At 68.3% G+C, this 53,224-nt stretch carries 57 protein-coding genes (1 of these 57 running past the window's edge); 32 read left to right on the top strand and 25 right to left on the bottom strand.

The features are described from left to right. Positions 1-265: 265 nt before the first annotated feature. The 3 genes from HNO88_RS07185 to HNO88_RS07175 form a co-directional block, all read right to left on the bottom strand. Positions 266-1,072, bottom strand: coding sequence for a ParA family protein (locus HNO88_RS07185; RefSeq protein WP_246381252.1), 807 nt, complete (start codon positions 1,070-1,072; stop codon positions 266-268). A gap of 93 nt (positions 1,073-1,165) precedes the next feature. Beyond that, positions 1,166-1,510 (bottom strand): DNA-directed RNA polymerase subunit omega, encoded by a 345-nt coding sequence (gene rpoZ, locus HNO88_RS07180; RefSeq protein ID WP_184243520.1) that lies wholly within the window; start codon positions 1,508-1,510, stop codon positions 1,166-1,168. Between the two features lie 324 nt (positions 1,511-1,834). After that, complete coding sequence (locus HNO88_RS07175) at positions 1,835-3,136, bottom strand: UDP-glucose dehydrogenase family protein (RefSeq protein ID WP_184243517.1); 1,302 nt, start codon at positions 3,134-3,136, stop codon at positions 1,835-1,837. Positions 3,137-3,404: 268 nt separating this feature from the next. On the opposite strand from HNO88_RS07175, the gene HNO88_RS07170 reads away from it, so the two are divergent. The 9 genes from HNO88_RS07170 to HNO88_RS07130 all read left to right on the top strand — a co-directional run bounded on the left by HNO88_RS07170 (position 3,405) and on the right by HNO88_RS07130 (position 12,215). After that, the gene (locus HNO88_RS07170; RefSeq protein WP_184243586.1) at positions 3,405-4,358 is read left to right on the top strand and encodes a Rossmann-fold NAD(P)-binding domain-containing protein; all 954 of its coding nucleotides are present in this window, start codon (positions 3,405-3,407) and stop codon (positions 4,356-4,358) included. Continuing rightward, on the top strand, positions 4,355-5,203 hold the full coding sequence (locus tag HNO88_RS07165; protein ID WP_184243515.1) for a sugar phosphate isomerase/epimerase family protein: 849 nt from the start codon (positions 4,355-4,357) through the stop codon (positions 5,201-5,203). Before HNO88_RS07170 ends, HNO88_RS07165 begins: the two co-directional genes overlap by 4 nt. Next, positions 5,200-6,225, top strand: a complete 1,026-nt coding sequence (locus HNO88_RS07160) for a hypothetical protein (RefSeq protein ID WP_184243512.1) — start codon at positions 5,200-5,202, stop codon at positions 6,223-6,225. The genes HNO88_RS07165 and HNO88_RS07160 overlap by 4 nt, the downstream gene beginning before the upstream one ends. Beyond that, the gene (locus tag HNO88_RS07155) at positions 6,222-7,373 is read left to right on the top strand and encodes an NAD(P)/FAD-dependent oxidoreductase (protein WP_184243510.1); all 1,152 of its coding nucleotides are present in this window, start codon (positions 6,222-6,224) and stop codon (positions 7,371-7,373) included. Before HNO88_RS07160 ends, HNO88_RS07155 begins: the two co-directional genes overlap by 4 nt. A gap of 100 nt (positions 7,374-7,473) precedes the next feature. Further along, positions 7,474-7,884 carry a GtrA family protein gene (locus HNO88_RS07150; RefSeq protein ID WP_184243508.1) on the top strand — a complete coding sequence of 137 codons (411 nt, stop codon included), beginning with the start codon at positions 7,474-7,476 and terminating at the stop codon, positions 7,882-7,884. Next, positions 7,881-8,672 (top strand): glycosyltransferase family 2 protein, encoded by a 792-nt coding sequence (locus HNO88_RS07145; protein WP_246381250.1) that lies wholly within the window; start codon positions 7,881-7,883, stop codon positions 8,670-8,672. Before HNO88_RS07150 ends, HNO88_RS07145 begins: the two co-directional genes overlap by 4 nt. Before the next feature lie 76 nt (positions 8,673-8,748). Beyond that, entirely contained in the window at positions 8,749-9,786 is a 1,038-nt protein-coding gene (locus HNO88_RS07140) for a mannose-1-phosphate guanylyltransferase (RefSeq protein ID WP_184243506.1), read from the top strand. 13 nt (positions 9,787-9,799) lie between these two features. Next, positions 9,800-10,609, top strand: coding sequence for a class I mannose-6-phosphate isomerase (locus tag HNO88_RS07135; protein ID WP_184243504.1), 810 nt, complete (start codon positions 9,800-9,802; stop codon positions 10,607-10,609). A gap of 1 nt (position 10,610) precedes the next feature. Beyond that, positions 10,611-12,215, top strand: coding sequence for a hypothetical protein (locus tag HNO88_RS07130; protein ID WP_184243502.1), 1,605 nt, complete (start codon positions 10,611-10,613; stop codon positions 12,213-12,215). On the opposite strand, the gene HNO88_RS07125 is transcribed toward HNO88_RS07130, so the two are convergent. The 9 genes from HNO88_RS07125 to HNO88_RS07085 all read right to left on the bottom strand — a co-directional run bounded on the left by HNO88_RS07125 (position 12,148) and on the right by HNO88_RS07085 (position 20,324). Beyond that, entirely contained in the window at positions 12,148-13,605 is a 1,458-nt protein-coding gene (locus tag HNO88_RS07125) for a hypothetical protein (protein ID WP_184243500.1), read from the bottom strand. The genes HNO88_RS07130 and HNO88_RS07125 overlap by 68 nt on opposite strands. A gap of 241 nt (positions 13,606-13,846) precedes the next feature. Continuing rightward, positions 13,847-14,605: a sigma-70 family RNA polymerase sigma factor gene (locus HNO88_RS07120; protein WP_184243498.1), complete on the bottom strand. Its 759-nt coding sequence runs from the start codon at positions 14,603-14,605 to the stop codon at positions 13,847-13,849. Next, on the bottom strand, positions 14,602-16,722 hold the full coding sequence (locus HNO88_RS07115; RefSeq protein WP_184243496.1) for a flagellar biosynthesis protein FlhA: 2,121 nt from the start codon (positions 16,720-16,722) through the stop codon (positions 14,602-14,604). Before HNO88_RS07115 ends, HNO88_RS07120 begins: the two co-directional genes overlap by 4 nt. After that, the gene (locus tag HNO88_RS07110) at positions 16,719-17,612 is read right to left on the bottom strand and encodes a transglycosylase SLT domain-containing protein (protein WP_221419860.1); all 894 of its coding nucleotides are present in this window, start codon (positions 17,610-17,612) and stop codon (positions 16,719-16,721) included. The genes HNO88_RS07115 and HNO88_RS07110 overlap by 4 nt, the downstream gene beginning before the upstream one ends. A 214-nt stretch (positions 17,613-17,826) precedes the next feature. Beyond that, a complete protein-coding gene (locus HNO88_RS07105) occupies positions 17,827-18,177 on the bottom strand; it encodes a flagellar protein FlgN (RefSeq protein WP_312857012.1) in 351 nt (116 codons plus the stop codon). Next, positions 18,174-18,482, bottom strand: a complete 309-nt coding sequence (locus HNO88_RS07100) for a flagellar biosynthesis anti-sigma factor FlgM (protein ID WP_184243494.1) — start codon at positions 18,480-18,482, stop codon at positions 18,174-18,176. The genes HNO88_RS07105 and HNO88_RS07100 overlap by 4 nt, the downstream gene beginning before the upstream one ends. Positions 18,483-18,715: 233 nt before the next feature. Next, positions 18,716-19,195: a flagella basal body P-ring formation protein FlgA gene (locus HNO88_RS07095; RefSeq protein WP_184243492.1), complete on the bottom strand. Its 480-nt coding sequence runs from the start codon at positions 19,193-19,195 to the stop codon at positions 18,716-18,718. Next, the gene (locus HNO88_RS07090) at positions 19,192-19,653 is read right to left on the bottom strand and encodes a hypothetical protein (RefSeq protein WP_184243490.1); all 462 of its coding nucleotides are present in this window, start codon (positions 19,651-19,653) and stop codon (positions 19,192-19,194) included. The genes HNO88_RS07095 and HNO88_RS07090 overlap by 4 nt, the downstream gene beginning before the upstream one ends. Continuing rightward, complete coding sequence (locus HNO88_RS07085) at positions 19,650-20,324, bottom strand: MotA/TolQ/ExbB proton channel family protein (RefSeq protein WP_184243488.1); 675 nt, start codon at positions 20,322-20,324, stop codon at positions 19,650-19,652. The genes HNO88_RS07090 and HNO88_RS07085 overlap by 4 nt, the downstream gene beginning before the upstream one ends. 385 nt (positions 20,325-20,709) lie before the next feature. Between HNO88_RS07085 and flgB the strand changes: the two genes are divergently transcribed. The 14 genes from flgB to HNO88_RS07015 all read left to right on the top strand — a co-directional run bounded on the left by flgB (position 20,710) and on the right by HNO88_RS07015 (position 30,918). Continuing rightward, entirely contained in the window at positions 20,710-21,060 is a 351-nt protein-coding gene (gene flgB, locus HNO88_RS07080) for a flagellar basal body rod protein FlgB (protein ID WP_184243486.1), read from the top strand. Between the two features lie 3 nt (positions 21,061-21,063). Next, complete coding sequence (gene flgC / locus HNO88_RS07075; RefSeq protein WP_184243484.1) at positions 21,064-21,462, top strand: flagellar basal body rod protein FlgC; 399 nt, start codon at positions 21,064-21,066, stop codon at positions 21,460-21,462. Continuing rightward, positions 21,459-21,761, top strand: a complete 303-nt coding sequence (locus HNO88_RS07070; RefSeq protein WP_184243482.1) for a flagellar hook assembly protein FlgD — start codon at positions 21,459-21,461, stop codon at positions 21,759-21,761. Before flgC ends, HNO88_RS07070 begins: the two co-directional genes overlap by 4 nt. A 12-nt stretch (positions 21,762-21,773) precedes the next feature. Further along, a complete protein-coding gene (locus HNO88_RS07065; protein ID WP_184243480.1) occupies positions 21,774-22,568 on the top strand; it encodes a flagellar hook-basal body protein in 795 nt (264 codons plus the stop codon). 14 nt (positions 22,569-22,582) lie between these two features. Next, on the top strand, positions 22,583-23,323 hold the full coding sequence (gene flgF, locus HNO88_RS07060; RefSeq protein WP_184243478.1) for a flagellar basal-body rod protein FlgF: 741 nt from the start codon (positions 22,583-22,585) through the stop codon (positions 23,321-23,323). An 18-nt stretch (positions 23,324-23,341) separates the two neighbouring features. Further along, positions 23,342-24,130: a flagellar basal-body rod protein FlgG gene (flgG, locus tag HNO88_RS07055; protein WP_184243476.1), complete on the top strand. Its 789-nt coding sequence runs from the start codon at positions 23,342-23,344 to the stop codon at positions 24,128-24,130. Positions 24,131-24,324: 194 nt separating this feature from the next. Further along, entirely contained in the window at positions 24,325-24,996 is a 672-nt protein-coding gene (locus HNO88_RS07050) for a flagellar basal body L-ring protein FlgH (protein WP_184243474.1), read from the top strand. 47 nt (positions 24,997-25,043) lie between these two features. Further along, positions 25,044-26,102, top strand: coding sequence for a flagellar basal body P-ring protein FlgI (locus HNO88_RS07045; protein WP_376768758.1), 1,059 nt, complete (start codon positions 25,044-25,046; stop codon positions 26,100-26,102). Next, the gene (locus HNO88_RS07040) at positions 26,099-26,437 is read left to right on the top strand and encodes a rod-binding protein (protein ID WP_184243470.1); all 339 of its coding nucleotides are present in this window, start codon (positions 26,099-26,101) and stop codon (positions 26,435-26,437) included. Before HNO88_RS07045 ends, HNO88_RS07040 begins: the two co-directional genes overlap by 4 nt. 3 nt (positions 26,438-26,440) lie before the next feature. Then, entirely contained in the window at positions 26,441-27,778 is a 1,338-nt protein-coding gene (flgK, locus tag HNO88_RS07035) for a flagellar hook-associated protein FlgK (protein ID WP_184243468.1), read from the top strand. A 7-nt stretch (positions 27,779-27,785) separates the two neighbouring features. Beyond that, positions 27,786-28,709: a flagellin N-terminal helical domain-containing protein gene (locus tag HNO88_RS07030; RefSeq protein WP_184243466.1), complete on the top strand. Its 924-nt coding sequence runs from the start codon at positions 27,786-27,788 to the stop codon at positions 28,707-28,709. 24 nt (positions 28,710-28,733) lie between these two features. Next, entirely contained in the window at positions 28,734-29,597 is an 864-nt protein-coding gene (gene motA, locus HNO88_RS07025; RefSeq protein ID WP_184243464.1) for a flagellar motor stator protein MotA, read from the top strand. 1 nt (position 29,598) lies between these two features. Further along, the gene (locus HNO88_RS07020) at positions 29,599-30,450 is read left to right on the top strand and encodes a flagellar motor protein MotB (RefSeq protein WP_184243462.1); all 852 of its coding nucleotides are present in this window, start codon (positions 29,599-29,601) and stop codon (positions 30,448-30,450) included. A 66-nt stretch (positions 30,451-30,516) separates the two neighbouring features. Further along, positions 30,517-30,918: a nuclear transport factor 2-like protein gene (locus HNO88_RS07015; protein WP_184243460.1), complete on the top strand. Its 402-nt coding sequence runs from the start codon at positions 30,517-30,519 to the stop codon at positions 30,916-30,918. Between the two features lie 135 nt (positions 30,919-31,053). On the opposite strand, the gene HNO88_RS07010 is transcribed toward HNO88_RS07015, so the two are convergent. The 13 genes from HNO88_RS07010 to HNO88_RS06950 form a co-directional block, all read right to left on the bottom strand. Further along, on the bottom strand, positions 31,054-31,227 hold the full coding sequence (locus HNO88_RS07010) for a Flp family type IVb pilin (protein WP_184243458.1): 174 nt from the start codon (positions 31,225-31,227) through the stop codon (positions 31,054-31,056). A gap of 275 nt (positions 31,228-31,502) precedes the next feature. Next, entirely contained in the window at positions 31,503-32,855 is a 1,353-nt protein-coding gene (locus HNO88_RS07005) for a lipopolysaccharide biosynthesis protein (protein ID WP_221419859.1), read from the bottom strand. Next, entirely contained in the window at positions 32,852-34,201 is a 1,350-nt protein-coding gene (locus tag HNO88_RS07000) for a hypothetical protein (protein WP_184243454.1), read from the bottom strand. The genes HNO88_RS07005 and HNO88_RS07000 overlap by 4 nt, the downstream gene beginning before the upstream one ends. Then, positions 34,198-34,812 (bottom strand): putative colanic acid biosynthesis acetyltransferase, encoded by a 615-nt coding sequence (locus tag HNO88_RS06995; RefSeq protein WP_312857011.1) that lies wholly within the window; start codon positions 34,810-34,812, stop codon positions 34,198-34,200. Before HNO88_RS06995 ends, HNO88_RS07000 begins: the two co-directional genes overlap by 4 nt. Then, complete coding sequence (locus HNO88_RS06990; RefSeq protein ID WP_312857010.1) at positions 34,809-35,792, bottom strand: glycosyltransferase family 2 protein; 984 nt, start codon at positions 35,790-35,792, stop codon at positions 34,809-34,811. The genes HNO88_RS06995 and HNO88_RS06990 overlap by 4 nt, the downstream gene beginning before the upstream one ends. Further along, positions 35,789-36,400 (bottom strand): acyltransferase, encoded by a 612-nt coding sequence (locus HNO88_RS22660; protein WP_184243452.1) that lies wholly within the window; start codon positions 36,398-36,400, stop codon positions 35,789-35,791. The genes HNO88_RS06990 and HNO88_RS22660 overlap by 4 nt, the downstream gene beginning before the upstream one ends. Then, the gene (locus HNO88_RS06980) at positions 36,393-37,565 is read right to left on the bottom strand and encodes a glycosyltransferase (RefSeq protein WP_184243450.1); all 1,173 of its coding nucleotides are present in this window, start codon (positions 37,563-37,565) and stop codon (positions 36,393-36,395) included. Before HNO88_RS06980 ends, HNO88_RS22660 begins: the two co-directional genes overlap by 8 nt. After that, positions 37,562-38,959 carry an SGNH/GDSL hydrolase family protein gene (locus HNO88_RS06975; protein WP_184243448.1) on the bottom strand — a complete coding sequence of 466 codons (1,398 nt, stop codon included), beginning with the start codon at positions 38,957-38,959 and terminating at the stop codon, positions 37,562-37,564. Before HNO88_RS06975 ends, HNO88_RS06980 begins: the two co-directional genes overlap by 4 nt. A 15-nt stretch (positions 38,960-38,974) precedes the next feature. Further along, positions 38,975-39,313: a hypothetical protein gene (locus tag HNO88_RS06970; protein ID WP_184243446.1), complete on the bottom strand. Its 339-nt coding sequence runs from the start codon at positions 39,311-39,313 to the stop codon at positions 38,975-38,977. Between the two features lie 91 nt (positions 39,314-39,404). Then, the gene (locus HNO88_RS06965; RefSeq protein WP_184243444.1) at positions 39,405-40,619 is read right to left on the bottom strand and encodes a WcaI family glycosyltransferase; all 1,215 of its coding nucleotides are present in this window, start codon (positions 40,617-40,619) and stop codon (positions 39,405-39,407) included. After that, positions 40,616-41,575 (bottom strand): GDP-L-fucose synthase, encoded by a 960-nt coding sequence (gene fcl / locus HNO88_RS06960; protein ID WP_281383988.1) that lies wholly within the window; start codon positions 41,573-41,575, stop codon positions 40,616-40,618. Before fcl ends, HNO88_RS06965 begins: the two co-directional genes overlap by 4 nt. A gap of 6 nt (positions 41,576-41,581) precedes the next feature. Further along, entirely contained in the window at positions 41,582-42,646 is a 1,065-nt protein-coding gene (gmd, locus tag HNO88_RS06955; protein ID WP_184243442.1) for a GDP-mannose 4,6-dehydratase, read from the bottom strand. Positions 42,647-43,047: 401 nt separating this feature from the next. After that, a complete protein-coding gene (locus HNO88_RS06950) occupies positions 43,048-43,887 on the bottom strand; it encodes a flagellin N-terminal helical domain-containing protein (RefSeq protein WP_184243440.1) in 840 nt (279 codons plus the stop codon). Positions 43,888-44,137: 250 nt separating this feature from the next. On the opposite strand from HNO88_RS06950, the gene HNO88_RS06945 reads away from it, so the two are divergent. The 9 genes from HNO88_RS06945 to HNO88_RS06905 all read left to right on the top strand — a co-directional run. Then, entirely contained in the window at positions 44,138-45,409 is a 1,272-nt protein-coding gene (locus HNO88_RS06945; RefSeq protein ID WP_184243438.1) for a sigma-54 interaction domain-containing protein, read from the top strand. Beyond that, on the top strand, positions 45,406-45,777 hold the full coding sequence (fliE, locus tag HNO88_RS06940) for a flagellar hook-basal body complex protein FliE (protein WP_184243436.1): 372 nt from the start codon (positions 45,406-45,408) through the stop codon (positions 45,775-45,777). Before HNO88_RS06945 ends, fliE begins: the two co-directional genes overlap by 4 nt. 3 nt (positions 45,778-45,780) lie before the next feature. Further along, positions 45,781-47,499: a flagellar basal-body MS-ring/collar protein FliF gene (gene fliF, locus HNO88_RS06935; protein WP_184243434.1), complete on the top strand. Its 1,719-nt coding sequence runs from the start codon at positions 45,781-45,783 to the stop codon at positions 47,497-47,499. Further along, complete coding sequence (locus HNO88_RS06930) at positions 47,499-48,515, top strand: flagellar motor switch protein FliG (protein WP_246381248.1); 1,017 nt, start codon at positions 47,499-47,501, stop codon at positions 48,513-48,515. The genes fliF and HNO88_RS06930 overlap by 1 nt, the downstream gene beginning before the upstream one ends. Further along, positions 48,508-49,119 (top strand): FliH/SctL family protein, encoded by a 612-nt coding sequence (locus HNO88_RS06925; RefSeq protein WP_184243432.1) that lies wholly within the window; start codon positions 48,508-48,510, stop codon positions 49,117-49,119. The genes HNO88_RS06930 and HNO88_RS06925 overlap by 8 nt, the downstream gene beginning before the upstream one ends. Further along, positions 49,113-50,438 (top strand): FliI/YscN family ATPase, encoded by a 1,326-nt coding sequence (locus HNO88_RS06920; RefSeq protein WP_184243430.1) that lies wholly within the window; start codon positions 49,113-49,115, stop codon positions 50,436-50,438. The genes HNO88_RS06925 and HNO88_RS06920 overlap by 7 nt, the downstream gene beginning before the upstream one ends. A 124-nt stretch (positions 50,439-50,562) precedes the next feature. Next, entirely contained in the window at positions 50,563-50,991 is a 429-nt protein-coding gene (locus tag HNO88_RS06915; RefSeq protein ID WP_184243428.1) for a hypothetical protein, read from the top strand. A gap of 33 nt (positions 50,992-51,024) precedes the next feature. Then, on the top strand, positions 51,025-52,800 hold the full coding sequence (locus HNO88_RS06910) for a hypothetical protein (protein ID WP_184243426.1): 1,776 nt from the start codon (positions 51,025-51,027) through the stop codon (positions 52,798-52,800). A gap of 31 nt (positions 52,801-52,831) precedes the next feature. Further along, positions 52,832-53,224, top strand: partial view of a flagellar basal body-associated FliL family protein gene (locus HNO88_RS06905; protein ID WP_184243425.1) — the 5' portion only. 189 nt of this gene lie beyond the right edge of the window; the window shows 393 of its 582 coding nt (coding positions 1-393); its start codon is at positions 52,832-52,834; the stop codon falls past the right edge of the window.

Below are 53,224 nucleotides of genomic sequence, written 5' to 3'. Positions count from 1 at the left end.
GGGGTGTAACCCTCTCGGTCGAGCACTCCACCAGCGGTGACAACCCTCCGTCACGCCTTTCAGGCGCGCCACCTCCCCTTGCAGGGGAGGATCTGAGAGCACCTTGTCCTCCCCGGATCGGGGAGGGGGACCGCTCGCGCAGCGAGGGGTGGTGGCGACTCGCGTCCTCACACTAGCTTGCCGGCAAGGCCAGGAGACGCCGAGACTCCCCTCCACCACGCTTCGCGCGGTCCCCCTCCCCGTGCCGGGGAGGACAGGACGTGCGCTAACGCTCGGCCAGCTTGCGTTCGATCGCGCGCCACAGGCCGATGAAGCGCTGGGCGGAGGGACTCTGCGGCGCAATCGCGCCGACGGGGCGCTGCTGCACCGCGCATTGCTCGACCGCGCTGGCGTAGGGGATCACCGGCCAGGCCGGGTTCTCCTCGCGTGCCGCCTTGTGCAGCGTGCGGCGCATGTCGAGCATCGAGAGCACGGGAAGGATCGGCGGGTGGCGCTTGGCGTGGTCGGCCACCTCGCGCACCACCAGCTCGAGCGCGCGGGCCGACAAGGGCGAGGGCGGCAGCGGCACGATGATGAGGTCGGCGGCGCGCACCACTTGCGCGCTCAATTCGTTCATCACCGGCGGGCAATCGAGCACGATGCGCTCGTAGCGCTGGCCCAGCGTCTCGGCGAGCTTGGCCAGCCGCTTGCGCTTGCCCAACGCGGAGAGCGTCGCATCGAGCGTGCGGATCGACTCGTCGGCCGGCAGCACGTCGAGGCCGTCGAACGCGGTGCGACGGATCAGCTTTTCGGCATGGCCCTCGCGGGCGAAGACCTCGCCCGCCGCGCGGGACCGATGCGGCTCCAGGCCGTAGAGGAAGCCCGAGCCGCCCGCCGCGTCGAGGTCCCAGAGCAGGGTCGACCGACCGGACAGCTCGGCCGAGCACCAGGCCAAGTTAGCGGCGATGGTCGTCTTGCCGACGCCGCCCTTGACCGAATAGATCGCGATGGTGGCGGTGGTTCCGGAGTGTCCGGACGGCGCGGCCGCGGATACCTCCGCACCGCGCGGTGCCGGCGGTCTGGACCCCGACATCCTGGGTCCGGGTATCCTGGGCAGGGTCCGATCGCGCTTTGCCATCTGCCCCGCTCTTCAGGCCCTAACCCCGGTACTCACTAGCCCCGGTACTCAACCGTCGTAGTCGGAACCGATCGAGGTGTTGCGCGTCGGCGCGGCGGCAGTGATGCGCAGAGCCTCGGCGGACTGGCTGAGCGAGCCGATCTCGTCCATCTCGTCGTCGTCCTCGGGCAGCACGCGCTGCAGCGAGGTGACCAGCGTCTCCTTGAGGTTGTCGGGACGCACGGTGGTCTCGGCGATCTCACGCAGGGCGACGACCGGGTTCTTGTCGCGATCGCGATCGATGGTCAGCTCGGCGCCGCCCGAGATTTCGCGCGCACGCTGCGCGGCGAGCAGGACGAGGTCGAAACGGTTGGGGACCTTGTCGACACAATCTTCGACGGTAACGCGCGCCATGGGGCACTCCACGAGAAATCAGCAGGAACGGTAAAGGCGGGCAGGTAGCGGGGGGATGTGGAAAAGTCAATGTGAGTGGGTCGCGGCGGCTTTTCCCAAGCCACAGGCCTCACTCACACCTTCGTCATTCCAGCAAACCCGGGAATCCATCTCCGGTGCTTGCGCTGTCGATCAGTCGGCGCCGCTTCGATCTGGCGCTGCGGCACCGTGCCGGCCGCGGCCTCGCGCTTCTCGTCAGCCGAGAACAGGCCGTCGTACCTAAAGATGGATTGCCGCGGTCGCGGGAATGACGAAGTTTCTGGACGGCGTGTGTGGAGGATGAACCTACCGCCCGATCCCACAGTAGGTGAACCCCAGCTCCTCGCACCGCGCGCGTGGGTAGATGTTGCGCAAGTCCACCAGCACCGGTGCGGCGAGCAGGCTCTTTACCCGCTTCAGGTCCAGCGCGCGGAAGTTGTCCCACTCGGTCACGATCACCAGCGCCTCGGCCCCTTCCATCGCGGCATAGGGCTCGTCGAAGTAGGTGACGTTCTCCAGCACCTTCTGCGCCTGCTCGGTGCCTTCCGGGTCGTGCGCATGCACGTGGGCGCCCGCGTCCTGCAGCGTCTGGATCACGGCGATGGCGGGCGAATCGCGCATGTCGTCGGTGTTGGGCTTGAAGGTGAGGCCGAGCACGCAAACGGTCTTGTCGCGGATGTCGCCTCCCACGGCGGCGATCACCTTGCGGCCCATCGCGCGCTTGCGGTTGTCGTTCACCCCCACGACCGCCTCGACGATGCGCTGCGGCGCTTCGTAGTCCTGCGCGGTCTTGAGCAGCGCCAGCGTATCCTTGGGGAAGCACGAGCCGCCATAGCCCGGCCCCGCATGGAGGAACTTGGCCCCGATCCGGTTGTCGAGGCCGATGCCGCGCGCGACGTCCTGCACGTCGGCGCCGACCTTCTCGCACAAGTCGGCGATCTCGTTGATGAAGGTGATCTTGGTCGCCAGGAAGGCGTTGCCGGCGTATTTGGTGAGCTCTGCTGCGCGGCGGCCCATCTCGACGATCGGCGAGCGCCCGATGGCGAGCGGGCGATAGATGTCGCGCAACACCGCCAGCGCGCGCGGATCGTCGCTGCCGATGACGACGCGGTCGGGCCGCTTGAAGTCCTCGATCGCCGCGCCTTCGCGCAGGAACTCCGGGTTGGAGACGACGGCGAAATCCGCTTCGGGAGCCGTCGCGTGGATGATCCGCTCCACCTCGTCGCCTGTGCCGACCGGCACCGTCGACTTGTCGACGATCACGGTATAGCCGGTGAGCGACCGGGCGATCTCTTCCGCTGCGGCGAAGACGTAGGACAGATCGGCATGGCCATCGCCACGGCGCGAAGGCGTGCCCACCGCGATGAACACGGCGTCCGCCTCGGCCACGGCGGGGCCGAGGTCGGTGGTGAACGAAAGCCGCCCGCGGCGCACGTTCTCCGACACGAGACGGTCGAGCCCGGGTTCGAAGATCGGGATCGCCCCGCCTTTCAGCGCCGCGATCTTGCGCTCGTCCTTGTCGACGCACACCACGGTGTGCCCGAAGTCGGCAAAGCAAGCTCCGGATACGAGGCCGACATACCCCGACCCGATCATCGTGATGCGCATTGAGCTGCAATCTCCCCTGAGGCCCGTGGCGGACATGGCCCAATCGCAGGAACGCTGCAATGCGGGATGCCACGGGAATGAAGCTAGGCACGTGGTAACTCGCGAACATGACGCCGGTTCGCACCGCCTGCACGCACGCGGCTGCAGCAATGGCCGCAAATTTGGCATCTATCGGTGTATCTACCGATCATCTACTTGTAGTCCCTGAGCCGAAGACTGGCGTAACCGGGCGCGTGAGGGTGCACTGCGCATGCGAGAAGGATCGACGGTGGACGGATTGATCGGACATACCGGGTTCGTCGGCGGCAACCTGGTCCGGCAGCATCCCTTCGCCGCGCGGTTCAACAGCGCCAACGTCGGCGAGCTGGTGGGCGCATCGTTCGATACCGTCGTTTGTGCCGCCGCGCCCGGCTCCATGTTCGAGGCCAACCGCTTTGCAGAGCGCGATGCCGCCCGCATCGATGCGCTGATCGAGCAACTCGACGCGATCGGCTCTGCGCGGCGGTTCGTGCTGGTGTCCACCGTGGCGGTGCTGGCGGGCTTTGCCGCCGAGGACGAGGATACCACCGCCTTCGAAACCGCGACGCCCTATGGCGTGAACCGCCGGCGACTGGAGGCCTTCGTGGCCGAGCGGTTTACGGGTGCGCTGGTCGTGCGCCTGCCCGCACTGTTCGGTCCGGTGCTGAAGAAGAACTTCCTGTTCGACTTCATGAACCCGATGCCCTCGATGGTGCCGCCTGCCGGGCTGGAGCAGCTGCGCGGGGCGGTAGGCAGCGCGCTCGCGCCCGTGCTCGACCGGCTCTATCCGCTCGATGCAGAGCTTGGCATGCATATGATCGACCGGGCGGCCCTAGACGCTTCCGGGCAGAGGACCGCGCTGGAGCAGGCGGTGGTCGGCGCCGGGCTCGGCGCGCTGCGCTTCACCAATCGGGAGAGCCGGTTCCAGTTCTACGACATGCGCCGGCTGTGGCGGGACATCGGCCTGGGGCTGGAGCACGGGCTGGAGGTCCTGCACCTTTCGCCGCCACAGCTGTCGGCCGGCGAGGTGCACCGGGCGGTCACCGGCACCGCCATGCCCGAGAGTACGGCGCGCGTGCACAGCGAGGACATGCGCACCCGCCACGCGGCGCTCTGGGGTCAGCCCGGCCCATACATGGCGACGCGTGAAGAGGTGCTCGCAGCGGTGGCCGAGTTCGTCCAGGCGGAGCGCGTGCCGGCATGAAGCTGGCCGTCTCCAATATCGCCTGGCCGGCAAGCGAGCGGGACGGCGCCTACGCGATCCTGGCACGCGCGGGCTTCACCGGACTGGAGATCGCGCCGGGCCTGTTCCTCGCCGGTGCCGCCGATCCGTTCGCGCCGACGGATGCCGAAGTGGAGCATGCGCTGGCCCCGATGCGCGATGCCGGGCTGACCCTGGTCTCGATGCAGTCGCTGCTGTTCGGGGTCTCGGGCGCGACGCTCTTCGAAGGCGAGGAGCCCCGCGCGCGGCTGGTCGCGGCAATGGAGCGCGCGATCGGCCTCGCCGGGCGCCTCGGCATCCCCAACCTGGTATTCGGCTCGCCCCGGCAGCGCGCCTACCCGGACGGCATGTCCGAGCAGGATGCGCACGACCAGGCAGCCGAGGTCTTCCACGCATTGGGCGACCGTGCCCTGGCAGCGGGTACGCGGATCGCCATGGAGCCCAACGGCCGCGCCTATGGCACCAATTTCCTGAACCGTGTCGAGGACGCCGAGGCCTTCGTGCGCCGGGTCGACCATCCGGCGGTGGTGCTCAACTTCGATATCGGCGCGCTGCACATGGAAGGCGACTTCGACCGCATCGAGGCGATCGCCGCCCAGGCGCTCGACACCATCGGCCATGTCCACGTCAGCGAGCCGCACCTCGCGCCCGCCCCCGCCGACCCGGCACAAGCCGCACGAGCGATCCGCGCCTTGCAGGACGCCGGGTACGCCGGCTGGTTCTCCATCGAGATGGCCGCGACGTCCACGCCGCTGGACGACCTCGCCGCCTCGGTCGCCCGACTGCAGGCGGCGCTGACGCTTGCGGGCGGAGCGCTTCCGGCGTGAGCAAGCCGCGCGACGATCTGCTGGTTTCGGTCGCGCTGTCCGGTCCGGCACGCGACGCTGCGCAAAGGCAGCAGCTCGCGCAGCTGGGGCGTGAGCTGGACACCCGGTTCCGCTATTGGGAGATCCTGCTCGCCTGTGACGTTGCCGACGATGCAAGCCACGGCGCTCTGCAGGCCAGTGTGCCCAACTTGCGCCTGCTGCACCTGCGGCCGGGCGCGAGCTTCTACCAGCGCCGGCTGGCGGTCGCGTCCGAGGCCATCGGCGACGTCGTGGTGGTGACGGCGGCGTCGGAGCTCGGGTATCTCGACCTGGCAACGATGATCGAAACCGCCGAGGCGCGCCATGCCCTCGTCGTCGGCCGGCACGTGGACGCCAATCCCCTCGGCTCGCTGGCGATGGCGCTGGGCCGCGGCGCCGGGCTGACGATCGGCCCGCACGACATGCTGACGATCGCCTTTCCGCGCGCCTTGCTCGGCATCGTGCTCGCGCATCCCGACCGGCTGCTGGCGACGCGCTTTCCCCCGGTGGATCAGCGCCTGCCGATCCTGCGCCAGGACATGCGGGCCGACGTTCAAGGCGGGGCCGACCTGCCGCGCTTCCGCTCGGGCTCCGAAACCGGGCCGCTGCTGTTGCGCCGCACGGAGGTCCTGCACCGGCTGACCATCAGCTCGGCCCCGCGCGTGCTGACACTGGTCGCCGCCGCGGCCCTGCTCGCGGCGTTCGGCGGCATGCTGTTCGCGGCATACAGCGTGATCGTCTGGCTGACGCTGGAGCATATCCAACCCGGCTGGTTCACCACGTCGCTGGCGCTCAGCCTGACCGCCGCGTTCCTCGGCTTCGCCATCTTCGGCCTCTCGATCGGGCTCAGGCGCCTGCTCGAAGCGCTCACCGGCGGGCCTGAGGACCTGATCATCGACGAGGCCGCGCCGATCGATCTGTTCGGCAAGGTGATGGACGAGTTCAACGTCGAGATCGCCACGCATCAGGACCACGCCGCGCCGGTGCGCAACGCTGCCGAATGACGCACGAGGCCGATTACCTGATCGTCGGTGGCGGCTTCTACGGCTGCGCGCTGGCGCTGTTCCTGCGCTCGCTCGGCAAGCGGATCGTGCTGGTCGAAGCGGGCGACGAGCTGCTGGGCCGTGCGTCGCGCGTGAACCAGGCGCGGGTGCACACCGGCTTCCACTATCCCCGCAGCGCGCTCACCGCCGTCAAGTCGATGGTGCTGCACCGCCGCTTCGCCACCGACTTTCCGGACGCGGTGGTCGACGATTTCCAGATGCTCTACGCCATCGCGCGGCACCGCTCGAAGGTATCTGCCTTGCGCTTTCAGCGCATGTTCGCCGAAATGGGCGCGCCGATTGCCCGCGCGACGCCCTCGCAAGCCGCGCTGTTCGCGCCCGACACGATCGAGGAGGCCTTCGCCTGCGACGAGTTCGCGTTCGACTGGTCGGTGCTGGCGCGGCATATGGGCAACCGCCTGGACGCGCTCGGCATCGAGGTGCGCCTCGGCATGCGCGCGCAAGGGCTGGAGACACGCCCCGGCGGCGCGGTGGTGCGCCTGTCGGACGGCTCGCAGGTCGCCGCGCGCTTCGTCTTCAACGTGACATATGCGCAGACCAATGCCCTGCTCGCCTCGGCCGACCTGCCGCAGGCGGCGCTCAAGCACGAGCAGACGGAGATCGCGCTGGTCGAGGTACCGTCCGAACTGGCGCCTTACGGCCTGACGGTGATGGACGGGCCGTTCTTCTCATGCATGCCCTACCCGTCCGCCGGACTGCATTCGCTGACCCACGTGCGCTATACCCCGCACGCGCACTGGACGGACGGTTCGGCCCGCCGCGAAGCCTACGAGGTCTTCGACGGTCTGCCGCGAGAGACCCGTCAGCGGCACATGGTGCTCGATGCGGCGCGCTACGTTCCCGCGCTCGCCCACGCGCGCTACGAACGCTCGCTGTTCGAGGTGAAGACCGTGCTCGCCAAGAACGAGCGCGACGACGGACGGCCGATCCTGTTCCAGCGCCAGCCGGAGGGCTCGCCGGTGATCTCGATCATGGGCGGCAAGATCGACAACATCTACGACCTGTTCGATATCCTGCGCCAGGCCGGGCCCGAGTGGGCCGCGGCGGACGACCGCTTCGTGCATGGCCGGGCGATGAGCGCGGCATGATGCAGCCTTTCGTCATTGCGAGCGGAGCGAAGCAATCCAGGACGCCGTGCGACTGCGGTGGATTGCCTCGCCACGCTCGCAATGACGAAGGGAGGAAATCATGATCGCGCGCCTGTTCGCCTCCTCGCTGGTGCGCTTCGGGCTCGTGGCAGTGGCGGGGCTGGGCGTCGATCTGGGCACCGCGTGGCTGCTGCGGCCGTTCATGCCGCTGCCGCTCGCCGCGCTTTGCGGCTTCGGCGTGGGCGCGGCGTTCAACTACCTGCTGCACGAGCGCTGGACCTTCGGCACCCGTGCGGCATCGGCCAGGCGCGGTTCGCTCTATCTGCTGGCGCTGCTGGCGACGCTGGGCACGCGGGTGGGCACGGTCGCCCTGCTGGACAGGACCGCGCTTCCCGACCTTCCCGTTCTGATCCTGGCGACCGGCGTGTCGTTCGTCGTCAACTACCTGCTCAGCCGCTTCCTCGTGTTCCGCCCCATCCCCAACCAAGCTGCCCCGGAGACCTGTTCTTGACCGAGCCGCCGCGCCAGATCCCCGCACACCGCGTCGACTTGCTCTCCGGGCGGCGGCACGACCACGTGCTGGTGATCCCGGTCATCAACGAGGGCGAGCGGATCCGCGCCCAGCTCGCCCGCGTCCACGCGGCCAACCTGCCGGTCGACGTGATCGTGGCGGACGGCGGCTCGACCGATGGTTCGCTCGACCTCGAAACCTTGCGCGCGCAAGGCGTGCGCGCGCTGCTGACCAAGACCGGTCCGGGCAAGCTCAGCGCCCAGCTGCGCATGGCCTATGCCTGGTGCCTCGACGAGGGCTACGAAGGCGTCATCACCATCGATGGAAACGGCAAGGACAACGTCGAGGCGGTCGCGCAGTTCGTGGCCAAGCTGCGCGAGGGTTACGACTACGTCCAGGGCTCGCGCTATGCGCCCGGCGGCAAGGCGGAGAACACGCCGCTGGAGCGCACGATCGGCAACCGCCTGATCCACGCGCCGATCCTCAGCCTGGCCGGGCGGCACTGGTTCACCGACACCACCAACGGCTTTCGCGCCTATTCGCGCCGCTACCTTACCGACCGGCGCGTCCAGCCGTTCCGCGACGTGTTCTTCGCCTACGAGCTGCTGTTCTACCTGACCGCGCGCGCCGGCCAGCTCGGCTATCGCGTGTGCGAACTGGGCGTGCGGCGCAGCTACCCGGCCGGTGAGGCGGTGCCCACCAAGATTACCGGAGCCGGCGCGAAATGGGCGATCATCAAGCAGTTGCTGGCCACCGCGACCGGCCGCTTCAATCCCAAGTCGCCCTAAGATGCCGAGCAACCACAAGGTAGCTCGTGCATTGCGGGCTTAGCATTTCGCAGGCGCATCATTTAGAGGGGGCGTGATGAGCAAGCTTGTACCCGTGATTCTGTGTGGCGGCAGCGGCACCCGGCTTTGGCCGCGCAGCAGAGCCTCCAAGCCCAAGCCGTTCCTGCCGCTGGTGGGCGAGACCACGCTGTTCCAGGCGACGCTCGAGCGTTGCCCGGCGACGGACGGGTTCGGCGCGCCAGTGGTGGTCACCGGCACCGCCCACCTCGAGCATGTCGAGGAGCAGCTGGGCGATCGTCCCGGCGCCGAGATCATCGTCGAGCCTTGCGCGCGCAACACCGCCGCCGCCATCGCGCTGGCCGCACTGCGCCTGCCGGAGGACGCGGTCATGCTGGTGTGCCCCAGCGACCACTATATCGGCGACGCCAAGGCCTTTGCCGATGCCGCCTGCACCGCAGCCGACCTGGCGCAGCAAGGCTGGCTGGTCAGCTTCGGTATCGAGGCGACCGCGCCCGAGACCGGCTTCGGTTACCTCAAGCGTGGCGAAGCGATCAGCGACCAGGCGTTCCGTACCGCGCAGTTCGTCGAGAAACCCGACCTCGAGCGCGCCAAGTCGTTCCTGGCCGAGGGGATCTACGCCTGGAACGGCGGCATCTTCGCGTTCCGTGTCGGTGACTTCCTCAAGGAACTGGAGGCGCATCGGCCGCAGATCCTCGCCGCCGTGCGCAAGGCGGTCGAGGGCGGCAGCAGCGATGGCCACCGCTTCCATCCCGACGCGGCTGCGTTCGCAGCGGTGGAAAGCGAATCGGTCGACTACGCCGTCATGGAGAACACCGGCCGCGCGGCGATGGTGCCGGCCGACATGGCCTGGTCCGACATCGGCAACTGGCAGGCGCTGCACACCGCGCGCGATCGCGACGAACTGGGTAACGCCACGCGCGGCCCGGTCGAGCTGGTCGACTGCCGCAACGTGCTGGTCGACAGCGACGGTCCGCGCGTCTCGGTGATCGGGCTGGAGGACGTCTACGTCGTGGTCGATGGCGACGACATCATGATCACCACCGCCGCCGGCGCGCAGAAGGTCGGCAAGCTTTCGGGCGCGGTGAACCAGTAAAGGACGCGTGGCGATGAGCGGCTCCCTCCCGATCAAGCAAGTCGAGAAGCCCTGGGGCAAGGACACCCTGCCCGCGCCCTTCGTCGCCGCGGCGGGCGAGAAGATCGGCGAGATCTGGTTCGAGCCGCCGCCCGAGCTGCCGCAGCTGCTGGTCAAGTACATCTTCACCAGCGAGGCCCTGTCGGTGCAGGTCCACCCGACGGACGCGCAGACGATCGCCAATGGCATCGGCCGTCAGGGCAAGGAAGAGTGCTGGGTGATCGTCGATGCCGAGCCGGGCGCGAAGCTGGGCATCGGCTTCAAGCAGCCGATCGAGGCCGACGCCATGCGCGCCGCCGCGCTCGACGGCTCGATCGAGCAGCTGATGGATTGGCACACGGTGTCGCCCGGTGACTTCTTCTACATCCCAGCCAACACCGTGCACGCGATCGGCGCCGGGATCAGCCTGATCGAAGTCCAGCAGAATTCGGACATCACCTACCGCCTCTACGACTACGGCCGCCCGCGCGAACTGCACTTGGACGAGGGCATGGCGGTCGCCAAGGGCGAGCCCTATGCCGACAAGTGGAAAGGCAAGGCGCCCGAGGGCACCTCGGTCAACCTGGTGCCCGGCCCACTGTTCACGCTCGACCAGGTCGCCGGCACGCCCGACGCGGATACGGCGGCGCGCTACTCGGGCAAGCTGCTGGTGATCCCGCGCGAGGGTGCGGTGCACGTCGCCGGCCAGGAGATCGCGCCCGGCGGTTGCGGGCTGGCGGACAGCCTGGCCGACGTGTCCTTCGCCAGTTCGGGGCTATGCCTGCTGGCGGCACCCTGCGCCTGAGGTGAACCGCGCGGCTTGGCCGAGCGCACGCGGGCGAACGAAGACGGTACCCTATCGCAGCTATGCCGTCGCCTGCGTGCTGGCGCTGATCGTGCTGGCCGCCGCAGGGTTGATGCAATCGAGCCGCGACTTGTGGCAGGACGAATCGACCCTGCTGGCCAACTTGGGCCTGCCGCTGCCCGCCTATTTCGGCACCCTGCCCTTCTACGACCAGGCGGCGCCGCCGTTCGCGCTGCTCACCCTGGACGCAGCGTACCTGCTGACGGACGGTTCGGTGCAAGGCATGCGACTGGTGCTGCTGGCCCTCAACCTCGCGCTGCTGGTTGGCCTCGCCCATGCCGCGATCCGGCGCGGCGACCGCCAGGCGCTGCTGGCCATCGCGATGATGGCGGTGACGCCGCTGGCGATCCGCTATTGCGTGGAGCTGAAGCAGTACGGGTTCGAGATGCAGGCGAGCCTGCTGTTCCTCCTCGCCCTGCGCTGGATGCCGGAGCGGCCGGCGGCGGTGATGCTGCTGGCCGCGGTGCTGTCGTTCTTCTCGTTCTCGATCATGCTGGTGGTGGGCGTGGCGGTGCTGGATGCGGCGCTCCTGCGTCATCGCGGGGCGACGCGCTGGCGCTGGCTATGCCTGCTGGCGGCCTACACGCTCGCCTGGCTGGCCTGCTACCTGCTGCTGTTCCGCCCTGCGACCGCGCTGCAGACGGCAAACTATCCCGCCGCCTATCAGCGGCTTGCGCTGGCCGAGTACCTGCGCCACCCGGCATTGCTCATGGCGCAGTTCGAGGTGATCGGCCGGGCGCAGGCCGCCGTCGCGCTGATCTGCGCGCTGATCGCGGCCGCGGCCCTGGTCCTGCTGGCCCGTCGTGAGACGAACCGACACGACCTATCGCCCACGGCCTTGATCTGGCAGCCCCTGCGCCTGCTGGCAGGGCTGATCGCCATCGTCGCGTTGCTCTGGCTGGCCAGGCTCTACCCGGTCTCGACCAACAAGCAGTTCCTCTTCACCATGCCCATCGGCGCGCTGCTGGTGGCGAACCTGTTCGTGCTGGCGGCCGACCGGGTGCGCCTGCGCGCCGCCGTGCCGCTCGCGCTCGCCGCGGCGCTCATGCCGAGCGCCGCCATCGCGCTTGCCCGCGAATGGCGCGAGGAAACCGACATCCAGGACACGCGCGGCCTCTACGCATTTCTGAAGACGCAGCCCGATGCGCTGATCCTGCCCGACATCCTGTTCGAGCCGACCCTGCGCTACTATGCGGTGCGCGATCCGCATCCGCCGCGCCGGATAGGGGCGCTGCTGCAGCCGGGCAGCGCCCCGATGGAGAGCCCGCAGGAGGTCGCCCGCGCTCTGGCGGCGGGCACTCCGTCCATCCGCCAGCACGTCTGGCAACCGCTCGACACGGCGCGTGGCTACCCGGCCTACGCCGATTGGGTGGTCCGGCATGCTCGCCAAGCCGGACCCGCCTTGATCGCCGCCACGTACCTGGGCGACGAGCGCGAGCGGATCTACGCCGACGCGGCGCGGCGGCAGGGTTGCGGGATCAAGGTGGCGTATCGCTCGCGCGAGGTCGTGGCACTGCACCTCGACTGCGCCACGCCGCGGCCCTGAACAGCAGAACCACCAGCGGCAGCGCCCAGATCACGCGCGTGTTGTACCGCGCGAAAGGTCCCGACAGCCAGGCGCAGATCACGTCGTTGAGCGCGATGGCCGCGAGCACGACCCATACGGCGGCGCGCAGATCGGCAGGCGGGGAAGAGCGGCGCCAGGGGAACGCGGCGAGCGCGCCCAGCACCAGGACCAAGGTCAGGCCGGAGATCGCGCGGTCGATCGCCGGCAGCGGCGTGTTCGCTGGCATCGCCTCGAACGGCTGGTCCGCACGCATGCGTCCGGCGAGGTACTCGGGGCGAAAGTCGTGCAGTTCCAGATTGCCTGCGAGCCGCAGGAAATCGCGGCCTAGCCCCGCCGCTGTTTCGGTCGGATAGGCGCGCAGCACGGCAAGGGCGAACCGGCCCTGCTCCTGCGAGACGCGGATCGCGTCGGCGACTGGCAGCGCCTTGAACCCGCCGCGCGGACGCGTGATTTCCCACAGGAACACCTCGGCGCTGACCGGTTGCAGCACGGGATAACGGCACTGCACGAACCGGGTGTCCGCACAGTGCTCCGCCAGGAAGCGTCGTGCCGGGCCGTCCTCGATCAGGCGGGCGGTGAGAAACGGCGGGCGCACCGGGCTCGATCCGGTGGTGAGCCGCGTGGCGAGGCCGAACAGCGCCTCACCACCGATGCCGATCGCAGCCGTCGCCATCAGCGCGGTCGCGGCAACGCCGACCGGACGTGAGCGCACGCGCCACGCCGCTGCGAACCCGCCGACCGCCAGCAGGCCGAGCACGGCCACCGCTGTCGAGTGGGCCAGCGCGGCGAATGCCAGCAGCGCCAGCAGCCCCGCACGCCAGCGCGCCCGCTCAAAGCGCCAGCGGCACAGCAGCAGCGCCGCGACGGGGATCGCCAGGCCCACCGCCAGGTCGGGCATCAGGAAGCAGACGAAGAACGGCAGCGGCGTGACCGCGACCAGAGCGAAGGCGGCGAGGCAGGTTCTGGCGAACGCGCGTTCGTCGGAAGGGTCGACGAAGTGGCGCACCATGCCGACGATCGCGGCTCCGGCCGCCAGCGCCTGCAGCACCACCGGCACCCAGAAGCTCTTCGCCAGCAGGCCGAGGTAGAGGAACAACCCGAAGTAGAGCGAGCGGCCGTAAAGCACCATGCCCGGCGGAGCGGCAGGTGCGGCTTGCGCCCCGGCGGGTGTGGCATTGCCGAAGAACGCGTCGGAGTGGCCGGTCAGCTTGGCCCAGACCGTATCCGCACCGCGCAAGTAGGACACGGTGTCGTTGAAGCCGAACACGTCGCCATGCAGCAACGCGGGCCAGAGCAGCAGCAGGCCGAGCAGGAACAGGAGGTTCTGGCGTCCACGCAATGGGGCGATCGTGGCTTTGGCCGAACTCACCCCGTTGCGCTCCCCATTGCGGCTCGTTGGACCATGGAGATCGGGCGAAGCGCTGGCAATGGGGCGAGTGAGGTCGCGAGCCAGCCATGATCCTCCCCTGCAGGGGGAGGTGGCGCGCCTGCAAGGCGTGACGGAGGGGTATAACCCTCACGGTCGAGCACTGCACCAGCGGTGACACCCCTCCGTCAGTCCTGCGGACTGTCACCTCCCCTTGCAGGGGAGGATCTACTGCCCGACGCGCTCAGATCACGTCGGCCACACCCTCCAGCGCCTCGCGCAGCTTGGCCAGCGCCTGCGCCTTCAGCTGGTGCACGCGCGGGATCGAGACCTGCAGCACTTGGGCGATCTCGGCGAGGTTCAGCTCCTCGACGAAGTAGAGCGAGACGATCAGCCGCAACCGCTCGGGCAAGTCGGAGATCGCCTGGATCACCGCGCCGCGAGTCTCCTCGTCCTGGAGCAGAGTGAGGCTGTCGGGCGTCTGGTCGGCAAAGGCGCTGTCCTGGTCGGAATAGACCTCGTCGATGGAGTCGAAGCGCAGCGGCTGGCTGGTGTCGCGCAGCAAGGCCAAGTGCGCCTCGTCGATGCCCATGGCGGCGGCGAGTTCGTGCGCCAGCGGCTCGCGGCCCAGTTTGCCCCGCATCTCGGCCTCCTTCTCGCGCAAGGTGCGGCTGCGCTCGGAGGCGCCGCGCGACATCGGGATGGTGCGGCGAATGAGGTCCACCATGGCGCCGCGCACGCGCATCTTGGCATAGGCGGCAAAGCCGTCCTCGGTCGGACCGGCGTGCTTCTGCGCGCACTCGGTCAGCGCGACGAGCCCGGCCTGGACCAGGTCCTCCAGCTCGATGCCGGGGCGCCCGGTGCCGTTCACGTGCCAGGCGAGGCGGCGGACCATGGGCAGGAACCGGCGGACCCGGTCGGCGACGTCGCCGCCGTAGGCACCGGCGATGCGGCGGCCGGAAGACATGTTGGAACGGGCGAAGGGTGAATGGTCTAGCTTCATGCGGCCATGTCCATGGATTCGATGATGTGCGGTTCGGGGAGCGAAGGCGCGGCCGGGGCGGCGCCGATGACGTCGACCACCTCGATCGGCTGCGTGGGCGGCAGCTCCGAGATCGAGATGACGAGGCAGGAGGGCGCGCGCATCCGCAGCAAGGCGGCGAGCACGCGGCGGGCGCGGGGTTGCACCACCAGCGCCAGCGGCCCGGCATTGGCCCCGCGCGAGGCGGAAAGGTTCGCCACACGCTCGCCGATCATGCGGGCGAGGTCAGGCTCGATCACCGGCTGACCGGTCACCGGATCGTGCATGCCCTGCACGATCGCGGCTTCGAGGCCCGCGTCGAGCGTCAGCACCGGCAGGCGCTCGTGCGGCGGGCAGATGCGGCCGACGATCAGCGGGCCGAGATCGGCGCGCACCAGTTCGACCAGGCGGTCGTGGTCCACGGTCTGCATCACGCCGCGGCTGAGCGAGGCGAGGATCGGCAGCGGGTGGCCGATGGGAATGCCGTCCTCCAGCAGCGCGCGCAGCACGCGGGTGATCGCGGCGAGGCTGAGCGGCGCGGGGTGGATCGTCTCGACCAGGCCCGACGAGTGCTCCTTCACGCCTTCGATCAGCGTCTTGACCTCGTCGGGGCCGAGCAGGTCCTGCGGGCGCTCTGCCAGCAGCTGGTTCAGGTGCGTGGCGATGACGGTGCCGGCATCGACGGTCAGGAAGCCCTCGGCGACGGCATGGTCGCGCGCCGCCGGGTCGATCCACAAGGCAGGGCAGCCGAAACTGGGATCGCGGGTGGCATCGCCGCGCAAGCTGTGGGTCGGGCGCGCCTCGCCCGCGTCGATCGCCAGGATGCGGTCGGCACGGATGGTGGCGCCGCCCAGGATCACGCCGCCCAGCACGATGCGATAGTCGTTGGGCGCCATGTCGAGCGCATCGCGCACACGGAACTGGGGCACGATGAAGCCGAAGGTCTGGCTCAGCTGCTTGCGCACGCCGGTGATGCGGGCGATCAGCGGCGAGCCCTTGCGCTCGTCGACCAGCTGGACGAGGCCGTAGCCGAGCTCGATGGTGACCAGCGTATGGTCGGACACGTCCTCCAGCACGATGCGGCCCGGGTCGGGCAGCTCGGCCGCGATCGGCTCGATCACCACCACCGGCTTGTTGGCGTGCTTGCGCAAGGCATGCCAGATCCACGCGGCGATGCCGGCGGCAGGCAGGAAGATGACCTGCGGCATTGCCGGGATCATGCCGATGGCGCCCATCACCACCGCCACCGGCAGCCAGGTGCTCGGCGTGGCGAACTGGCCGCCGATCTGGCCGGCCAGGTCGCGCTGGTCGGAGACGCGGGTGACGATGACGGCGGCGGCGATCGAGAGCAGCAGCGAAGGCACCTGTGCCACCAGCGCGTCGCCGATGGCGAGCGTGATGTAGTGTTGCGCGGCCTCGCCTGCCGAGAGCCCATGGCTGATCATGCCCAGGCAGAAGCCGGCGATGATGTTGACGCCCAGGATCAGCAGCGCGGCAATCGCGTCGCCCTTCACGAACTTGCTGGCGCCATCCATCGAGCCGTAGAAGTCGGCTTCGGTCGCGACTTCGCGGCGCCGGGCCTTGGCTTCGTCGGCAGTCATCAGGCCCGCGGCCAAGTCGGCGTCGATCGCCATCTGCTTGCCGGGCAAGGCATCGAGGGTGAAGCGCGCCGAAACCTCGGACACGCGGCCCGCGCCCTTGGTGACCACCACCATGTTGATGATCATCAGGATCAGGAACACGAAGATGCCGACGGCGAAGTTGCCGCCGATCAGGAAGGCGCCGAAGCTTTCGATCACCATGCCGGCCGCCGCTTCGCCCTCGTGGCCGTGGACCAGCACGACGCGGGTCGAGGCGACGTTGAGCGCCAGGCGCAGCAGCGTCGCAAACAGCAGGACGGAGGGGAACGAGGAGAAGTCGAGCGGCTTGGTCGCGTTCATCGCCGCCATCAGGATGGCAACGGACAACGCGATGTTGAGCACGAAGCTGACGTCGAGCACGATCGCGGGGACCGGCACGATCATCAGCACGATCAGGATGAGGATGCCGCCGGGCAGTGCCAGAGATGCGCCGCCGGAAAGACGATTGAGGACGGTCACAGGCCGAACCTCGCCAGCTTGGCGTACGCATCACGCACGTGCGCCGGGGCGCCTGGGGCATTGCCGCCGAAGGACTCGTTGAGGGTGTCCGCCATCGAGCGCGTCGGCACGGACGTCGCGCTCGGCATCGCCGCCTGCGCGGAGTGGAACTCCTGCGCGATCGGGCCGCCGACCGGCAGGTTGAAGCCCGGTGCCCCCGAGGCTTGCGCGAAGGCATATTCCGACGCGCCGGTGGAAGCGGAGGCCCACAGTTCGGCGCCACCGCTCTCCATGGCGCCGGCGACGCGGCCGCGGATCAGCTCCATGACGCTCGAGACGCTGCGTGCGCCGCCCGGACCATAGAAGATCCCGCGGTTCGCGGCGGCGGCCTGCGGCAGGATGCTCGCAGCGCTGGCGTTCGGATCGCTGGCGAGCGTGGTGAGGAACGAGGTCGCGCCGCCGATGCCCAGGAAGTGGCCGAGGTAGAGCTCGGCGGCATCGGGTTCGCGGCCCAGCGCGGTGGCGAGTTCGGCGCGGTTGTCCGCCGCCAGCTCGCCCGCCATCAGCGCAGAAGCATTCGCATCGTAGCGCAAGGCCATGATCTGCGCGCGCACGTTGGGGTCGGTGATCCGCCCGCCCGAGATCGCGTCGCCCGCCCAGCCCAGCCCGTGCTCGGCGCCGTGGCGGTCGAGCGTCTGCAACCAGGTGCCGTTGGTGAACTGGTAGAGCCCCGCCGCGCTGGAGGTGCCGGCGCGGGCCGAGGGGTTCAGGCTCGATTCGATCTTGGCCTGGGCGAGCAGGTAATTGAAGTCGACGCCGGTGGCCTGCGCCGCACGCGCGATCGCCGCCCGCACGGGTGTGCCGTTTGCAGCGGCGGCGGCTGAGGCGCCAAGGTAGGGTGTATCGGGCAATGCTGGCTCCGGGTGAACGTACCGCGGAGTGTTCAGCAAGAGGCGTGCCAGATTGCGGCCGGGGAGCGAGCTGGTACACGCGCACCCGATCAATCAACCACCCTCGTCATCCCCGCGAAGGCGGGGATCCCGCTTGTTCTTTCTTGTCCAGTGGCGTGCCGAAGAAAGCGGGGCCCCCGCCTGCGCGGGGGCGACGATGACTTGGGACGTGACCCTAGCCCCGCGTGCCCATGTAGGCGTACTGCGGCCCCGCGCGGTAGAGCTGCGGCGCGCCGGTCAGCGCGTTCAGCCGCGCGGTGACGTTGGCCGCGACCAGGTTGCGCACCTGGCGATTGACCTCGTTCAGCCGCCGTGCCGCTTCGAGCATGCCGCGGCATTCGTCGTCCAGCACCGTGCCGGCGCAATCCTCGAGCGAGCCGCACAGCGCGTTCTTGTCGTTGGCCGCGCCCATCAGGGCGTCGACGTCCAGACCGGCAAGCGCCTGCCGTTCCTCTTCCAGGACGGCAAGCATCTGCCGCAGCTGGTCGCGCAGGGTTGCCGCCGGCAAGGTCTGGGAAGTGCTCACGCGTTACCGCTCCTCAGGAACATGCCCGCCGCGATCATGGCATCGGCAATGCGCGCCGGGACCAGCGGGTAATTGCCGCTTTCGACTGCCTTGCGGATCTGCGCGACGCGATCGGTGTTGATCGGTGCTTCGCCCGGATCGAGCGTCGCGCTGGTCGCCACCGTCGGCTTCGCAGCAGCGGCAGCCGAGGTATCGGCCGTAGGCACCGCGGCAGCGGCGGGGTTGATGTCGGCGCCCGACTTGCGGGCGATCTCGGCACTCACCGCGCCGATCGCGCGGGGAGCACCCACTTCGATGGGTGGCATTTTGCCGCTCCTTGTTCACTTGTCATAGCGAAGAACGGTAGCGGCGCGGAGCGTTTAAGGGGAAGGGCGGCAATTCGTTGCCGCCACGGCGGCAAAATTACGCTTATGTATATACACTTATGCGGCGCAGGACGCCTCAAGCTCGTCAGCGCCAGGATCGCAGCATCGAGCTATCCGGGCGCTGTAAAGCCCGCTGGATTGCTTCGCTTCGTTTGCAATGACGAGGGGGTGGCTCAGTCGAGCGGCAGCGATACCAGGCCGGGCCGCACCACTTGCGCACGCATGGCTTCCGCATTGGGCTTGGCGTTGATCGGGCGCACGTGGATCCAGGCGCCGACCGCGCCCGCTTCCATCGCCTCGCCCGGTTGCGCGACGCTGAAGCCCTCGCCATTCACGGCGATCGATATGCCGTCGCCGCGGTTGATGACCGGCGTACCGCCCAGCCCTTGCGTCTCGCGCTTGACCGGCACGAACAGGCGCCAGCTGCCCGGGTCGCCGCACTGGACGACCACGCTCTCGTGGTTCTGGGTGCGCCACGACAACGCCAGGGGCGAACCGCAGGGCCGCAGCCGCAAGCGACGGTCGACCGGGTTCATCGCGCCGCCGCTCTGGCCGATCTCGGCTCCGGTGAAGCCGGCAACCTCGCGATCGATCGTGTCGAGATCGGCATAGCCGGACGAAGCGGCGGCGAGGATGGCGAGAACGATGCTCATGGTCGGTCCTTGACTGGGGTATTCTGCGCAGAACTACGCAAGCTACGTGCCAGCCGCGCCTCGGGCGCATCGTAGCCGACGACGACGCGCAGATTGTTCCCTTCGCCGGGCAGACCGGGTTCCACCACCACGCGCGCATCGCCGGCCTCCCGCGCAAGGGTCTGGGCCTGATCCAGCGCTTCCGCCATGGCTCCGGGCGCGTAGCTTGCGGTGATGGTGACTTGCTGGCGCGGGTCGTGGGGCTGCTGGGCCAGCCACGCGCGCAACGGCGGTGCGCCCTCACCCGCGATCCATACCGCGACCGGTTCGGTGCGCGGCGCGGCCCTGGGTGCCGCCACGACGGGAGTTGCATGCGCCACGCGATCCTGACGCGCGAAGGCGCTGGCGGTGAGCATGAACAGGATCATCGACAAGTCGGCGATGAGAGTCTGCCAGCCGGTACCGACTTTCACGATCATCCGGCGCGCGCCTGTTTGCCGGTCGGCGCCGCTGCGCTCTCGTGCAGCTTGGGCACGGCGGGCGCGATCTGCGCCTCCAGCCAATCGACCACCGTCTGGCGCTCGCGCTCCTCGGCGTGGGCGGCGCGCTCGACCATGCGGGCGAGCGGGGCAAAGACGATGTTGCCCAGCAGCAGGCCATAGAGCGTTGTCAGCACCGCCATGCCGATCGCGGCCGTGAAGTCGCCCTGCATGACGCTGCTGGTGTGCAGCTGGCTGAGCGAGATCAGCGTGCCGGCAAGCCCGAACACCGGCGCCAGTTCGGCCGCCTGCGCGAACACGTCGACGGCACGGCGTGCGCGCTCCTGCCGCTTGGTGCGGTGGCTGCGATGTGCATCGCGCAGCGCTGTCAGCGAGTGCGACTGCGCCATGGCGTCGCAGGCCTCGTCGAACTCGGGATCGCCGAAGTGGTGCGTCTGCGCGCGCACCAGCCCGTCGCGACGGATCGCCTGCACGTGCGTCGCCAGCTCTCCCCGGGCCCGCTCGGCATGGAAGCGCGGCTTCCTCAGCGCGAACAGGGCGGCGATCGCAGTCCGGCAATCGGCCGGGCCGCAGCGCAGGAAGGTCGCCACCAGCGTACCGCCGACCACGATGGCGGCGGACAGTGGATCGATCAGGCTCTCGGCATGCATGCGGTCATGAACTCCTTCGCAACAGGAGAACGGCTGGCAAATACAGGGTTTTCGTCCGCGGCGTGCATTTGCCGGAAAGCGGCAAAGGTTTGCCGGGCTCTTGCAGACCTGCACGCCCCTACCTTCGTCATTCCCGCGAAAGCGGGAATCCATCTCCTTCGCGCGCGTTTGGTTGAAGAGCGAAAGTCAGCCACGTCCTGGCGGCACTCTCAGCGGCCGATTGCCTCCCTGCGGCAAACGATGGAGCAGGAGATGGACCCCCGCCTGCGCGGGGGTGACGAATTGAGACTGGGGGGAATCAAGCCCATCGAACTCCATCTGGCACGCCCCTTGCAGAATACCTCGCGAACCCGTCCGCAAGGACCAAACCCGAGGAACCACAGCGATGAGCCAGAGCCTGTTCGGCATCCATGCCGCCGCTCTCGAACTGCGCTCGCAGCGCATGGGCATGATCGCCGGCAACATCGCCAATGCCGCCACCCCCGGCTACAAGGCGAAGGACATCGACTTCAAGGCCGCGCTCGCCGCCAGCCAGCATGGTCAGGGCGATGCCGATCAGGCCGCCAAGGGCGCGGTGCTGTATCGCACGCCGGTAATGCCCTCGATGGACGGCAATACCGTCGAGCTGCAGAACGAACAGCTCGCCTTCTCCGAGAACGCGGTCGGCTATTCCACCACGCTCGAATTCATCCGCAGCCGCGTCGATACGATCACGCGCGCGATGAAGGGCGACTGATAGATGCCCGGCACCATCTTCGACGTCGCCCAGCGCGGCATGTCGGCGCAGCTCGTCCGCATGAACGCGGCGGCCTCCAACCTCGCCAACGCGGGCACGGTGACGGGCAGCGAGGCAGAAGCCTATCGCCCCATCCGCGCCGTCTTCGCCGAGGACCTCGATCGCGCCACCGGCATGGCATCCGTCAAGGTCCAGGGCGTGGTGCGCGAGAATGCCGCCGCGATCCGCCAGCACGATCCGAACCACCCGCTGGCCGACGCCAACGGCGATGTCTGGACTGCGCCGGTCGATGAGAACGCCGAGATGGTCGAGATGCTCGAAAGCTCGCGCCAGTACCAGAACATGGTGGAGGCCCTCTCCACCGCCAAGCAACTCATGCTCGAAACGATGAGGCTCAAATGACCGTCAGCTCCGTATTCTCGAACTACTCGACCACGTCGACGACAAAGGCGGACACGTCCTCGTCCAACAAGGGCGGCCTCGCCTCGCTCGGCGCCAACGATTTCATCAAGCTGATGACGGCGCAGATGAAGCAACAGGATCCCACCGACCCGGTCGATCAGAAGCAGATGCTCTCTCAGATGGCGCAGTTCTCCACGCTCGCCAACAGCACCGAGATGGGCAGCACCCTGAGCGCCATCGCCGGCAAGCTCGACGTCCTGATCTCCAAGACCGCCACCACCACTCCGACCGCTTCCTAAGGAGCCACCTTCATGTCCTATTACACTTCGATCAGCGGGCTGAAGAACGCCCAGACCGACCTCAACGTCATCAGCCACAACATCGCCAACGCCGAGACCAACGGCTTCAAGAAGTCACGCGCCGAGTTCGCCGACATCGTTGCGGGTTCCTCGTTCACCAATCCCAAGCAGATCCAGGGCATCGGTTCGGCGGTGGACTCGATCACCCAGAACTTCTCGATCGGCCCGGTCGAGCAGACCGGCTCGGCGCTCGACGTCGCCATCACCGGCGATGGTTTCTTCGAGATCCGCGCGCCCGGCGGCCAGACCATGTTCACCCGCAACGGGGCGTTCGCGGTGGACGAGAGCGGCTTCATCCATGATGGCGCGGGCAACCGCCTGCAGGCCTTCGCCGGAACCGCCACCACGGGCGAGCCGGGCGACGTGCAGATCCCGGCAACCGCGGGCACCGCGACCTTCACCGGCGTGACGATCAGCCCCAAGGGTGCGATCACCGCGTCCTACTCGGACGGTACCAACACCCAGGTCGGCACCATCGCTCTCGCCACCTTCATCGCGCCCACCGGGTTGAAGCAAGTCGGCAGCTCGAACTGGACGCAGACGGGCCTCTCCGGCGCGCCCACTTTCGGCGCTCCCGACACCGGGGCCAACGGTGCGCTGCTCTCGGGCTCGATCGAGCACTCCAACGTCGACATCGCCGAGGAGCTGGTGAACCTGATCACCGCGCAGCGCTACTTCCAGGCGAACGCCAAGGCAATCGACACCGCCACGCAGATCTCGCAGACCATCATCGGCCTGCGGTCTTAAGAGCTGACTGACCGATGGACCGGCTCGTCTACACCGCCGTCTCGGGCATGAACGCGTCGATGGTGCGGGAACGCATGATCGCCAGCAACATGGCCAATTCGCAGACCATCGGCTTCAAGGCCGAAGTGCTGCGCGCCGAGACCGTCACGCTCGACGGTCCGCAACTGGACGTACGGGCGATGAACCGGTCCGAGGTCAAGGGCGCCTCCATGAAGGAAGGCGCGATCGTCCAGACCGGTCGCCCGCTCGACGTCGCCATGACCGGCGACACGATGCTGGCGGTCCAGTCGGTCGGTGGCAACGAGGGCTACACCCGCCGCGGCGACCTCACCGTCTCGATCACCGGCGTGGTCGAGAACGGCGAGGGCCTGCCGGTGCTGGGCGAGAACGGGCCGCTGATGGTGCCACCCGGCTCCATGGTCTCGATCGCACAGGACGGCTCGGTGCTGATCACCGACCCGGCGCAACCCGAGCAGGAACCGCAGCGCATCGACCGGCTCAAGCTGGTGAGCACCAAGGGCTCGCCGCTGGAGAAGGATCTCGCCGGCGTATTCCGCGTCCCCGGCGGCGGCGTGCTGCCGGTGGACGACAACGCGAAGGTCATCCCAGAGTCGGTCGAGCAGTCGAACGTCAATTCATCCCAAGTCCTGGTCGACATGATCGAGGCGCAGCGTCTGTTCGACATGCGCACCAAGCTCGTCTCGACCGCCAAGGAGCTCGACGAAGGCTCCTCGCGCCTGATGCGCCTCGATTAACGCAAGGAAGCACGACTCATGCCTACCTCCGCCCTGCACGTCGCCCGCACCGGCCTGGAAGCCCAGGACCAGCGCATGCGGGTCATCGCCAACAACCTGGCGAACGTCTCCACCACCGGCTTCAAGCGCGACCGCGCCAACTTCGCGACGCTGGCCTACCAGAACGCCCGCGTCGCCGGCGCGCAGTCCTCGACCGAGACCGCCTATGCCAACGGCCTGAACCTGGGCACCGGCGTCGGCATCCAGTCGACCACGCGGATCGAGACGCAAGGCACGCTGGAGACGACCGACCGCTCCTACGACATGGCGCTCGACGGCGACGGCTACTTCCAGGTGCAGCTGCCCGGCGGCCAGCTCGGCTACACGCGCGCCGGCAACTTCTCGCTGACGCAGGATGGCCAGGTGGTGACCACGCAGGGCTATCCGCTGCAGCCGCCGATCAACGTGCCGCAGGGCACCACTTCGATCACGATCAGCCAGGACGGCACCGTCTCGGCCACCGTCACCGGCCAGACCGAGTCGCAGGACCTGGGCCAGATCACCATCGCCAGCTTCACCAATCCGGCGGGCCTTCAGGCCGCTTCGGACAACTTCCTGATGGAAACCAGCGCGTCCGGCCCCGCGCAGATCGGCATCGCCGGCGAGGAAGGCCGCGGCCACATCCGCCAGGGCATGCTCGAAGGCTCGAACGTCAACATCGTCGAGGAGATGGTGGACATGATCGAGACCCAGCGCGCCTACGAGATCAACTCCAAGATGATCTCCTCGGTCGACGAGATGCTGCGCAACGCGAACCAGACGCTGTGACGGTGATGCAAGCAAACCCCCAACACCCCGTCGCCCCCGCGAAGACGGGGGCCCCGCTGCTCTTCGCTCCGCATATGGGCGAGAAGAAAAGCGGGATCCCCGCTTACGCGGGGATGACGAAGAAGGGCTCGGGGACGACGATGAGGGGCTCGGGAGTGACGACGAGGGGGCCGGGTGTAGCCGGCTTGAGGCAGATGTTGCGCGCAGCCGGCGCCATCGCTGCCGCCGCCGCGATCAGCGCTGCCCTGCCCGACCCCGCGGCCGCCAGGAAGGCGCCCAGGCCTTCGGGCTTCGAGCCGACCCTTCCCGTCGAAGCCGCGCCGCTGCCGGCGAACGGCTCGATCTTCCAGGCGAGCTATGGCTATGCCGCCCTCTACGAGGGCAATCGCGCGCGCCGCATCGGCGATCCGGTGACGATCCGCCTGGTCGAGAGCACCACCGCGTCGAAGTCGGTAAATTCCAAAAGTAACAAGGGCGGAGACGCCTCGATCACGCCGCCCTCAAAGGGACCGTTATCGTTTCTTAACCCTAATGCCCTTAATGCGTCCTCGTCCTCGACGTTCAATGGTCAGGGCAATGCGGGGCAGACGAGCAGCCTTTCGTCGACGCTCGCAGTGACCATCGCCGAAGTCCGGCCGAACGGCACTGCACTGGTCAGAGGTGAAAAGCAGATGATGCTCAGTCAAGGCGACGAATGGGTGCGGTTCTCCGGCATCGTGCGCCTCGTCGACATCGACGCGGACAACATCGTGCTCTCCACGCGCATCGCCGATGCCCGCATGGAATACTCGGGCAAGGGCGCCCTGCAGCGCGCAAGCAAGCAGGGCTGGCTGGGCCGGTTCTTCAACATCATTTCGCCGTTCTGACGATGCGCACGCTCTTCCACATTCTCGCCGGCGTGCTTCTCAGCTCGATGCTGGCCATCGTGCCCGCTCATGCCGAGCGCGTCCGCGACCTGGGCCAGTTCCAGGGCGTGCGCTCCAACCAGCTGACCGGCTACGGCATCGTCGTCGGCCTGCCCGGCACCGGCGACGACAACCTCGCCTACGTCACGCAGGCGATGAAGGGCGTTTCCGGCCGCATGGGCCTGACACTCCCCCCCGGCGTGCAGCCCGGGCTCAAGAACGCCGCCGCGGTGATGATCACCGCCGACCTGCCGGCCTTCGCCAAGCCCGGCCAGCGCATCGACGTGACCGTGTCCACGATCGGCAAGGCCAAGTCCCTGCGCGGCGGCGCGCTCATCATGACGCCGCTCTATGGTGCCGACGGCCAGATCTACGCCATGGCGCAGGGCAACCTCGCCGTGGGCGGCCTGGACGTGGGCGGCAAGGACGGCTCCAACGTCACCATCAACATCCCGACCGTGGGCCGCATCTCGGACGGCGCCTCGGTAGAACGCGCGGTCGCGACCGGGTTCGACAACGGCGCCGATCTCAGCTGGAACCTGTTCACCGCCGATTTCCTCACCGCCAGCCGCGTGCGCGACGCGATCAACCGCAAGCTGCCGGGCACTGCGACGATCACCGACGGTGTCAGCCTGGCGCTGCGCCTGCCGCCCGACGCAGACACCCGCGCCAGCCTGATGGCCGCGATCGAGATGATCGACGTCAGCCCGGCCGAGACCCCTGCCCGCGTCATCGTCAACAGCCGCACCGGCACCGTCGTCATCAACAACGCGGTGCGCGTCGCGCCGGCGGCGATCAGCCACGGCAAGCTGGTGGTGCGCATCGACGAGAAGCCCACGGTGGTCCAACCCGCCCCGTTCAGCCGCGGCCGCACGGCGGTGGAGCAGAATTCCAAGATCAGCGTCGAGGAAGAAGACCGCAAGGTCATGATGTTCCAGCCGGGCGCTTCGCTCAGCAAGATCGTCGACGCGCTCAACATGCTGGGCGTGACCCCGTCCGACCTCGTCGCGATCCTGGAAGCGCTGAAGCAGGCGGGCGCGCTCAAGGCGGAGATGGTGGTGATATGACGAGCGTTTCCACTACCAACCTCGCTTCGACGAAGCTCATCGCCGGGAACGCGACCGATCGCGAGAAGCTGTCGGCGGCGGCCAAGCAGTTCGAAGCGGTGTTCGTGCGCCAGATGCTCAGCGCCGCGCGCAAGGCCGACTTCGGCGGCGAGGACCTGTTCGGCGGCCAGGCGCTCGATACCTTCCGCGAGATGCAGGACAACCAGTTCGCCGACATTACCGCGCAGACCGGCGCGCTCGGCTTTGCGGCCAAGATCGAGGCGCAAGTGGCAAGGCTGTTGCCCTCCACCCAAGCCGCGCTTCAGCAGCAGCCGACTGGCGCGAAGGCGAAGTAAGCCATGGCTAGCGATCTCCTTGCCATTGCCCGCAGCGGCACCCGCGCTGCCCGCGCCGCGCTCGACGTCACCGCGCAGAACATCGCCAACGCCTCGTCCGAAGGCTATGTGCGCCGGTCGGTGTCGCTGTCCGAGGTTTCGGCGACGAGCACGCTCAGCGGCACGGCCAGCATCAGCCTGTCGGGCGTGCGTGTCGCCGGCATCGCGCGCAATGCGGACTTGTTCCGCCAGGCCGAAGTGCGCCGTACCGGCTCGGACGCGGCTCGCGCCAGCGCCGAGGTCCAGGGCCTGGAGAACATCGAATCGGCCGTGGAGCAAAGCGGCCTGTACGAAGCGTCGGTGGCGTTCGAAGGCTCGCTGCAGCAGCTGGTTTCCGACCCGACCGATGGCTCGCTGCGCGCGTCCGCGCTGGAAAGCGCGCGCACCCTGGCGAGCACCTTCAACGTCACTTCCAAGAGCCTGGACGCAGCCGGCGAAGGACTTCGCTTCGAAGCGCAGGACGGCGTCGACCAGGTGAACCTGCTCGCCGGCGAGCTCGCGCGGGTCAACGCCCGCCTCAGCCGCGCGGCGGATGCCTCCAGCGACCAGTCCACCTTGCTCGACCAGCGCGACTCGCTGCTGCAGAAGCTGAGCTCGCAAGTCGACGTCACCACCGTGTTCTCGTCCGACAAGACCGTCGAAGTGCGCCTGGGCGGCAGCACCGGCCCGCAGCTGGTCTCGGGCCAAGCGGTCGGCGCGCTGGCGATGCAGACCGCGGCAGATGGCACGGTCGGCTTCACCCTGGCCGGCACCGCCGTCGCTCCCGCTTCGGGAGCGCTCGCCGGCAAGGCGCAAGCGCTCGTCCAGGTCGCCGAGACACGCGGCAAGGTCGATGCGGTCGCCGCCGGCATCATCGCCACCGTCAATGCCGCGCAGGCTTCGGGCGTGGACCTTGCCGGTGCGGCCGGCCAGCCGATCTTCTCGGGCACCAAGGCCGCCGACATCGCAGTGGTCGCCACCAGCGGCAGCCAGATTGCCACCGCCCCGGCCGGCGCCGCCGCCGGTAGCCGCGACGTCGGCAACCTGAACGCCTTGCGCACGGCACTCAGCGCCGCCAATCCTTCGGGCGGGCTCGACGCCGCCTTGTTCGACATCTCCAGCGCCGTTGCCGGCCGGACCGTGACCCGCGACGCCCTGATCTCCATCGCCGATAGCGCCAGCATCGCGCTGCAGACGCAGGCCGGCGTCGATCTCGACCAGGAAGCGGTGAACCTGGTGCGCTACCAGCAGGCGTTCCAGGCCTCGGGCCGCATCATGCAAGTCGCCAACGATCTGTTCGACACGCTCCTGGGCATCCGCTGAGGCCATCATGACCATCCTGACAACCAACAGCACCAGCGCCTTCTTCGACCGCGCCCGCAGCGACATGACGGCGCTGCGCAAGCAGACCGAGAAGATCCAGTCGCAGATCGGCAGCCAATCGCGCCTGGCGCGCTCCTCGGACGATCCGGTCGCCGCCTCGCGCCTGCGCACGCTGGCCCGCTCGGACGCCCTGGCCAAGATCGACACCACCAACGCCAACCGCGCGACATCGGACCTCACCATCGCCGACTCGACGATGTCGGACATCACCACCGCGATCGCACGCGCCAAGGAACTGGCGACGCAGGCGGCGAACGGCACGCTCAGCGCCGACCAGCGCGCCAGCATCGGCAAGGAACTGGCGGCGATCCACGGCACGCTCGTGGGACTTGCCAATACGCGCGATTCCAACGGCAACGCGCTGTTCGGCGGCGAGAACGCCACGATGGCCTACACGCTCGATGCTTCGGGCAACGCGGTCTATGCCGGCACCAGCAGCAGCGGCGACCTGCCGCTGGGCGATGGGCAGACCGTCACCCGCTCGATGACGGGGCCCGAGTTCCTGAACTTCAAGGTCGGTGGCGTGGACACCGACCTGATGGCGGTGGTCAAGTCGCTGTCCGACACGCTCCAGGCCGGCGGCGCCGACGCCGCGGCCGTGGCCAACAAGACGCTCGACGCGCTATCGACCGGCCTCGACACGGTGAGCACCGGCCAGACCGTGGTCGGCTCTCGCCTCGCCTGGATCGAGCTCACCAGCGATCGGCGCAGCAACCTTGCCGAACTGCGCGCCGGCGAAGAAGCCGACATCGGGGGCATCGATCCCGCAAGCTCGATTGCAAGGCTGCAGGAGATGTTGGTGGTGCTCCAGGCCAGCCAGGCCAGCTTCACCAAGCTTTCGCAACTCAGCCTGTTCAACCAGCTCAACTGACGCACTTTCTAAGGTAACGAAGCCATGTTTGCTGCAGTTGGTGTAGTCATCCTGCTGGTGATGGTGTTCGGCGGCTTCGCCCTCACCGGCGGTGCGCTTGGCCCGGTCATGCACGCCATCCCGCACGAGATGCTGATCATCGGCGGCGCCGCGCTGGGCGCCATCGTCACCGGCAACTCGATGCATGAGCTGAAGGGCCTGGGCGGCTCGTTCGCCAAGATCTTCAAGGGCCCCAAGCACAACAAGCAGGACCACATCGACGCGATCGTGCTGGTCAGCCGGCTGATGAAGCTGCTGCGCGCCGAAGGCCCGGTCGCGCTGGAATCGCACGTCACCGATCCGCAGTCCTCCTCCCTCTTCGCCGAGTTCCCGCGCCTGCTGGCCAACAAGCCGCTGATCGCGCTGATCTGCGACACCCTGACCCTGATCGTCGTCTCCTCCGGCACGCTCGAGACCCATGCGGTCGAAGAGGTGATGGACAATGCGATGAAGACCACCTTCCACGAGATGCACGAGCCGCAGCACGCGCTGCAGACCCTGGCCGACGCGCTTCCCGCGCTGGGCATCGTCGCCGCCGTGCTCGGCGTGGTGAAGACGATGGGCTCGATCGACAAGCCGCCCTCGATCCTGGGCGGCATGATCGGCTCGGCGCTGGTCGGCACCTTCATGGGCGTGCTGCTGGCTTACGGGATCGTTGCGCCGATGGCCGGCCGCCTGAAGCAGATCGTCGAGCAGGACGAGATGATCTTCCACGCCGTGAAGCAAGTGGTGATCGCAAGCCTGCACGGCTGGCCGCAGCCGCTGGTCGTGGAAAGCGCGCGCTCGGGCCTGGGCCATGCGTTCCGCCCCGGCCTGTCCGAACTGCTCGACGCGATGCGGGCCCGCTAAGATGGCCAGCGCGCCCGCCAGCAAGCGCGGCAAGAACGAACTGCCCGCGCCGATCATCGTCAAGAAGGTGACGATCGTTGCCGGCGGGCACCATGGCGGCGCGTGGAAAGTCGCCTATGCCGACTTCGTGACCGCGATGATGGCGTTCTTCCTGCTGTTGTGGATCCTGGGCGCCACCACCGAGAAGCAGCGCAAGGGCATCGCCGACTACTTCTCGCCCACGCTGGTGAAGACCCAGAACGGCAGCGCCGGCTCGGCCGCGGGCCTGCTCGGCGGCTCATCGCTGACGGATGCCGACAAGTATCCGCATCGCGCCGGGCAGACGGGCACCAAGTCGATCACGATCCCGCGCGATGCGACCGGCGGCCCCAAGGAGGGCGGCACCAAGATCAAGCGCACCGCCCGTGCCAAGCAGGCGCTGGAGCAGAAGCTCAAGTCCACCGAGGCGCTACGCAAGCTCGCCCGCCAGGTGCGCATGGTCGACACCACCGAGGGCGTGCGGATCGACCTGGTCGACGATGCCGACTTCTCGATGTTCCGCCTCGGCACCACGGTGCTGACACCCGACGCCAGCACATTGCTGGTGGCGATCGCCCAGGCGGTGGGGCCCGACCAGGGCTCGCTGACGATCCGCGGCCACACCGACGCGACGCCGTGGCGCGATGGCGTGCCGGGCAACAACTGGTCGCTCTCGGCCGGCCGCGCGGAGGCGACACGCCAGGCGCTGCTGCGCGACGGCATCGGCGAGATGCGCTTCAACCGCATCGAAGGCGTTGCCGATCGCGAACTGCTGATCCCCGGCAACCCGGCCGATCCGCGCAACCGCCGGATCTCGATACTGCTGCTGGACTGACGCCACCCGCCTTGTGCTCTCCACCTCGACGCCGCGCCATCGGCGCAAGAAGCGGGAGGATAGGACATGACGTTCACCGGGAGGATCGAGGATTGGTTCGCCATCCGCGAGTTGTACGGCACCTATGCCGACGCGAGCTGGCGAGGCGAGGCGTGGCGATGGCGAGGCGTGGCGATGGCGAGGCGTGGCGATGGCGAGCAGTGGCTCGGCTGCTTCACCCCGGACGGGCGCTGGACCAGCCACCTGTTCGACGCCAGCGGCCACGCAGCGCTGCGCGCGACATGGGACGGCTTGTGGCAGGATTGGCAGTCGGTCGCCTTCCTGGGCGAGATCGGATCGATGGAGAGCGATGGAGATCGCCGGCGAGGCGGCGCGGTGCCGCTCCTACGCATGGGAAATCATGCGCCTGAAATCGGGCGCCACCTTCAAGCTGGCGGGCCGCTACGACGACGCTCCGGTGAAGCCTGATGGTATGCGGCGGTTCAGCCTGCGTGCGTACACGCTGATGATCGACGAAGTGTTGCCAGGACTGTTCGACGCCTGAGGCCGATGCAGGAGGAGGACCCATGGCCCTCCTCCTGCATCGGCTATGACGGCTTGTTATCAGCCGTTGTTGTTCTGCAAGGTCGAAGACGTCTTGGTGAACGTCGAGGTCAACGAGCTGCCCAGTCCGGCCATGGCAGTGATCGCAGCGACGGCGATCAGGGCTGCGATAAGGCCGTACTCGATGGCGGTTGCGCCCTTCTTGTCCGAACGAAGGCTCTTGAGAAATTGCATACGACACTCCTTTGGGGATAGTTTCGGATGCGACCAGTATTTCCACGCTCTTCTACGGCGCCTACGTATTAAAGCGTAATAAGATGAACAACCCTTAAACATACTTGGAAATGCCGCTAAAGCGGATGCACTATGGGCGAAGACGATTTAGGTTTGTCGATGCCGCATTTTCCGAGCCATCGACCGTGAACGGTCAACTTGAAAATGCTCCAGGCTCTCGATGCCGCATTTTCCGAGACGTTGACCGTGAACGGTCAACTTGAAAATGCTCCAGGCTATCTGGCGAGCCTTGCCCTGCGTGCTTGGATGGTCCGCCACACTGCCCGGCATGCCTGGCGCAGTTCGGCTGGCGTGGCGAGATGACGGCAGGCGAGCCGCGCGACCACGACCAGCATGGCCAGATCGAGCACGGCAAGGCCGATGCCGCCGCCGCTTACTCCCAGCATGGCGACCAGCCCCCCCGCTAGCGACAGACTCGCCAGCGACAAGGCGAGGTACCAGCCGGTGTACCGCGCCTGCCGATCGCGCGCGAGCATCAGGGTGGAAAGCGGATACCATAGTCCTCCCGCCGCGATCGCCAGGCCCATCGCCGCGACCAGCGCCGCAGGGGCCTGGATCGCACCGTGGGTCCACAGCGCGATCGCCGGGCCGCCGAGAAGCGCGAACCCCAGCGCATAAGGCAGCACCAGCGCCGCCGAGACCAGCATCAGTGCCAGCACCATCGCCGCCATCGCCTGCCGGTCCTCGCGCGCAGCCGCGGCGGAGAACTCGGGCATCAAGGGTGTGCTGACGATCCAGCACAGCTGCATGCCGACCCGCGACAGCGTGCGCGCCGCGGCGAACACGGGAACCGCCCCCTGCCCGGCCACGGCGCCGACGACCAACGCGGTGCCCTGCAGCACCACCGCCTGCGCGACCGGCATGAGCATGATGGCGCCGGCCGGCGCCAGCAGGGCCCGGGCCTCCTTCCAGCTACCCCGCGCCAGGCCGATCGTCAGCCACGGCACCTTGCGCCGCAGCAGCCAGTTCTGCCCGGCGAGCCCGATCAGTCGCCCGACCAGCCACGCCCATGCCGCCGCGAGCGGCCCGCCGCCCGACGCCACGGTGATTATCAGCGCCGCATTCTCGATCAGCAGGACGATCGCGTTCCAGAACGCGCCGATGGGGAAGAGCTGCGCGGCGCGAAAGCCTGCGAAGAAGATGCCGCCCTGCACCGCCACGACGCCATAGAGCCCCAGCACCGCCATGGTCAGGCGCAAGTCCTCGACCGGTGCCACAGGGTGCGCTCCGAACAGCGCGCTCGGCAGGCACAATGCCAGCAGCAGGACGAGCACGATCATGCCGGTAGAGGTGAGGAGGATCGCGCGCCACGCGCTCTGGAAGATCCGCATCGCTTCCTGGCGGTCGCCTTGTGCCGCTGCCATGGTCATGCGCGTGCCGGCCGCCGTCGCGAAGCCGAAGTCGCTGATGCTGAGGAACTGAGGCAGCGTCGCCAGGATCAGCCACTGGCCGTAGAGTTCCAGCCCCCAATGACCCGCAAGGATCGGCACCAGCAGCAGTTGCGTACCGGCGACCACCAGCTTGTCGAACGCCGTCATGCCGATGCCGGCCGCCACGCGCCGGATCACCGAATCTGACCCGCCAGGAACCCTGCGGAGACGACGCTCGCGGCGCTGAGGAAGTAGAAGTGGCCCACCGACTTGAGCCGGCTGACCCGGATGAGCCACAAGGCACAGACCAGCGCGCCGGTCAGCAGCGCCGCGCAGCCGACGAAAGACGCATCGAACCGCCACATCGCGATTGCCGCGAAGGCGCCCATCGTCTGCACCACGCGCGCGTTGGGGGCGATGGCGCGGTAGACACCGTGCCACAGCAGCACGAAGGCGCAGAGCCCAAGCGGCCAGAACCAGCCGAAGTTGGCAAAGCTCTCCCCATAAAGCGTAGAGTTCAGCGCGAGCGAGGGCATGTGCGCGATCCCCTCGCCCAACGACAGACCGAAGTTTTCCGGCCGGCCCGGCCACACCGCCCCCGGCAGCAGCAGAGTCACCGGACGCGCAAACATGGCGAACGACAGGAACGGCCGTTCGACAGCGCCATAGTGCTGCACGATCCAGTTGAGCACGACGATGTTGGAGGATTCGAACACGCCGTTCAGCGAGGCGTCCAGGCTTGCCGAAGACATTTCCTGCGCCCGGCGCGCCGTGTTCCAGGCCTCAGCGAACGAGGCCGCCGAATAGCCCTGCGTGGTGGCAAGACCGCGGAACGCAGGCCACACCGTGCTGAAGGCGGACAGGCCGACCAGGCTTCCTGCGGCCACCAGAATCAGGCGCACCGGCATCCGCTTCATCAACAGCATGGCCATGATCAGCAGGTAGACAGCAGTGATGCGGTTGAAGGTGGTGAACAGGTCGATCAGCGCCAGCATGAGGCCGGCCAGGAGCGCCAGGCCGATCGTCATCTCCCCGCGCGTCACACGGTACAGCAGCACCGCGAAGACCGCGTTGCGCGCCACGTTGGCGGCGTATTTGATCGGCAGGAAAGCCGGGTTGGCGAAGGCGCCGTCGACGTTCTCCTGCCAGTGGCCGCCGCTCGCAAGACCGGTGAGCATGAACGACACCGCGCCGGTCACGATGAACAGCATGACCACGGTGGAGACCATGCGCGGGTCGCTGCGATCGGGACGTTCGGGATGGACGCGGCCGAAGGCGGTCCGCAGTGCCGGGAACAGGTACATGCCGCCGATCAGCATGCCGGTAGTCGCAAGGTCGCCATAGGGCCGGTAGACAAGGTGCAGGTCGGGAACCTCCGCCTGCCCGGTCGCCAGGAAGACGCCCAGCGGCACGATGACGTAATAGCCTTGGCCGATCAGGATACCGTCCAGGAAGTCGAGCCGCGACAGGTCGATGCGTGCGAACATGTGCAGGTTGATCGCGACTCCGCCCAGGTACAGCGTCCAGAGGATGAGATGCATCATGCGACGGACTTGGGCCTGTCCGGCGCGAGCGCGCGGCGCTTGATCGGCACGGCGGGATGGCCGGCATGGACCATGCCGGCGGCAAGATCGCGCATGGCGACACCGCGCGCGCCCAGCACGGCATAGTCGCCGACCACCACTCCCGGACCGACGAAGGCCTCCGCCGCGACCCAGCTATGTGGACCCAGAGCGATCGGGCGGGTGTGCAGCTGGAACTCGGGATCGTCGTAGTCGTGGGTGCCGGCGCACAGCGTCGCGTCCTGCGAGACCACGGCGTAGTCACCCAGGCTCACCATGGCCTGGTTGTAGCAGTTCACCCTTCGGCCGATCGTCGCATAGTCGCCCATGACGAGGTGGGCCGGGTGCCAGATGCGCGCGCTGGCATAGACGTTCGCGCCGCGGCCCAGCTTCGCCCCGAACGCGCGCAGCAGCAGCCGGCGCCAGCCGCGCAAGGCCGGCGGCGTCCAGGCGGCCAGCAGCAGCCAGCACAGGCCGAACATCACGCGCGCGATCCGCAGCCGCAGGGTGAAGCTGGCACCACCGGTGCGCGGGCTGGTTTCGCGAGCATCCAGCACCGGGTTGGGAGCGGACGCGCGTGCCGCCAGGGTCACAGCTTCAACCCCGTCGCCTGGCGCAACGCGGCGAGCCGCTCGTCGCGAGTCCCGCATCCGCGCATCGCCCGTTCCAGTTCGAGCACGCGCACGTCGACCAGGAAGCGGTACCAGAAGCCTTGCAGCACATGGTAGACCAGTCCCGCCCGGCCATCGAGGAAGCCCAGCTGCAGGACGTAGCGGTACAGGAAGTAGGCGATCGGCCCGACGCCGAAAGGCAAGCGGTTGTAGATGCCCTCCTTCGCCAGCCGCTTGAGACGCGCCTGCCAGCCACTCGCGGCGCAGGTCAGGGTGGGGCGCGGGCCGAACAGGCCGTACCTGCGATCGAGCACGTCGATCGCCTCGCGCGCCGCATAGCCGTTGTGCTTGGCGACGAAGAAGGCGACGTCGCGCTCGCAGGCATCGGCAAACAGCCCCCGCAGGGCGATGGTGCGGCCGCTGCGCACCCGCACATGCTCGTCCATCCAGCGGTCCTCGACTTCGCCCAGGCCGTTGCGCCAGAGCCGCAGCAGCCGGAGCGGATAGCGTCCGCCATGCCGCACCCATCGGCCCATGAAATGATGCCGCCGGCTGAGCACCACGCCGGTCACGTCCGGGTGCAAGCGCGGCAATGTCTCGCCAAGGCGCACGGCGAGATCCTCGCCGATCAGCTCATCCGCATCGAGCCGCAGGATCCACTCGGTGCGGATGCCGCACTCCTCCAGCGCGAAGCGGAACTGGCGCGCGTAGTTGACCCAGGCGTTCTGCACGACCCGCGCACCCAGCGACCGCGCGATCTCGACGGTGCGGTCGCGCGAGAACGAGTCGACCACCAGCACCTCGCGCGAGAACCTGCGCGCGCTCTCGATAGCGCGGGCGATGTGCGGCTCCTCGTCGAAGGTGAGGATGACTGTGGTCACACCCGGCAGGAAGCCATCGCGGACCGAGCCTCCGCTGGCGGGCACCACAGCCGCCTTCCCCGGCACCAGAGCGCGGATCACGCGGCCACCTCCAGGGCCGAACGCCCGGTCACAACCTGTTCGTGCAGCATGCGCTCGCGCGGTCCGAAACGCTCGCGGACAAGACGGGCCGGGGTGCCCGCCACGACAGCGTAGGCCGGCACGTCGCGGACGACGGTGGCGGCGGAGCCGACCACCGCGCCCGCACCGATGGTGACGCCTTCGCGGATCGTCACCCGCTCGCCGATCCAGGCATCGGCCCCGAAGGTCGTCACCTGGCGCGGCGTGTCCGGACGGGCGAGCCGCGTCGGCGTACCCGCTCGATCGAACACATGGTCCGCGCCGACGATCCGGCACCCCGCCGCCACCATGCACAAGTCTCCCACCACGACAGGTCCGTGCGAGGCGAAGCCGGGGCCGAGGTAGGCGAAGCGGCCGACCCGGCTGCCCGCGCCAACGATCAGTTCCGCGCCCCACTGAAATCCCTCGCCCAGTTCCGCGAACCGGAACCGCCGGCGCAGCCAGGGCAGCAGCAGCCGGCGCACCGCCGCCTTGGCGCTGCCCTCGACCTCGGCGCGGCAGCGGACGATCATGGCGTCCGTCACGCGCTGCGGTTCGGGCACTTGCGTGAGAAGCGCGCGCTCAGGCATGGCCGGCAACCTCCAGTACGGCTTGTTCGATGATCCGCGCCTGCACCTGCGGCGTCCACTTGGCGTGGATCGCAGCGCGCGCGGCGGCGCGAACCTGCGCGCGCGGCGGCGCCTGGGCGAGCCACTGCGCGATCGTGGCGGCAAGATCGTCGGCATCGTCGCGGCAGAAGAAAGCGCCGGTCACGCCCGCTTCGATCGCTTCGACCTCGGGCATCTGCGCGTCGAAGTCGCCGTGAGTGATGGCGGGCGTGCCGTACATCAGGCTGTGCATCGCGGTGAGACCGATCTTGCCCGGCGAGACGGTCAGGTCGGCATGGTAGATCATCGGACCGACGATCGCTTCGTCATGACAGGCGCCCAGGAAGTGCGCGCTTACGCCGAGCGCCTGCGCAAGAGCTTCGAGGCGTCCGCGCTCTGGCCCATCCCCGATGAGCAACACGTTCACCGGCCGGTCTTGCGCCGAGAGGCGGGCGGCGGCCTGCAGAAGCAAGTCGAACCGGCACTTCGCGGTCAGCCGTGCCGTGCAGATCAGCAGCGGGTGCGAAGTGTCCGGGAACAGCGCCTGCGGGCAAGCCGCCAGGGACCCGTCCTCGATCGCAGCGACCAACGCATCGGCACGCTCGACGTCGAGGCTGTTGTAGACCACCGTGATCCGCTCTGGCGCGAAGCCGGCGGCGACACCGAGCCGGCGTCCGCGCTCGGCGTAGACGAGGAGCCGATGCGAGAGCGCGAAGTAGGCGCTGCGCATCGCCCGCTTGGCCCTGCCCTCCGGCTTCAGCCAGCCGTGTCCCCAGAACAACACCGGCCGACCACGCAGGCGGGCGATCGCCGCCGCGACCCAGGTTGAGGCGAAGTTGGGATCGGCGAACAGGATCAGCGCCTGATAACGCCCGGTCATCGCCGCGCGCACCGCGCCGGGTTGCCAGACCAGATTGCGCCAGCGACGGAACGGCGCGGGTACGAAGCGGCTGACGGCATGCGGGTCGGCGTGCAGCACGCCCTCCAGCGCCTCGCCGCTGCCGTAGAAGTCGTAGGCAATGGACCGGCTGCAATCCATCGCCCGCATCACCGGCTCACGATAGTGCGGCCAGGCATGGTAGACGACGGCGACGCGCATGTGCGTCGCCGTCGTCAGAGCCTCGCCATGGCCGCACGCATCGGTCATCCCAGCATCGCCTCCAATGCCGCGAGGGCGCCACGGGCGTAGCGTTCGCCAAGGTACGCCGCGCCGTAGTTGCTCGGGTGGATCCAGTCGGCGTGCATGGTAAAGCGCGGGTTGCCCTCGGTCTGGCGCACCATGGCGGTAGCCCCGGCGGTGACTGCGCCGGTCCAGCTGACGCTCGTGGCGTTCTGCGTCAGCGTCGCCAGGCGAGTGGAACCGTCGGAGAACAGGATCGTGTAAGTCGATGCCGAACTGCCCGCCGGCCAGGCCGTCGCCAGCGTGGCGCTGATGGCGGCGGTCAGCGGAGCGGTGAAGCGCAGCTCCGAGCCCAGACCGCTGACCCACTTGCCGCCTGGATCGCTGTCGACCGGAACGAAGCGGCACAGCGGATCGGCGAAGGCGGTGACCGCTGCGGCCACCGCGCTCTCGGCCACCGTGACCGTGGCGGCCGTGCGATTGGGCGCGGCGATGCAGCCGAACACGACGATCGGCACGCCGGGCAACTGCGCACGCGCCGCGCGCAGGCCGGCCAGAGCATGGGCCTGCAAGGTCGCCGCGTTCTGGCCGATGTAGGCGTCGTTGACCGAGGCGTGCAGGAACACGACCTCCGGCGCGCGATAACCCACCGTCAGGTCACCGCCCGCGATCCGCTGGTCGAAGCGGTGGATGCCGGTCGCGGTCTGGTTCCAGCCGGTGCCGCCCGATCCGCTCGCCTGCAACGCCACGCCCATGCGATCGGCCATCTGCACGGCGACGCCATCGGCGGTAAAGTCCGGCCCCGAGCCGAAGACGTAGCTGTCACCCAGGAACACGCCATGCGGCGTCTCGCTGGCATCGACCGGCCAGAGCGAGGCGCCATCCTCGACGTAACCGCCGTTCAGTCGCCCGGTGCGCATCGCCTCGACGACGATGCGCCGCACGCTGCGGGAGCCGAAATCGAGGGTCAGATACTGGTCGGTATTACCCGACGTGGTCGCCAGCACCGTTCCGGTCAGCGACACGTAGCGACCATCGACGATGAAGCGGTAGGGCATGGTGGTCGGCCCGACCCGCGCGGTGAAGTACCGGCTGTCCGCCATGACTTCCCAGCGGGCGTACGTGTTGAGCTCGTTGCCGAGCGCGTCCTGCACGCCGGCAGCGATGCGGCCGGCGCTGCCATAGCGGCCACCGACGACGTGCCACACGCCCTGGCTCACGGCATTGCAGGCGTAGGGATTGGCGGCGGTGATCGGCGGGCTGGTCGCGCCGTTGTCGGTGATCGTCGGCGGGGTGACATGCAGCCCCGCATTGCGCGGGTTGGAAAGGCTCGCGCGCGAAGCGGCGCGGCGCAGGCGGGAGAGCAGGCGCTGGTTGGCGACTTCGCGCGGGCTGGCGGCGGGGGACATGACGGCAAGCATCTGCGGCGTCCTCCCTCAGACCAGTGCGTGGAAGGTGGCGGGGGCCGTGGTGCCCGCAGCGACGATCTGGGTCGCGGCAAACGGCAGGACGGTCAGCCCCACTGCGACCGGCACCGCGATCGTGCTCGCATCGCCGAAGCGGAAGGCGACGTTGCCAGGTCCTTGCGCGATCACCGCAATCGCGCGAGCGGACGCGAAGGGCGTGTCGAGGGCGATCGGCCGCGCGCCGCGATAGGACGGCTCGCTGATCGGCAGCGGCGAGTTGTCGGAGACGAGCGCGGCACCTTCGGGCGCGGCAAAGGCGATGGCGGTCTGCGGCACATAGGCGGCCGGTGCGGTGATCTGGAAGGTCATGGGCAGCTCCTGATGGCGGGGACGACCCGCGGCGTGAGGAGCCGGATGACTATGCGCATCGGCATGCTGTAGGAAAGAACAAAATGCGAACTCATGCGGCGAGTTCGCATAGCTGCCGTTCGAAACGGCCGAGGATCTGCGGTGCGCTCCAGCGCTCCTGCGCCCGCTGGCGGCCTTGCGCACCCAGCGTCGCCGCCAGTTCCGGGTGGTCGATCAATCGCTCGATCGCGGCGGCAAAGGCGTGTCCGTCACCCGGCGGCACGACCATGCCGCACCCCTCGACCTCGTGGGCGAGTGCCGTGCCGTGCACTGCCGTCGCCACCACGGGTCGCCCAGACTGGAGCATGTTGGTCAGCTTGGACGGCAGCAGCAAGTCGGCCGCATCGGCGACTTGCGGCAGCAGGTGCACGCTGGCGAGCGCGAGCAATTCGCCCAGCCGCGCCGCGGGCTGCAGGTCGCGGAACTGGATGTTGTCGAGCCCCGCCGCGGCGGTGATCAGCCGCTCTCGCTGCGGACCGTTGCCGCACACCACGAAGACCAGGTCGCGCCGATGGCTGAGGCGCCGCGCTGCCTCGAGGATGAGATCGAGGCCCTGCTTGTTGGCGATGCTGCCGGAGTAGATCGCGACATGCGGGCGATCGATCCCCCACTCAAGGCGATAATCGTGAACTTCGGACGAGGCAGATCGGTCGAGCGTTGCCCAGTTGCGGAACTCGACGATCCGGCGTGGCGCGATGCCGCGCTTCGCCAGGCCGTCGCACATCTGCGGCGAGATCGTGCTCACCCGGTCGGCCCGCAGCGACCACCCCTCGAACGCACGCGCCAGGCGCATCAGCCAGGGCTTGCGCAGCAAGCCGACCGCCCCTGCGGCGGCGACCTCGAAATCCTGCACATGGAGCCACAGCTTGGCGCCGGTCAGCCGCGCGGCGATCCGCGCGATGGCGGTCGAGATCAGCGATGGCGCGATCGCGATGACGACGTCGGGCCGCCGGCGGGTCGCGGCCGCGAGCACCGCAGGCAGAGCCGAGAGCGCAAAGCTCAGATGATGCAGCACGCGCCGCGCGCCGCTGGGGACGGCAGGGACATAGATCGGCACGCGCACGATGCGCACACCGGCCTCCTCGCTGCGCCGTGCGCGCAGGCCGCGGTCCGTCGCCGCGACCTGCCACTGCGGATAGTAGGGCTTGGCACAGATAACGGTGACCTCGTGCCCCGCCCTGACCAGCGAAGCGGCCATGCCGGCGGTGTAGGGACCGATCCCCACCGGCTCGGGCGCGTAGTTCAGCCCGACGATCAGGACGTTCACGCCGCCTGCTCCAGCTCGCTTGCCTGGCGATAGGCCCGGTAGACAGCCGTAATTCCCTCGCGCAGGGCGATGCGCGGTTGCCAGCCGAGCGCGGCCAGCTTGTCGCCGGCCATCAGCTTGCGGGGGGTGCCGTCCGGTCTGGACGGATCGGTGCGGATCTCACCGCCGAACCCCACCACGTCGCACACCAGGGCGGCGAGTTCGGCGATGGGGATGTCCCACCCCGAGCCGACGTTGACATGCTCGTCGCCCGAGTAGCGCTCCATCAGGAAGACGCAGGCATCGGCGAGATCGTCGACGTGCAGGAACTCGCGACGCGGGGTGCCGCTGCCCCAGATGGTCATGGACGCCGCGCCGCTCAGTTTCGCCTCGTGCGCCTTGCGGATCAGCGCTGGCAGCACATGGCTGGCGGAAAGGTCGAAGTTGTCGCCCGGTCCGTAGAGATTGGTGGGCATGGCCGAGATGAAGTCGCAGCCGTGCTGGCGGCGGTAGGCCGCGCACAGCTTGATCCCGGCAATCTTGGCGACCGCATACCATGCGTTGGTCGGTTCCAGTGCGCCGGTAAGCAAGGCGCCTTCCCGGATCGGCTGCGCAGCGTCGCGCGGGTAGATGCAGCTGGAGCCCAGGAATAGCAGCTTGGCGGTGCGGTAGTGATGCGCCGCTTCGATCACGTTGGTGGCGATCTGCAGATTTTCGAGAAGGAAATCGGCCGGATAGCTGTCGTTCGCAAGGATGCCGCCGACTTTGGCCGCCGCCAGGAACACCGCGGCCGGGCGCTGCTCGGCGAACCAGGCGCGCACGTCAGCCTGGTCGCGCAAGTCGAGCTGCGCGCGATCCGCTGTCAGCAGCTCGCAGTCCTCGCGCGCCAGCCGCCGGACCAGCGCCAAGCCGACCATGCCACGATGACCGGCGACGAAGACGCGCTTGCCCTTCAGGTCGAACCGAGGCGTGTCCATCGCCCGTCAGAGCGCCTGGGCGAGCGGCGCGTGGCGCATCAACGCCAAGTCAGCCGTCACCATCTCGCGCACCAGGTCGCGCACCGGTGTCTCGTGGCTCCAGCCGAGCCGCTGCTTGGCCTTGCTCGGATCGCCGATCAGCAGGTCGACTTCGGTGGGACGGAAGTAGCGCGGATCGACTTCGACCAGGCACTTGCCGGTGCGGCGGCAATAGCCCTTCTCGTCCGCCTCGCGCCCGTCCCATTCGAGCGCGATGTCGACATCCTCGAACGCCCACTCAACGAAGCGGCGCACTTGCGTGGTTTCACCGGTGGCGAGCACGTAGTCATCGGGATCGTCCTGCTGGAGGATCATCCACATGCCGCGCACGTAGTCACGCGCGTGACCCCAGTCGCGCTTGGCATCGAGGTTGCCGAGCCAGAGCTTGTCCTGGCGCCCCAGCTTGATCGCCGCGACGCCGCGAGTGATCTTGCGCGTGACGAAGGTTTCTCCGCGCAGCGGGCTCTCGTGGTTGAACAGGATGCCGTTGGACGCGTGCAGCCCGTAAGCCTCGCGATAGTTCACCGTCGTCCAGAAGCCGTAGAGCTTGGCGACGCCATACGGCGAGCGCGGGTAGAACGGCGTCGATTCGCGCTGCGGCACTTCCTGCACCATGCCGTAGAGCTCGGACGTGGATGCCTGGTAGAAGCGGGTCCGGTCCTCGAGCTTGAGGATGCGGATGGCTTCCAGAAGGCGCAGGGTGCCGATCCCGTCGGCGTTGGCGGTATATTCCGGCGTGTCGAAGCTGACCTGCACATGGCTCTGGGCCGCCAGGTTATAGATCTCGGTCGGCTGCACCTGCTGTACGATGCGAATGAGGTTGGACGAATCGGTGAGGTCGCCGTGGTGCAAGTGGAAGCGTGCACCCTCGACATGCGGGTCCTGGTACATCGCTTCGATGCGGCCGGTGTTGAAGGAACTCGAACGGCGCTTGATGCCGTGAACTTCGTAGCCCTTATCCAGGAGTAGTTCGGCAAGATACGCACCGTCCTGCCCAGTCACGCCGGTGATGAGTGCAACTTTCCTGCTCATGAATCCTCCTTGGATCACGATTTCGCGCCTTGCGATAAGCCATGCTTGGTCAGATTTACTCAGCGCTCCGAGCCACTGGCCCGAGCGCTGCTTCAGACTTCGATCTTCAATGCCCCATGAACTTCGCGAGCGACCAGCGCCCGCGATCTTCATCTTTTAGCAACCATGTTCAGCCGATTCGCACAATTTACAATTCTGTAAGTGCGTCCCTCGCCGGGAGGCACGCGCGTACCATCCGACGCCGAAGCAGTGCCTCGCGCCGGTCCGTCGTAATCCCGGCGAGCGAAAGTGTGCCCAGGCATAGGCAGGGATCGCAGACGCAAAAAGGCCCGGCGGTCTGGGGAACACCGCCGGGCCCGTACCTGCCGCTGGGGGCAGGCTAGCCGTCTAGGCTGCCGCGATTAGCGCAGCAGCGAGAGGACGTTCTGCTGGCTCTGGTTGGCCTGCGAGATCATCGCGGTCGAAGCCTGCGACAGGATCTGCGACTTGGCGAGCGCAGTCGTCTCGGCCGAGTAGTCGGTGTCCTCGATGCGCGAACGTGCATCTGAAAGGTTGGTGACGTTGGTGGTCATCGTGTTGACCGACGATTCGAGACGGTTCTGCGCGGCGCCCAAGTCTGCGCGAAGGCTGGAAACCTCACCAATCGCGGTATCCAGGTCTTCCAACTCGGTACCATCGGCGTCGAGCGCGCTGATGTCGACGGCAAGAGCAGCAGTCATGCCATCGCCGGCCGCGAGATCGGTGCCGAACGCCAGATCGATGGTGTCGTCGGCATTGGCGCCGACCTGAATCTTCACGGTGCCATCGGCATCCGCACCGGCCGATCCGTCAAACAGCTTGGTGCCGTTGAATTCGGTATTCGACAAGGTGCTGGTGATCTGGCCCTGCAGCTGGGTAACTTCCTTCTGCATCAGCGCGCGGTCATCGTCGGAATACGTGCCGCTCTTCGACTGCACGGTCAGCTCGCGGACGCGCTGCAGCATATTGGTGACTTCGCCCAGTGCGCCTTCAGCGGTCTGCGCCATGGCGATGCCGTCGTTGGCGTTGCGGATGCCCTGGCTCATGCCCTTGATCGACGAGGTCATCGAAGTGGCGATCGCGAGGCCGGCGGCGTCGTCCTTGGCGGAGTTGATGCGCTTGCCGGTCGAGAGGCGCTCCATCGAGGTGCCCAGAGCCTTGTTGGCGCTGATCGAAGCGTTGGAAGCCTTCATGGCGGAGATGTTGGTGTTGATGACGGACATGGTGTGTACTCCCGTGTGGTCCCGAAAACCGTCAGCCTGCCAGCCCATCCGGCGCAGCTGCCAGCCACCAGAACGGGTGGGAGCCTTCAAACTTTAAGCGGAAAAATTTTCGCCTTGCCCCTCGGGACACTCAGGCCGCCCCCTAAACTACGTAATTTCCCTAGGCCTTAAATTACCGATGCCTTTGACGTTTCGGCCGCAGAGAGAGGCCAACGAAGCGTGGTTAATTTCCACTGGGGGTTGCGAAGAAATGACCGTTCTGGGGATCGGCGAAAATGTTGCGCGCAAGCACGGGCTGCTCGCCCAGCGCGCCAGTGCAGTGGCAGCGACGCTCGTGGGGGCGGGCCAGGTCGCCTTGCTCGACGTGGAAGACGCCAGCGTTCCCGCCGCCGGTCTGCGCCGCATCGCCCTAACCCGCGGGCTCACCGCGATTTCCCGCCAGGGTCCCGGACGCACGGTGGTGAGCTATGCCGACCCAGCCAGCGAATCGGCCCTTGCCATGACGCTGGCAGCGATGGCCGGCCCGGGCGAGCCGATCGCCGCCGATCCGGAAAGCCTCTCCGTCTTCGCTCTCGCCGATCGTCTGGCCGTCAGCGACATTCCCGTCTTGATTAACGGGCCGACCGGAACCGGGAAGGAAGTGCTCAGCCGCTTCATCCATGCGCGCTCCAAGCGCGCCGCCGGACCTTTCATCGCCGTTAACTGTGCCGCGATGCCCGAGCACATGCTGGAGGCCATGCTGTTCGGCCACCAGAAGGGCGCGTTCACCGGCGCGACTGGCGCCAGCGAGGGCTTCATGCGCGCTGCCGACGGCGGCACGCTGCTGCTGGACGAGATCGCCGAACTGCCCCTCTCGCTCCAGGCCAAGCTGCTGCGCGCGCTGCAGGAGCAGGAAGTGGTGCCGATCGGCGCGACCAAGCCGATCCCGGTCGACATCCGCGTCATCGCCTGCGCCAACCGCGACCTTCCCACCGAAGTCGCCGAAGGCCGTTTCCGCGCCGACCTCTACTATCGCCTCAACGTCTTCCCGCTCAGCTTGCGTCCCTTGCGCGAGCGCGCGGACGACATCGCCCCGCTCGCCTTCGGCATGGCGCTGCGCCACGCCCACAACCCGGCACGAGTGCCCTGCTTCAACGAGGCCGCGCTCGCCATGCTCAAGATCCACGCCTGGCCCGGCAACGTGCGCGAACTCGAGAACGTCGTGCGCCGCGCACTGCTGCTCGCCGGTGAGGCCGCAACCATCACCCCCGATCACATCGTGTTCGACATGCCTGCCCGCCTCGTCGCCGTACCGAGCGTCTCCGAGCCGGTCGACATCGAGACGCCCGCGCGCAAGCTGTCGAGCGTCGTGCAGCTTTCCGAGGCGCGCGCCATCATCGACACGCTGGAAGCCTGCGGCGGCAACCGCCTCCAGGCCGCCCGCGAACTCGGCATTTCCGAGCGCACCTTGCGTTACCGCCTCGCGTCGTTCCGTGACGCCGGCATCGAGATCAGCCGCGCTGCGGCAGGTGGCCGTCGATGAGCGCGATCAACGGCATCGGTGGGGGCGCCGCCGGCGTCCAGCAGATCATGGCGCTGCGGGCCCAGATCATGGATCGCAACCAGGTCCTGCAGCAGCTCCACACGCCGCAGGCCAGCGCTCCGGTTGCAGGCACGCAGGCAGCCCCGGCCCAGAACTTCGCCGACGCGTTCAAGACCGCGCTCGACGGCGTCAACGCGACGCAGATGAAGGCGGAAGGCATCTCCGAAGCCTACCAGCGCGGCGAGGTGACCGACGTCGCCAAGGTCATGCTGGCGCGCCAGGAGGCCGGCGTCGCCTTCGAAGCGACCCTGCAGGTGCGCAACAAGCTGCTCAGCGCCTACCAAGACATCATGCGGATGGGAGTGTGATAGATGGCTGACCTCGTGCCTGCCGCTCCCGGAGGCGTTCCTCCCGGTACTTCCATACTCACCCCGCTGACCGATCCGGCGGGCGGCTCCGTGCTGACACGCATGAGCGCTTTCACCGCCCAGCCGGCGGTGAAGCGCATGTTGCCGTGGTTCCTGGGCGTTGCCGCGCTTGGCGGCGCGGCGCTTACCTGGGCCGCCGTCGCACCCTCGCCGCAGCGCGTGCTCTACAGCCAGCTCGAGGACGGCGAGCGGGCCGGTGTCGTCGCCGCGCTCGACACCGCCAACATCGGCTATCACATCGACAACGAGACCGGCGCGCTCACTGTCGATGAGAGCGACTTCTACAAGGCGCGCATGCTCGTCGCCTCGGACGGCGCGCTGGCGACGCCCGAGACCGGCGACCAGATGCTCGACAAGCTGCCGATGGGCGCCAGCCGCAACCTGGAAGGCCAGCGCCTGCGCTCGGCCCGCGAGCGCGACCTGCAGCTCTCGATCATGGAGATCGACGGCGTCGAATCGGTCCGCGTCCATCTCGCTGAAGCCGAGAAGTCGGTCTTCGTGCGCGAGAACCTGGCCCCTACCGCCTCGGTCATGGTGCGGCTGAAGTCCGGCCGCCAGCTGAGCGACGGACAAGTCTCGGCGATCGTCAACCTCGTCGCCGCCTCGGTGCCGGGGCTTTCGCCCGACGCGGTGCGCGTGGTGGACCAGCATGGTTCGCTGCTCTCCGCAGCGCGCAGCGGCGATTCCGACCGCCTCGACATGCAGGCGCGCATGGAAGACAAGCTGCGCGCGCAAGTTTCGCAGATCCTGCGCCCGATGCTGGGCGAAGGCAGCTTCTCGAGCGAAGTGCAGGTCGAGCTCAACATGGACGACGTCACGTCCGCGCGCGAAAGCTACGACAAGGACGGCGTGGTCCGCTCTGAAACGCAGGAGCAGTCGCAGTCGACCGGCTCCGCCCCGGCCGTCGGCATCCCCGGCGTGCTGTCGAACACGCCGCCGCCCGCCACGCAGGCGCAGAACGGTCCGCCGCAGGGCACGCAAGCACCCGCCAACGGCCAGCCGCCGGCCAACGGTGAATCGAGCTCCACGCGGACCTACGAGCTGGGCCGCGAAGTCTCGGTTTCCAACCAGCGGCCCGGCGGCATCAAGCGCCTGTCGGTCGCGGTGGTGCTCAGCAAGGAGGCGATGAAAGGGGCCAAGGCCAAGGACCTCGCCGATATCGAGGCGCTGGTGGCCGCTGCCGTCGGCGCGAACCCGCAGCGCGGCGACCAGGTGAAGGTCGTGTCGCGTAGCTTCGAGGCGGTCGACGATACGCCTCCCGCCTTCTACGAGACGCCGTGGTTCGCCACGCTGGTGCGCTATGGCGCGGCGGTGATCGCGGTCCTGCTGGTGCTCTTGCTCGCCGTGCGTCCGCTCATCGCCAAGATCGGCGGCGACAAGGCGGCCAAGCCGAAGAAGGGCAAGAAGGGCGCCGCCGCCAACGACGAGGATGACGATGACGTCGCCCGGATCGGTCCGGCAGGATCGGTCGCGCAGATCGCCATGACCAAGCGGGACGAGAACGGTGTCGATGTCGACATCTCGCGCTCCGAACTGCTCGCCCGCCAGGTCGAACTGGCGCAGCGCATCGTTGCCGAGAAGCACGGCAGCTCGGTCCAGGCCTTGCGCCAGATGCTGAACGAAACGCCCGGCCAGCCCGGCCCGCAGGCGGAGGCGGCCTGATGAGCATGCCCAAAAGTGTTCTGGCGAACCTCGATCCCGCGGGTAACGCCGCGGTCATGGTCATGCTGCTGCAGGAGGACCAGGCTGCCCGCATCCTGTCCGAGCTGGAGCCCGAGGAGCTGCGCCTGCTCGGCCAGAAGATGGTCGAGCTCGGCGAGATCGGCCCCGAAGTGATCGCCGGCGCCATCGCCGGTTTCGTCGAGAAGACCGAATCGCTCGGCCTCGTCGCGCACGATCGTGTCGGCCAGGTGCGCAACATGATGGGCCGCGCGGTCGGCGAGGTGAAGGCCGACAACCTGATGCGCCGCATCGCCCCTGCGGCGAAGGCCTCGACCATCGAGCTCGCGCGCTGGCTGGTGCCCGAGGCACTGACGCCGCTGATCAAGGGCGAGCACCCGCAGATGATCGCGGTGCTGCTTGTGCAGCTCGATCCCGAAGTCGCGGCGGCCGTGCTCCACGCCCTGCCTGCCGCCGACCAGAGCGAGATCGTCCACCGCATCGCCACGCTCGGCCCCGTCGCGCCCGAGGCGATCACCATCCTGGAAGAACTGCTGACCCGCCGCATCGGCGAGCGCCATGGCCAGGCCCCGCTTTCGATCGGCGGCATCAAGGAAGCCGCCGACATCATCAACGGCGCCGGCAAGGCGGTGGAAGCCCGCGTCATGCCGCAGATCGCCAAGATGGACAAAGTCCTGGCGCGCAAGATCGAGGAAGAGATGTTCAAGTTCGAGCACTTGTTCGTGCTCGATCCGCAATCGATGGGCGCGCTGCTGCGCGAGATCGAAAGCGACGTGCTGATCGGCGCGCTGAAGGGCATCCCGGAAAGCGAGCGCGAAGTCTTCTTCCGCGCGATGTCGAGCCGCGCCGCCGATGGCGTCAAGGACGAGATCGCCGCGCGCGGCCGCACCAGGCTCGCCGAAGTGGTCGAGGCGCAGAAGGCGATCGTCGCGGTCGCGCGCAAGCTGGCGGCCGACGGGACGATCGCGTTCGGCTCGGGCGACGGCGAATATGTCTGAAGGCTATGCACGCCTGTCGCTGAACGCCTTGCCGGCGTCGTCGGGCTTTCGCGCCAGCAGCCGCTATGGCGACCAGCCCGGCGTGACCGTGCTCGAACCGGAGCCGATCCAGGCCGTCCGGATCGAACCCGAGTCCGACCCGGTCGGCGAGGCGTTCGCACAAGGCTACACCAAGGGCTACGAAGACGCCCGTGCCGAAGCCGAGGCGATCGCGCTGGACGACTCCGAGGCAGCGGAAGGCCTGGCACTTTCCTTCGCTCGCCTCGATGCGGCGCTTGAAGAGCAGTTGCGCCAGCGCCTGCGCGACACCGTCGCCGCCTTGTGCGAAGCCGCGATCACGCCGCTGACGCTCGACGAGGACTTGCTGGTCCGTCGCGTGACGACAGCCGCCGCGATGCTGGCGCGCGCCGACGACGATCGCGTGATCCGCGTCCATCCCCAGGATCTCGCGTTGATCGCGCCGCGCATGCGCGCCGACTGGGACGTGCAGCCCGATGCCACACTGGAACGCGGCTCGATCCGCGTCGAGGGTGTTAACGGCGGCGTAGAGGACGGCCCGGCGACCTGGCGGCGCGCCATCGCCGAGGCGCTGCACCAGTGCTGAACCTCTTCGATCCGATCCTGCGCGAGCTGTCCGCCGAGCCGATCGACCTGGCCCCGCGTCGCTACGGCCTGGTCGCCGCGTGCGACAACGGGCTGCTGGAAGTAAGCGGCCTCTCGATCCCGGTCGGGGCGATGTGCCGGGTGGTGAACGGCCGCAACTCGACGCTTTCCGCCGAAGTGATCGGCTTTCGCAATGGCCGCACGCTGATGATGATGCTGGGCGATTCGGTCCTGCTGCGCCCCGGCGCGCGCGTCTATCCCGAAGGCCGCCCCGGCATGCTGCCTGTGGGCGCCGCGTTCCTCGGCCGTGCGGTCGATGGCGAGGGTCTGCCGATCGACGGCGGGCCGCCGATCCAGGTGCGCAGCGAATGGCCCTCGGGGGGCCTGCGCACTTCGGCGCTCGACCGCAGCCCGGTCCGCGAAAGCTTCGACACCGGCGTGCGCTCCTTGAACGCACTCACCACCTTCGGCGTCGGCCAGCGCGTCGGCGTCATGGCCGGCTCGGGCGTCGGCAAGTCGGTGCTGATCGACATGATCGCGCGCGGCGCGCAAGCCGAAGTGATCGTCGTCGGCCTCATCGGCGAGCGCGCGCGCGAAGTTTCCGACTTCGTCGAGCGGCACATGCACGACGAGAAGCGGCACCGCACGGTCGTCGTTGCCGTGCCCGCCGACCATGCGCCCAACTTGCGCCTGCGCGGCGCCATGCTGGCAACCTCGATGGCCGAGCACTTCCGCGCGCAGGGCAAGAAGGTGCTGCTGATCCTGGACAGCCTGACCCGCGTCGCCCACGCCGCGCGCGAGATCGGCCTGTTGCTGGGCGAACCAGGTGCAGCGCGCGGGTATCCGCCTTCGGCGCTCGCCACGATCACCAAGCTGGTCGAGCGCGCCGGCAACTCGGCGGCGAGCGGCGGCTCGATCACCGGCCTCTACACCGTGCTTGCCGATGGCGACAACCAGGACGACCCGGTGGTGGACACCGCGCGCGCCATCCTCGACGGCCATATCGTTCTCAACCGTGCACTGGCCCAGCGCGGGCAGTATCCGGCGGTCGACATCGCCGCCTCGCTCAGCCGCGTGATGAACGACATCGTCTCGCCCCAGCACCAGAAGCTCGCCCGAGAGTTCCGCGCGCTGACCGCCAGCTACGAGGCCAACCGCGACCTAGTCCTGATGGGCGCCTACCGCCCGGGCGCCGACCCGCAGCTCGACAGGGCCATCGCGATGAACGAGCTGCTGACGGCCTTCCTTTGCCAGATCGGCGGCGAGGTGATCGACCTGGATACCAGCGCCGCTCAACTGGCAGCGCTGCTGAGTTCGTAGTCTTGGTGCCTTCCCAACCTCCGTTCGTGTCAAGCGAAGTCGAGACACGCTGGCTCCGCGTGTGCGTGTCTCGACTTCGCTCGACACGAACGGGGACGGGGTGCGGGTCATGGAAGCATCGCCAATGAACGCTGAGGAACGCGCCCGCCTGCTGCGCCTCAAGCGGCTCGAGAAGATCCGCGCCATCGCCAAGCAGACGGCCGCGCGCGAGGCCGCCGAGGCGGAGAGTACGCTCTCGCAATTGCGCACGCTCACCGACCGCACCGGCAAGCTGGCCGCCGATTACGGCGCCCGGCGCGGTTCGCAGGACGGCGCCTCGCTGCGCCAGCTCGCGGGCTTCGTCGATGGCCTGGGCATGCTGACGCGCAACACCCGCGCCGACGCCCAGCGCGCCGAAGCGATCGCCGACGCCAAGCTGCGCACGCTGGCGGAAGCCGAACGCCGCCGCTCGGCGGTCGAAGAGCGCTTCCGGTTGCAGGAAAAGCTAATCGCCCGCGGTGCTGAAACACCCGCTCTGGGCAGCCGCAAGCAAACTGGCACGGACCTTGTATAGTTAACTGCGTCTCTAAAGCGAGTGTGCCGGTTCATGATCGAAGTCTCCGCAACTGCTGCTCCAGCCTTGGCTCTGCCGGGCGCGGTCCTGCCGGCCGCCTCTGCAGGGCCAAGCGGCGAAAGCACGCAGATCGTGGATTTTTCGGCGGTACTCACCGGCTCCGTGCTGGCGATCGAGGCGCCCGCTACTCCGGCAGCTCAGCCGATGCCCATCGATGTGCCAACAAAGCCGACCGTCGCGCAGCCCGTCGTCACCGGCAAGACCGGCCTTGCCGGCAAGCCCAGCGGCAAGATCTTGCCGGACGGCAAGCTACCGGCTCCCCATGACCTTGCCGCGGCCGACAGCCCGGCAGACAAGATCGAGCCCGCCGCGGTCGAGACCGGGGCCGAGATCCCGGTTGACCTGCCGCCTTCGCGTCAACCTGTAGACAGTGCCGCTCCCGAAGCTGCCGTGGTTCAGGCCACTTCGCTGGCGATGGCATCGCAGGAACAGCGCACCGCCCCGCTGCTACCCGCCAGGGATGCCGCACCAGCGACCACGCGCAGCAGAGCACCACGGCAGGCGCAAGCCGTGCAGGCAAGCGCCGCTCCGGCGGCAACCACATCCGCCGCTATGACCACTGCGCGCAGCAACGCATCGAGGCAGGCGCAGACCGCGCAAGCAAGCGCGCTGCCTGCAGCATCCGGCCTTGGCGCTATAACGCAGCGCAGCAACGGTTCGGGGCAAGCGCAAGCGGTTACGGCAAGTGTGACCCCGGACGCCACCCTTCCCGCCGCCGATGCCCCAGTTGCAACCATGGTCGCGCTGCCGGCAAGCCCTGCACCGGTACACGCAGCCGACATCGTCCCGGCCAACATGCTGGTGCGCACACCGGCGAGCACGACCCCGTCCCCCGTGATCGTTCCGCAAGCGCAAGCGCCCGCTCAGACCACCACGCCGTCATCGATCGTCGAACAGACCGCGAGCACGGTCGCCATCGCCGCGGTGCTGAACGCACCCGTTGCTCCGGCAAGCAAAAGCGTCCGTCCCGCGCCTCCGGCAATCGCTGACCGAGCGCCGGCGGCCGAGCCGACGATCGCCATGCCGCAGGAGCCTGCTGCCAGGCTTGCGCAAGCGGCTGAGCCTCGCACTGCCAGCGACCTGTCCCTGGCGCGCACGGCGACGATCACCCCAGTCCAGCTGCAAGTCGCCGAGCACAAGCCGGTCGAGTCGAGCGCCATCGCAGCCGTGAGCAACGATGGCATGGTACAACCCGTGCGCAGCGACGCTGCCGCGCCGATCGCCTCCGAACTGCGCGCCGCACCGGCAGCGCCGATCGTTACCCCGAATGCGCCGACAACACCCACGCAGGACATCGCCGCGCTGGTCGATCGCATCACCGAGGCGCGCGCCGCCGCCGCGCCCCAGACAGTCCGCGCCGCGCTGGTGCACGAGGACTTCGGCGCGATCTCGCTGAACCTGCGTGCCGCGGATTCACATATCCACGTCACCCTGGGCAGTGCCGACCCCGCCTTTGCTCCCGCGGTTCACGCCGCAGCGGCCGCGTCGCTCTCCAGCGCTGTCGGCGATCCATCGAACGAGAGCGCCCGCCGCGACGCTCAGAACCAGCAGCAGCAGGACACGGCCGGCGCCACCAACGCCCAGACCACGCAGCAGCAGGCGGCGAACCAGCAGGCGTCGCGCGATCGTGCGGCTCCGGGTGAGCGCAGCCAGCCACGTGAGCAGTCTGTTAACCATCACCGGGGCAAAGACGATGAACGCGGCCCATCCACTCCGGCGTCACCGCGACGCAGCGGCATTTACGCCTGAACCCCGTGATTGAGGTCCCCAAGGTAGCACGATGAGCGACGATACCGAGAAGACGCCCAAGAAGAAGGGCAAGGGCATCCTGATAAAGGCGATCGGCGGCGTGGTCCTGCTCGGCGTCGGCGGGGGCGGCGTGTTCGGCCTGATGCAGGCAGGCCTGATCGGCAGCCATGCCGAGGCCAAGGAAGACAACAATCCCAAGCTGATCCGCAAGGGCGAGGAAGATCCCTACGCACCCAAGAAGGAAGGCGAGGAAGAGGGCGGTGCCGAGGCGGTCTACGGCCAAGGCGGCAGTGAGTACCGCACCGCCTACTACACCTACGACGGCGATTTCACCTCTAACCTCAAAGGTACCGACTCACTGATCCAGGTGAGCCTGGCCGCCTCCACCCGCCGCGATGGCCGCGTGCTGATGTGGCAGAAGGAG

This window comes from Novosphingobium chloroacetimidivorans (assembly GCF_014204535.1).
Taxonomy (GTDB): Bacteria; Pseudomonadota; Alphaproteobacteria; order Sphingomonadales; family Sphingomonadaceae; genus Novosphingobium; species Novosphingobium chloroacetimidivorans.
The sequence above is the reverse complement of the archived record's forward strand: the minus strand, read 5'-3'. Positions and strand labels throughout refer to the sequence as shown.

Bases quoted from the DNA above. Each gene is read 5' to 3' on its own strand.
- HNO88_RS07015 (WP_184243460.1), top strand. From the start codon at position 30,517: ATGACGTTCACCGGGAGGATCGAGGATTGGTTCGCCATCCGCGAGTTG.
- HNO88_RS07100 (WP_184243494.1), bottom strand. From the start codon at position 18,482: ATGCCACCCATCGAAGTGGGTGCTCCCCGCGCGATCGGCGCGGTGAGT.
- motA (WP_184243464.1), top strand. From the start codon at position 28,734: ATGTTTGCTGCAGTTGGTGTAGTCATCCTGCTGGTGATGGTGTTCGGC.
- HNO88_RS06950 (WP_184243440.1), bottom strand. From the start codon at position 43,887: ATGTCCGTCATCAACACCAACATCTCCGCCATGAAGGCTTCCAACGCT.
- HNO88_RS07030 (WP_184243466.1), top strand. From the start codon at position 27,786: ATGACCATCCTGACAACCAACAGCACCAGCGCCTTCTTCGACCGCGCC.
- HNO88_RS06930 (WP_246381248.1), top strand. From the start codon at position 47,499: ATGAGCATGCCCAAAAGTGTTCTGGCGAACCTCGATCCCGCGGGTAAC.
- flgC (WP_184243484.1), top strand. From the start codon at position 21,064: ATGCCCGGCACCATCTTCGACGTCGCCCAGCGCGGCATGTCGGCGCAG.
- HNO88_RS07135 (WP_184243504.1), top strand. From the start codon at position 9,800: ATGAGCGGCTCCCTCCCGATCAAGCAAGTCGAGAAGCCCTGGGGCAAG.
- flgG (WP_184243476.1), top strand. From the start codon at position 23,342: ATGCCTACCTCCGCCCTGCACGTCGCCCGCACCGGCCTGGAAGCCCAG.
- fliF (WP_184243434.1), top strand. From the start codon at position 45,781: ATGGCTGACCTCGTGCCTGCCGCTCCCGGAGGCGTTCCTCCCGGTACT.
- HNO88_RS07085 (WP_184243488.1), bottom strand. From the start codon at position 20,324: ATGCATGCCGAGAGCCTGATCGATCCACTGTCCGCCGCCATCGTGGTC.
- HNO88_RS06915 (WP_184243428.1), top strand. From the start codon at position 50,563: ATGAACGCTGAGGAACGCGCCCGCCTGCTGCGCCTCAAGCGGCTCGAG.
- HNO88_RS07045 (WP_376768758.1), top strand. From the start codon at position 25,044: ATGCTGGCCATCGTGCCCGCTCATGCCGAGCGCGTCCGCGACCTGGGC.
- HNO88_RS22660 (WP_184243452.1), bottom strand. From the start codon at position 36,400: ATGCCTGAGCGCGCGCTTCTCACGCAAGTGCCCGAACCGCAGCGCGTG.
- HNO88_RS07095 (WP_184243492.1), bottom strand. From the start codon at position 19,195: ATGAGCATCGTTCTCGCCATCCTCGCCGCCGCTTCGTCCGGCTATGCC.
- HNO88_RS06925 (WP_184243432.1), top strand. From the start codon at position 48,508: ATGTCTGAAGGCTATGCACGCCTGTCGCTGAACGCCTTGCCGGCGTCG.
- HNO88_RS07065 (WP_184243480.1), top strand. From the start codon at position 21,774: ATGTCCTATTACACTTCGATCAGCGGGCTGAAGAACGCCCAGACCGAC.
- HNO88_RS07150 (WP_184243508.1), top strand. From the start codon at position 7,474: ATGATCGCGCGCCTGTTCGCCTCCTCGCTGGTGCGCTTCGGGCTCGTG.
- flgK (WP_184243468.1), top strand. From the start codon at position 26,441: ATGGCTAGCGATCTCCTTGCCATTGCCCGCAGCGGCACCCGCGCTGCC.
- HNO88_RS07140 (WP_184243506.1), top strand. From the start codon at position 8,749: ATGAGCAAGCTTGTACCCGTGATTCTGTGTGGCGGCAGCGGCACCCGG.
- HNO88_RS06970 (WP_184243446.1), bottom strand. From the start codon at position 39,313: ATGACCTTCCAGATCACCGCACCGGCCGCCTATGTGCCGCAGACCGCC.
- HNO88_RS06910 (WP_184243426.1), top strand. From the start codon at position 51,025: ATGATCGAAGTCTCCGCAACTGCTGCTCCAGCCTTGGCTCTGCCGGGC.
- HNO88_RS07120 (WP_184243498.1), bottom strand. From the start codon at position 14,605: ATGAAGCTAGACCATTCACCCTTCGCCCGTTCCAACATGTCTTCCGGC.
- HNO88_RS07000 (WP_184243454.1), bottom strand. From the start codon at position 34,201: ATGATGCATCTCATCCTCTGGACGCTGTACCTGGGCGGAGTCGCGATC.
- HNO88_RS07175 (WP_184243517.1), bottom strand. From the start codon at position 3,136: ATGCGCATCACGATGATCGGGTCGGGGTATGTCGGCCTCGTATCCGGA.
- HNO88_RS07155 (WP_184243510.1), top strand. From the start codon at position 6,222: ATGACGCACGAGGCCGATTACCTGATCGTCGGTGGCGGCTTCTACGGC.
- HNO88_RS07165 (WP_184243515.1), top strand. From the start codon at position 4,355: ATGAAGCTGGCCGTCTCCAATATCGCCTGGCCGGCAAGCGAGCGGGAC.
- HNO88_RS07070 (WP_184243482.1), top strand. From the start codon at position 21,459: ATGACCGTCAGCTCCGTATTCTCGAACTACTCGACCACGTCGACGACA.
- HNO88_RS07050 (WP_184243474.1), top strand. From the start codon at position 24,325: ATGTTGCGCGCAGCCGGCGCCATCGCTGCCGCCGCCGCGATCAGCGCT.
- HNO88_RS07090 (WP_184243490.1), bottom strand. From the start codon at position 19,653: ATGATCGTGAAAGTCGGTACCGGCTGGCAGACTCTCATCGCCGACTTG.
- HNO88_RS06980 (WP_184243450.1), bottom strand. From the start codon at position 37,565: ATGACCGATGCGTGCGGCCATGGCGAGGCTCTGACGACGGCGACGCAC.
- HNO88_RS07185 (WP_246381252.1), bottom strand. From the start codon at position 1,072: ATGTCGGGGTCCAGACCGCCGGCACCGCGCGGTGCGGAGGTATCCGCG.
- HNO88_RS07020 (WP_184243462.1), top strand. From the start codon at position 29,599: ATGGCCAGCGCGCCCGCCAGCAAGCGCGGCAAGAACGAACTGCCCGCG.
- HNO88_RS06975 (WP_184243448.1), bottom strand. From the start codon at position 38,959: ATGCTTGCCGTCATGTCCCCCGCCGCCAGCCCGCGCGAAGTCGCCAAC.
- gmd (WP_184243442.1), bottom strand. From the start codon at position 42,646: ATGAGCAGGAAAGTTGCACTCATCACCGGCGTGACTGGGCAGGACGGT.
- HNO88_RS07040 (WP_184243470.1), top strand. From the start codon at position 26,099: ATGACGAGCGTTTCCACTACCAACCTCGCTTCGACGAAGCTCATCGCC.
- fliE (WP_184243436.1), top strand. From the start codon at position 45,406: ATGAGCGCGATCAACGGCATCGGTGGGGGCGCCGCCGGCGTCCAGCAG.
- HNO88_RS06945 (WP_184243438.1), top strand. From the start codon at position 44,138: ATGACCGTTCTGGGGATCGGCGAAAATGTTGCGCGCAAGCACGGGCTG.
- flgB (WP_184243486.1), top strand. From the start codon at position 20,710: ATGAGCCAGAGCCTGTTCGGCATCCATGCCGCCGCTCTCGAACTGCGC.
- rpoZ (WP_184243520.1), bottom strand. From the start codon at position 1,510: ATGGCGCGCGTTACCGTCGAAGATTGTGTCGACAAGGTCCCCAACCGT.
- fcl (WP_281383988.1), bottom strand. From the start codon at position 41,575: ATGGACACGCCTCGGTTCGACCTGAAGGGCAAGCGCGTCTTCGTCGCC.
- flgF (WP_184243478.1), top strand. From the start codon at position 22,583: ATGGACCGGCTCGTCTACACCGCCGTCTCGGGCATGAACGCGTCGATG.
- HNO88_RS07010 (WP_184243458.1), bottom strand. From the start codon at position 31,227: ATGCAATTTCTCAAGAGCCTTCGTTCGGACAAGAAGGGCGCAACCGCC.